Source organism: Luteimonas sp. RIT-PG2_3, from assembly GCF_054902115.1.
In genome coordinates this window covers 1-43821 of record NZ_JBUBPF010000020.1, presented here as the reverse complement: position 1 = coordinate 43821, position 43821 = coordinate 1, and the positions used below count along the sequence as shown (strand labels likewise).

Sequence of the window (43821 nt, the reverse complement as noted above, 5' to 3'; positions counted from 1 at the left end):
GGCGCTCCCACAGAAGTGATCCGCACCTCTCCATCCGGACCAACGCGGCAACAAAAAGGCCGCCCGGGGGCGGCCTTCCTGCAACGCGCGACGGGCTGGACTCAGCCGGCCATGCGCTTGGCGATCGCGGCACCCAGATCGCCCGGGGACTTGACCGTGGTGACGCCCGCCGCTTCCATCGCGGCGAACTTGCCGGCTGCCGTGCCCGAGCCGCCCGAGGCGATCGCACCGGCGTGGCCCATGCGCTTGCCCGGAGGGGCCGACGCACCGGCGATGAAACCGACGACCGGCTTCTTGACGTGCTGCTTGATGTATTCGGCACCGGCTTCCTCGGCGTCGCCGCCGATCTCGCCGACCATGATGATGCCTTCGGTCTGCGGGTCTTCGTTGAACAGCTTCAGGCAGTCGACGAAGTTCAGGCCGTTGATCGGGTCGCCGCCGATACCGATGACGGTCGACTGGCCCAGGCCGGCAGCGGTGGTCTGCTTGACGGCTTCATAGGTCAGCGTGCCCGAGCGCGACACGATGCCGATCTTGCCCGGCATGTGGATGTGGCCCGGCATGATGCCGATCTTGCATTCGCCGGGCGTGATCACGCCGGGGCAGTTCGGACCGACCAGGGTCACGTCCGGATGGCCCTTGAGCACGTTCTTCACGCGCAGCATGTCCAGCACCGGGATGCCTTCGGTGATGCAGACGATGACCTTGATGCCGGCCGCGGCCGCTTCCAGGATCGCGTCGGCCGCGAACGGCGGCGGCACGTAGATCACCGATGCATCGGCACCGGTGGCTTCGACCGCTTCACGCACGGTGTTGAAGACCGGCAGTTCGATATGCGTGGTGCCGCCCTTGCCGGGGGTCACGCCACCGACGACCTTGGTGCCGTACTCGACCATCTGGGTCGCGTGGAAGGTGCCCTGCTGGCCGGTGAAGCCCTGCACGATGACCTTGGTGTTCTTGTTGATCAAAACAGACATTGATGGATTCCTGGTCTCGTGGGGTCAGGCAGCAACGGCAGCGACGGCCTTGCGGGCACCGTCGTTGATGTCGTCGGCCGGGGTGATCGCCAGGCCGGATTCGGCCAGCAGCTTCTTGCCCTCTTCGACGTTGGTGCCTTCCAGGCGCACGATCACCGGGATCTTGACGCCGACTTCCTTGACCGCGCCGATGATGCCCTCGGCGATCATGTCGCAGCGGACGATACCGCCGAAGATGTTGACGAAGATCGCCTCGACCTTGTCGCTGGACAGGATCAGCTTGAACGCCTCGGTCACGCGCTCCTTGGTGGCGCCGCCGCCGACGTCGAGGAAGTTGGCCGGCGAACCGCCGTTCAACGCAATGACGTCCATCGTGGCCATGGCCAGGCCTGCGCCGTTGACCATGCAACCGATGTTGCCGTCCATCGTCACGTAGTTCAGGTCGTACTCGCTGGCGCGCACTTCGGCCTCGTCTTCCTGCGAGGTGTCGCGCATCGCAGCCAGGTCCTTGTGACGGAACGTGGCGTTGTCGTCGGAGTTGACCTTGCCGTCGAGGGCATACAGGTCACCGTTGTCCAGGATGGCCAGCGGGTTCAGTTCGACCAACGCCAGGTCCTTCTCGTTGAACAGGGTGTACAGGCCGCCCATGATCTTGGCGAGCTGGTTGGCCTGCTTGGCGGTCAGGCCGATCTTGAAGCCGATGTCGCGGCCCTGGTAGGCCTGGAAGCCTTCGACGAAGCTGACGTTGAGCGTCTCGATCTTCTCGGGGGTCTCGGCAGCGACCTGCTCGATGTCCACGCCACCCTCGCTCGAGACGATATAGGTGATGGACTGGGTGCCGCGGTCGACCAGCACCGACAGGTACAGTTCCTTGGCGATTTCGCCGGCTTCGGTGACCAGCACCAGGTTGACCGGCAGGGCGACGCCCGCGGACTGGTAGGTGGCCATCTTGGTGCCGAGCATCTTCTCGGCCGCCGCCTTGACGTCATCGGTGGTCTTGCAGAACTTCACGCCACCGGCCTTGCCGCGACCGCCCGCGTGGATCTGCGCCTTGACCATCCAGGGGCCATTGCCCAAGGATTTGGCCGCTTCGACCGCTTCATCGGCCGTGGACGCGACGCGTCCGGCCGGCACTGGGATGCCGTAGTCGGCAAACAACTGCTTCGCCTGGTATTCGTGGAAGTTCATGTGGGGTCCGTCAACAGGGAGAGTGCCGCCGACGATGCCGGCCGCCAGGAGGCGGGGGGTCGTTGCGGGCCCGCTATTGTCCCCCATGTGCCTGCCCCGAGCAAAATCGGCAGGTCCCGGCCCGCACGGGCCGCAATCGGGCCCCTATACTCGCGGCGACCTCCCTGACTGCGCCGTACCGTGGCCCAACCTCCTGCGGAAGACATCTCGGACCACCAGTCGCTGCAGCGCGAGCTCTATCTGTTCGCGCTGTACCGGGTCCTCGCCGCGGCCCTGCTGGCGCTCCTCGTCTTCAGCCCGTTCGGCGACATGGTCGGCGGCATGGCCGACCCCTGGCTGGCAAGGACGCTGAGCCCAGCCTACCTGGTGATGTCGGTGGTGCTGCTGCTGTTCGCCCGCCGGGCGCGCATCGGCCTGTGGCTGCACGCCCTAGCCGGCGCCGCGGTCGATATCTCGGTGGCGATGCTGGCCACCCACGCGATCCCGCACGCCGCCTCGGGCATCGCCCTGCTGCTGCTGTTCAATGTCGCGGCGGCCTCGCTGTTCCTGCGCCTGCGGCTCGGCCTGGGGCTGGCCGCGGCCGCGTCGCTGGGCCTGCTGGCGGTGCAGCTGTGGAACCAGTTCTACGGCCTGGACACCGGCCGGCCGCTGGCGGTGATCCTGATGTTCGCGATCAGCTACTTCGCCGTCGCGACCCTGACCCACCAGCTCGGCAAGCAGATGCGGGCGACGCTGCGGCTGGCCAACCAGCGCGGTGCCGAGGCCGCCAACCTTGCCGAGATCAACGAGCTGATCATCCGCCGCCTGCGCACCGGCGTGCTGCTGGTCGACCGCACCGGGCATATCCGACTGGCCAACGAGGCCGCGCTCGGCCTGCTGCGCGACGACGACGACGCCAGCAGCCACAGCAGCTGCGATACCCAGGGCCGCACGCTGTCGCAGCTGGCCCCGGAACTGGCACTACGGCTGGCCGAGTGGCTCGGCAGCGGCAAGTCCGACGACACCCCGCTGGTCTATGGGCCGGACGATGCCGAAGTACTGCCGCGCTTCGCCCGCCTGCTAGCCAACAGCGACAACACCCTGATCTTCCTCGACGACACCTCGATGCTGTCGCGGCGCGCCGAGTCGCTGACCCTGGCCGCGATGGGCCGGTTCTCGGCCAGCCTGGCCCACGAGATCCGCAATCCGCTGGCGGCCATCAACTACGCCACCCAGTTGCTCGAGGAATCGCACGACCTCAGCACCTCGGACCGGCGCCTCCTGCAGATCATCCACCAGCAGTGCATGCGCACCAACGGCATCATCGAGAGCGTGCTCGGCCTGGCCCGGCGCGAGCGCGCCAAGCCCGAGCACATCGAACTGGTCGGCTTCGTGCGCAACTTCATGGACGATTACCGCATGGTGACGCCGGAAGAAAACGCACAGGTCCGCCAGGGCGGCGAGATGAGCCAGCTGCCGGTGATGTTCGACCCGCGCCACCTGCAGCAGATCGTCACCGCCCTGGTCAACAACGCCGTCAAGTACGGCCGCATGCCGGGCGAGATCGCCAAGATCATCGTGCACCTGGCGATCGAGGACGGCCGCCCGGTCATCAGCGTGCTCGACCGCGGCCCCGGCATCCCCGATGGCGTCGTCGCGCAGTTGTTCCGGCCGTTCTTCACCACCTCCGAGAACGGCACCGGCCTTGGCCTCTACATCGCCAACGAACTGTGCCGCGCCAACGAGTCGCATCTGGAGTACGTCTCCGTACCCGGCGGCGGCGCCTGCTTCCGCATCACCCTGCCGACCCAGCAGGCGCTGATGGCACGCTGAGCCGAAATTGCTACAGAGCCACGCTCGCGCCCATCGGCGCTGCTACCGGCCATCGAGCCCAGCCGCCCCCGGGACCGGCCGGCTTGACACCTGCCTATTCATCCCTCGCAAGCCGGGTCAGGAACTGTCAGTATTGGTCACATTCCGACCACCCGCCCCGAGCCGCCCATGAGTGACCAGCGCAGCGCCCTCATCGTTGATGACGAACACGACATCCGTGAACTGCTGGTGCTGACCTTGGGAAGAATGGGATTGCGCACCGACACCGCGCCAAACCTCAGTGCCGCGCGGCAGATGCTCAACACCGTGTCCTACGACCTGTGCCTGACCGACATGCGCCTGCCCGACGGCTCCGGGCTGGAACTGGTCAGCGAGATCGCCACGCGTTTCCCGGCCACGCCGGTCGCGATGATCACCGCCTATGGCAACGTCGAGGCCGCGGTCGAGGCCCTGAAGGCCGGAGCCTTCGATTTCGTCAGCAAACCGGTCGACATCAACGTGCTGCGCGGCCTGGTCCGGCAGGCGCTGGACCTCAACGAACAACGCCTGGCCCAGCCCGAAGAGGCCGGCCGCCTGATCGGCACCTCGGCCCCGATGGTCGAGCTGCGCCAGACCATCGGCAAGGTCGCCCGCAGCCAGGCGCCGGTGCATATCAGCGGCGAATCGGGCACGGGCAAGGAACTGGTCGCACGGACGATCCACGCCCAAGGCCCGCGCGCCGGCGGACCGTTCATCCCGGTCAACTGCGGCGCGATCCCCAGCGAACTGATGGAAAGCGAGTTCTTCGGCCACAAGAAGGGCAGCTTCACCGGCGCCAACAGCGACAAGCCCGGCCTGTTCCAGGCCGCCGACGGCGGCACCCTGTTCCTCGACGAAGTTGCCGAACTGCCGCTGCCGATGCAGGTCAAGCTGCTGCGTGCGATCCAGGAAAAAAGCGTGCGCCCGATCGGTGCCGCCAGCGAAGTCCAGGTCGACGTGCGCATCCTGTCGGCCACCCACAAGGACCTGTCCGCCCTGGTCAACGACGGCAAGTTCCGCCACGACCTGTTCTATCGCATCAACGTCATCGGCCTGGCCGTGCCGCCGCTGCGCGAACGCGACGGCGACCTGCCGCTGCTGTCGGCAGCCATCCTGCAGCGACTGGCCCAGGCGATGCGCATGCAGCCGCCGGAACTTGCGCCCGATGCGCTGGACGCCCTCGCCCGCTATGGCTTTCCCGGCAACGTGCGCGAACTCGAGAACATCCTCGAGCGTGCGCTGGCGATGGCGGACGGCTCGCGCATCCACGCCGCCGACCTGCACCTGCCGGCCAGCGGCGCCAACGCCCCCGGCCGTACGCCCGCGACCGGCGTGGTCGATTACGTCTCGCAGCCGGCTCCCGGCAGCGCCCCGCCCGCGCCACCGGCGGGCGCCGACCCGCGCAACCTGAGCCCCTACGACACCGCCAGCTCGGCACTGCCCTCGTACATCGAGGACATCGAGCGCGCCGCGATCCAGCAGGCCCTGCAGGAAAACCGCTACAACAAGACCCGCACCGCCGCCGCGCTGGGCATCACCTTCCGCGCGCTGCGTTACAAGCTGAAGAAGCTGGGTATCGATTGAGCGAGGCGGGGCCTGACGGCTGATCCTGACGACGATCAGATCGCTCGCGTCAGGACGCCCCGGCCGGCATCCGACGAACGGCAGGTCCCCAGCGGCTGCTTAGCGACATCAAACACCCGAAAGGACATGGCTCCCGCACTGGATTGGCCCCGTTGCGTCACTTTCTGACACGGCCACGTCAGATTTTCACCGTCACGATGTCCAGGAAGCGTGGGCAAGTCCTTGAATATCGTCCCTGCCGGCAAACGACCAGAGTTGGCACGCCTCCTGCGTATACCTCTCCTGCACGTGCACCGTCGCACGGCTGCCCACGGATCGGCAACAGCCAACCGACGGGGGCACGTGAACTTGCTTACCACTCCTAGGGGTTTCACCATGAAGAAGAACATGCAGGGCTTCACCCTGATCGAATTGATGATCGTCGTCGCGATCATCGCGATTCTGGCCGCCATCGCGCTGCCGGCTTACCAGAACTACGTCTCGCGTTCGCAGGTCACCGCCGGCCTGGCCGACATCCGCGGTGGCGTCACCGCGTTCGAAGAGATGGTCCAGCGTGGTAGTGGCGCGGCAATCACGACTCCTGACCGCATCGGCCTGCAGACGACCACGACGCGCTGCGGACCCATCGGCGTCACCGCCGGCTCGAACGGCACCATCAGCTGCACCCTCGTGGGCAACCCAACTGTCAACGGTCTGGCCATCACACTGACCCGCGTCAGTGCGACCGGCGCGTTCAATTGCACCTCCACCGTACCTGCGGACTTCCGCCCCCAAGGCTGCAACTAAACTAGGCATACGCCGTCCCCGGTCTGACCGGCTATCGGTAGGAAGTAAAAAGCAAGGGCGCGCAAGCGCCCTTGCTTTTTGTGGAGCCATCATCCGTCGGAAGCTAGGGGAGCCGTGGACAAGCCACACGGATTACCTTGATCGAACTGATGATCGTGGTCGCGATGATCGCTATCCTCGCGGCCATCGCATTGCCGGCTTACCAGAACCATGCCGGACGTAGTCAGATGACGGCCGCACTGGCGGATATCACCGGCGGCGAGAGCAACTTCGAATCCGAATTGCTGGCAGAAAGTGCAGTCACCAACGATCCGGCTCGCGTCGGCATGCGCAGCGCGACCGCACGCTGCAGCAGCATCACCCTGGACTCCTCATCCAGCGGCCTCATCCGCTGCATCGTCAGCGGCAACCCTGCCGCCAATGGCCGCACCATTACGCTGCAACGCAGCTCGGCCACACAGCGTTGGACCTGCACGACCAGCCTCACCGAGCCCAGCCTGGCACCCGCCGGATGCCAATAGGCGAGGCCGGAACGCCAGCGTTCGCCAATACGCGCCTGGACTCCGGAGGCGGTATCAGCCGAGGTTCCGGCTTGACCGCACCGGCACACCGACCACCAGTGAATCCAGCATGCTCACCGACTCGCGCAACTGCCGCGTCGAGATTGTGATACACAGAGCGAGCACCACGGTGGGTCTGCGAGCGCGCGCGCCGCTGCATATCAAAGTCCCGCGCCGTTCCGAGGCCGAACATTTGCCATGACAAATCTCCCCACCCCTCCTCCTCGCTTGCGCATGCAACCTGCTCTCCTCGCGCTCGCGGGCCTCTCGCTGATCGTCGCCGCCTATTGGCTTGGCCTCAGCGGCGGCTTCGTCTTTGACGATTATCCCAACATCGTCTCGCAGGGCAAAGTGCATCTGGCCGGCTTTTCCTGGCGGGGGCTCTGGGACGCAGCATTTGCCTACCATCCTGGCGGCGGCCTTCCGCGACCGATCTCCAATGCCACCTTCGCTTTGAATTATTGGGCCGATGGCCTAAATCCGATCGGATACAAGTGGACCAACCTGCTGATCCATCTTGTCAACTACGTTTTGCTCGGAGCTTGGCTACGGCAGGTATTGTTGGTGACCGGTATCACACCCCGGCATGCAGAGATAACGGCCGGCGCCATCGCACTGCTATGGGCGATCCATCCTCTGCAGGTCTCGTCGGTCCTATACGTCGTGCAACGCATGGAACTGCTGTGCCTGACCTTCATGCTTGCATCGTTGCTGGCCTACACCTCAGCGCGCACCGCCCAGATCAAGGAGGCGCACTACGGTTTGGGCGCACTATTGGCTGCGCTGCTATTTGCGGGACTAGCCTTCGCTACCAAGGAGACCGGTGCGCTGACAGCCCTGTACGGCCTTGCACTGGAATGGCTGGTGTTCCGGGGACGAGCCGCGTCACCCGCCTGGTCGCGATTCTGGAAGCTGGCCATGATCGTCGGCGCACTGGCCTTTGCTGCCGCATTTGCGTGGCTGACCATCCGCACCTACTCGTCACCCACGACATACTCGATGCGAGACTACGGACCCAATGAGCGGCTGTTGTCTCAACTGCAGATCGTGCCGCTCTACTTGGGCCAGATCCTGCTGCCGCGACCGGATAGCATGCTGTTCTTCTATGACCACCTAGTCGCACCTGCCAAGCCGACGCCGGCAATCATCGCGGGAGGAGCCCTTCTGTTGGCCCTAATCGCCGCAGCGATTTTGTTTGCCAGACGCATTCCACTCCTGAGCCTCGGCATCGCGATCTTCCTGGCCAGCCATGTCATCACCAGTTCTCCGATTCCGCTGGAACTGGCATTCGAGCATCGCAACTACTTCGCCATTGCTGGCACTCTGCTCGCGGTGGTTGCGGTGATGCTTCGCCTTCCCGCACTCAACCCCCGCGTACTGCTGCTGGTCTTCGTCGTGCTGGCACTCGGTTTCGCCACGCTCACCGCATTGCGTTCGGCCAGTTGGGGCACGCCTTACGGACTGGCCGCGTACAGCGTCGAGATCAACCCACGATCCACCCGTGCCGCAATGGACCTAGCCGAGCAGTACATGCTCGCGGCCAAAAAAGACACGCGCTCGCCCTACTATTCCATGGCCCTGCATGAATTCGAGCGCGCGGCCGCCCTCCCGCAGGGATCCATAATGGGGGAGCATGGCCTGGTCATGATGACCGCCGATTTCGGCGTGCCCGCACGCCCGGAATGGTGGCAGTCGATGCGGAGGAAGCTCTCGACCCCGCCCATACGCCCGCAGGAAGTAGACGCGGTGGTGAGCATGATCGAACACAGGAATCGGGGACTCCCCTTGGATGACACGGAACTGGCCAGCATCAGCCTGACCGTGGCACGTACACAGTCGCTGTCCCCGGAACTGCTCTTCCTGTTTGCGCAGCAAGCACTGCTGGCCAACGACAACGCCCAAACGGCCCGAGAGCTCTACGCCCGAGGCCTGGTCGCCATCGGCAACGATGAGGAGTACCGGGACAGGGTGCGGCAGGCGATCTCAAGGCAGGTCAATAAGTCATTCCTGACACGGGTAGACGAGACCGCGCAGCAACTTGGCCAAATACCATGAGCGCCTAACACCTCAGATGCCTCCTCGCAAAGACGAGCGCTCTGCAGTGAAGCAAGCCATCCCAAGCTGCGCAACGCTCGTCCCGCACCGAAAGCACCAAAGACGAAGTACAGTCACCCTAAAATACTTTCATCGGCTCGAAAACCAAGACTCCCCATGCCCACCGACGACTTCATCGTGTTTGGCGCCCCTCGGATCGAAGAGGCGGAAATCGACGAACTGCTGCAGTGCCTGCGCTCCGGCTGGCTGGGCACCGGGCCGCGCGTGGCGCGGTTCGAAGCGGAGTTCGCCGCCTACAAGGACCAAGCCCCTGGCAATGTCGCAGCGGTGAATTCCTGCACAGCGGCTCTGCACGTCAGCATGGTGGCCGCCGGTCTGGAGCCCGGCGCAGAAGTCATCACCACGCCCCTGACGTTCTGCGCCACGGTCAACGCCATCGTGCACGCGGGACTGACGCCCGTGCTGGCAGACGTGGACCCCGTGACCCAGTGCATCGATCCCGACGCCATCGAAGCCGCGATCACGCCTCGCACCCAAGCGATCCTGGCCGTGCATTTCGCCGGCCGCCCCTGCGACATGGATCGCATCATGGCCATCGCCCGCAAGCACGGGCTGCTGGTCATCGAGGACTGCGCCCACGCCATCGAAACCGAGTACAAGGGTCGCAAGGCCGGCACCTTCGGCGATTACGGATGTTTCAGCTTCTACGTCACCAAGAATGTCGTGACCGGCGAGGGCGGGATGATCCTGGCACGTGATCCCGCCAAGGCCGCACGCGCCCGGGTGCTGGCGCTGCATGGCATGAGCAAGGATGCCTGGCACCGTTTCGGTGACAGCGGCTACAAGCACTACCAGGTCACCGAATGCGGCTTCAAGTACAACATGACCGACATGCAGGCGGCGCTGGGTATCCACCAGTTGGCGCGTGTAGAAGAAAACTGGCTGCGACGTCGCGAGATCTGGAATCGTTACCAGGATGCATTCGCGCAACTGCCTATCGGCCTTCCGGCACCACCGGAAGCGGGCACGCGCCATGCGCACCATCTCTACACGGTGATGATCGACGAAAGCCGCTGCGGGTTGGAACGCGATGCATTTCTCTCCGCCATGACCGCACATCGCATCGGCGTCGGCGTTCACTATCTTTCGATCCCCGAACACCCCTACTACCAGGACCGCTTCGGCTGGCGGCCGGAAGCTTGGCCGCATGCCAAGCGACTGGGACAACAGACGGTCAGTTTGCCGCTTTCATCGAAATTGAACGAAGGAGACATCCAAAGGATCATAGACGCGGTGCGACGCACGCTGGAGAGACACTAGCATTAGTACCACCATCGCCACTGCAGATGAGCTCCGGATCAATACTCAGCCCCGCATGCGCATCGAGTGGAACAAGCTTTCCTGCATCCATCAACTTCTGATCGGCCGCGCAGGAACCCCGACATAGGTTCCGTCTGAGCGCAGTGAACCGCGAACAAGTGCAGAGGCTCCGACCACAACCCGATCGCCGACGACGGCTCCGGATAGCAAAGTGGCGCAAGCTCCGATCCAGCAGCCCTCACCTATGGAAATTCCCAATGCATCCGGCTTCCAACGCTCACACATGGGTGACCCGTGGGCAGAGCCTGGATCAGTGTGACTCAACAAGGTGACTCTCGGGGAAAGCACGCTTCCACTGCCAATCGAAACCGGCCCCTCCAAATCGATCATGCAGCCAGCCCCTATATGGACGTCATCGCCAATACGCAAATTTTCGAACCCGCTCCGAAGATTGACGAAGTGACACTCATATACACGCACATTGCGTCCAACGCGCGCTCCAAGCGCCGCCAGGAATTTTGCACGAAGCCTGGGATGAACCAGGAACCTGAGAATAATCTCAAGCGCCATATACAGTCCGACCTTGATGTCTGACACAAAGATTTCCTCAGAACAGTTCACGCCTGAGTAACCAGGCGCCGAAAGCGGCCGTAACCGCATCGACCAGAAGCAATGCAGCACGGGACACAAGAGCTAGGGCGGCCATGTCTTCGTGGCTCCAACCAACGGAAGGAGCCAGCAAGAGCATCATGCCTTCGCGAGCGCCCAACCCACCGGGCAACATGCTCATTACACCGACAATGTAGGACAGCGACATAGCGGCAACGACGGCTAATGCGTCATGCGCATCGAATCTGGAAATGCTAGCGACCATCAGCCACCACCCCAGCAGATACAGGGCGATATAAGCTGCCAAACTGGCAAGGAAGATGGGATTGAACGACCAATCAGCATCTTGGCGCGCGCCGTCCAGTCGGTACTGCGCCGAAACAGAACGTCCAACCCAAGGCAAGAACCGGGATGCAACAAGCAAGAATTTGGCACCCGCCCCCAACTTCAGCACAACTGCACTGCCACCGAACGTGCAAAGCAACACGAGCGCGGCGTAAAGCCATCCCCATTCCCACGCCACCAGGCATGCCAAGCCGACCCCCGAGACAACGGCAAGCACGACGACTGAAAGCTCGACATTGGCTGCGACCAAAGCTGGCGTAGAACCAGCTGATCGCAACATTGCGGCCTGCATGACAACCCCCCAGATACGGCCGGGGACGTACTTTGCAACCTGGGATACGAGAAAAACACCAACCACAGGCCGCGCCTGAAGCCGATTGGCAGAGGAGCGCGCAGCGATTTCTGCAAACACAATGCCGACCTGAACATTTCCTAGCGATAGCAAAACAATGGACGCCGCCGCCAAATACCATCTGGCCCCATTGAAAATCCCTGCAATCTCTGGCCAGCTTTCACGAAGCAACCATGCAAGCATCACGACGACTGCTGCGGTCGTAACCCATGCAATTGTGTGCTTGCCTGTCATCGCACTTTCGGCCAATTCTCGGGCATCAAGTCGAGTCGCGCTTCGAAGCATGCGGTGTCGATATCAATCATGACCAGAAACATGATCAACGCTTCCGAAGCAGGAAAATGAAGGAAGGCATGAATGGCAGAAGCCATCCATGCAAGAAGTCAGGAAGAGATCCAAATCTCCTGACCACTCGGGCCATGATGCCACTGCCCTCAACGACCATCATGCGATCTGGAATCCCATTGCGCACAATGAACCCAAGCCCATCGAACCAGGATGATAGTTTCCAGAAGGTTGCCGAGTAGGCATCGAGCTCGTGGGCACGGCGAGACCCCATCGCTGTCATTGCACGATGAGCAAATTCACGTGGAATCCAGTGCACGAAAGGCCAAAAAACATGCGGCTCAACTGGCCATAGCAGGTTTGGACCAGCGAAATAGCAAACGCCCCCGGGCTTGAGGACACGATGGATATTGGCAATCAAAGCTACCGGATCGCGCACATGCTCATAGACCTGATTGCAGACGACCACATCGAACGATGCATCAGGGAATGGGGGCAGAAGCGCATCAAACTCGCCTGCAATGAGACGAAGATTGGCATGAGCATCCATGAAGCCCTGCCAAGCCCCCCATGGCTCGGGATCTACCCCAGTGATCAGATCAACCTTGTGAGCAAGGGTCGAAGCGACTGCTCCACTGCCACAGCCGACATCCAGCCATGCCCCTCGCGATACCTGCTGCCCACACAGATTTTCCAGCGTCCGCCAGATTGCCAAAGCTTTCTGATCACGAGCCACGTTGCTCCAGCGTGGCGTAGGTACTGAATCGGACTCAGGCATTGAAAGAGGCCTTGCAGGCGGCTAGCACGATACGATTTGCGACAGTTGCCAAATCGAATCCTTCCTTCCGACCCGCGACCCCAGCACTGAAATTCTGCGTTGGATTCTTAAGCGCATGGGATATCGAGCAAGAAAAATGAGCGGCAGAAACCGATTCAGCCAGCAGACCACTTACTGGCTCTTTCGCAACCAATCGAGGCAGATCGCCAACAGGCATTGCAATAACGGGGCATCCCAATTTCATTGCGTCTGAGAACACGACTGGAATACTCTCGATACGCGACGGAATCAATAGCCAATCGGACTGGAGGAAGGCTTTCTCAGCTGCCGTCCTGTCCAGATACCCCGTGACCGTCACTGGCCGCCCCAATGCCTGCAGCGCCTCTACGCCGCTCAGTACCTCGTCATTCAACGGCCCTCCCCCCGCGATCAGCACGGTCTCGATCAGGGCCCAGTCTTCATCCCCAAGCAGGTGCAGGGCCTGCAGCAGCAGGTCGACGCCCTTGTTGGGATGCCAGCGGCCGAGAAACAACAATCTGAAGGGAGCGACGGAACGCCTTGGTGAAGTGCGCACGCGATCGATGCGGCGCGTGCTCGGCAGGAAACCCACCTCGCGGCCCGCGATCGCGCGGGTGTCGTCGGCCAGCTTCAGTCCGTCGGACCAGCAGTGGCTGGCGTCACGGAGAATCGTCCGCAAGCGCGCGCGGACGAGAGGAATCCTGCCCAGGCTCCAGATGTCGCTGCCAAGCGTCCAGACGGAGTACTCGACATGATGGCGAGACGCCGTCCGCCGCGCCCATTCGCCGCAAGGCAGCGCCCATAGCGCCAGGACATGTGCGGTCGGACCTGATGAGGCTGCCGCTTCGGTGGCACGCGCGCCCGAACGCAGCACCTGCAGGATCGTCATCGCTTCTCCCGGATGCCAGGGCCTCAACGTCGACAGGGGCTGTTCCGGCGTGGCGTAACGGAATACCTCGACGTGTTCCGACCAGCGCTCCCGTGCGCTGTCGCGACCAGGCGCCACGACGCGTACCGGCATGTGCCCGGACAGTTCCTCGACCAGATCGGCCACGAACGCGCCCGCCGCTTCACTGCCATCGGCCGTCGTTGGAAACGAAGAGGTCACCAGCACCAGCGCAGGACGCGTCGTCATGGCTTCACCGCCCGGATCCGATACCCGGACGTCAACGCCGGCCATCGCGGCAACAGCAGTGCCAACAGCCAACTGCCCAGGTTCACGACCGGGATGAGGATCGCCAGCAGCGGCGCAAGCAAGATCGACGGGCGTCGCTGGCTGATGGCCTCGTTCAACATGCCGGCAATGGCGAGGTTGAACAGCAGGCCAGCCGATTGCGCGCTGCCGAGCGTAGTGACCGGCGCGTCCGGAAACAACCCCGCGCACTCGACCTCGCGCACAAGCCCGAACGCGGTGTAGCGCTGGTAGTCGTGCGGCGCGTCATGTACCGGATAGAGGAACGGAAGCGTCAGCAACAGCGTGCCGCCCGGACGAAGCACGCGTGAGATTTCAGACAGCGCCTCGGCGGGATGGCGCAAGTGTTCCAGCACCTCCAGCAGCAGAACGGTGTCGATACTGGCGTCCCGAAACGGCAGCCTGCCCGCATCGCCGAAGACATCGGGATGGGCGCGGTACAACGCACCCCCTGTGGGTGGGTAGTCCAGTGCGATGTACTCGCAGTCACGCGGCAGCGCTTCCTGCACCCATCGGTCGGCGCAGCCGATGTCGAGCACACGACCCGATGCCTGCTTGCGAATCCAGCACGCCGTGCCGGCATTGCTCCCGAGCAGCCACTGCGGATGCAGCGGGGTCCGCCGCAGCGGTCGCAGCCACCTGCGCAGATGCGCTGCCACCAGCACTAGACGTCGCGCCGGTAGGTCATGGCCGTGATCTGCTCGGACACCAGCCCGATCAGGAACACGATCACAGACGCGCTGAAAAACAGCGTGCTCATGTTCGTCAGCCGTCCGTAGTTGAAGAACGTGTAGGCGTAGTAGCCCAGGCCGGTCAGGAAGAACAGGGCGGCGGTCGGCACGAACAACTTCAGCGGCGAATACAGCGTGGCGATCTTGAAGATGATCAGCAGGAAGCGGACGCCGTCGCGGATCGGCTTGATGTGGCTCTTGCCGAGCCTCCTGGCGACCGGGATCGGTTCGTAGGCGACCGGATAGGCGCTGCGGAAGAACGCCATCGTGCTGGTGGTCGGATAGCTGAAGCCATTGGGCAGCAGGTGCAGGAACTCGCGGAACCTGCTTGCGCGGACGACGCGGAAGCCAGACGTCAGGTCCATGACCCGGAACCCGGTGATGCGGCTGGCCAGCCAGTTGTAGAAGGCATTGGCGGCGCCGCGATGCACGCCGGCCTGGCCGGCCCAGTTGCGTGCGCCGACAACCATGTCGAAGCCTTCCTCCAATCGTTCGAGCAGGCGCGGGATGCAGGCCGGATCGTGTTGCCCGTCGGCATCCATGAACACCAGGATGTCGCCACGGGCCGCGCGGGTACCGCGCTTGATCGCGGCACCATTGCCCATTGCGTACGGGGACGAGAGCACCTGCACCCCCTCGGCGGCCGCGACGGCAGCGGTCTCGTCGCTGGAACCGTCGTCGACGACGATGATCTCCGCGTCGGGCATCTGCCTACGCAGTGCAGGCAAGGTGCGGCGAAGGCCTTCGGCTTCGTTCTTGGCCGGCAGGATGATGGATATGGACATGCTGCTCCCCTGGATCATCACAGGGTATCCCGGAGCCCGACGACGTGAAAGCGCGAAGGTCTGCCGCAGGCCGACGGAGGCACCGGCCGCCCTCGATGCCGGGTACACCCTGACCTGGCACGTCAGGCATGGATATGGCGTCGACCAGGCGCCGCCCTCTCCCGCCCGGACATCCACCGTGACGGCCCACCTCCCTGGCGGTTCCGTCGCGCAGCCGGAATGGTTACAGTCTGCGAGGCTCGATCCCATGGAGGGAACGCGGCTCCGGATCCTTGGGCACGGCTGCCTGCCCGATTGGATCTGGTGGCGTTGCTGGAGGCCACCTGGCCCACACACGCCGCCCATGCATGGGTGGCGGGATCATTCTGGTTGAACCCGTTGACAGAGGTGCTGCATGAACGCCATTACCACCGCCAATCTGGTCGGCATCACCGGCATCGCACGACGGCTGGTGCTGGACGGTGCGCTGGAGGAAGCCACCGCGCGCGAGGCGCTGGAAAAGGCGACCGCCGCACGCAAGCCGGTTGCAGTGTGGCTGCGCGAGCACAAGATCGTGACTTCGGCGCAGATGGCCGCGGCCAACTCGATCGAGTTCGGGATGCCGGTGTTCGATCCATCGGTGATGGATCCTTCGCAGAGTGCGGTGAAGCTGGTCAGCGAGGAGCTGCTGGGCAAGCACACGGTGCTGCCGCTGTACAAGCGCGGTCCAAAGCTGTTCGTCGGCATCGCCGACCCGACCAACACCCATGCGCTGGACGAGCTGAAGTTCCATACCAACCTGACCGTCGAACCGATCCTGGTCGACGAGGACAGCATCCGCAGGACGCTCGACCAGTGGATGCAGGCACAGGACAGCTTTGGCGACGCGCTGGACGACAGCGACGGCCTGGAAAGCCTGGAAGTGGGCGCCGATGAGGAAGTCCGCGGCGATACCGGCGTCGACGGCAAGGGCGACGACACCCCGGTGGTCAAGTTCGTCAACAAGGTGCTGGTTGACGCCATCAAGCGCGGCGCCTCGGACATCCATTTCGAACCCTACGAGAACGATTACCGCGTACGCCTGCGCATCGACGGCCTGCTGAAGCAGTCGGCGAGGATGCCGGTCAAGCTCAACCAGCGCATCACCGCGCGCCTGAAGGTCATGGCGCAGCTCGACATCGCCGAGAAGCGGATCCCGCAGGACGGCCGCATCAAGTTGAACCTCAGCAAGACCAAGCAGATCGATTTCCGCGTCAGCACGCTGCCGACGCTGTTCGGCGAGAAAGTGGTGCTGCGTATCCTCGACGGCAGCGCGGCCAAGCTGGGCATCGACAAGCTGGGCTACGAGCCCGACCAGCAAAAGCTCTTTCTGGATGCGATCCACAAGCCGTACGGCATGGTGCTTGTCACGGGGCCGACCGGCTCGGGCAAGACGGTGTCGCTGTATACCGCGCTGGGCATCCTGAACGACGAAACGCGCAATATCTCCACCGCCGAGGACCCGGTCGAAATCCGGCTGCCCGGCGTCAACCAGGTGCAGCAGAACAACAAGCGCGGCATGACCTTCGCGGCGGCGTTGCGCAGCTTCCTGCGCCAGGATCCGGATATCATCATGGTCGGCGAAATCCGCGACCTGGAGACCGCCGAGATCGCGGTCAAGGCCGCGCAGACCGGCCACATGGTGCTGTCGACGCTGCACACCAACGACGCCCCGCAGACCATCGCCCGTCTGATGAACATGGGCATCGCACCGTTCAACATCACCAGTTCGGTGACCCTGGTCATCGCCCAGCGCCTCGCGCGCCGGCTGTGCGACCGCTGCAAGCGCCTGGCCGACCTTCCCGACCACGCCCTGCTGGCCGAGGGCTTCAGCGAGGACGAGGTCCGCGCCGGCATCAAGCTCTATGAGGCCGTCGGCTGCGAGGACTGCACGTCCGGCTACAAGGGCCGCACCGGCCTGTACCAGGTCATGCCGATGAGCGACGAGATCGCGACGATCGTGCTGGAGGGCGGCAATGCGCTGCAGATCGCCGAGGCCGCCCAGCGTGCCGGCGTGCGCGACCTGCGCCAGTCGGCGCTGCTGAAGGTCCGCAAGGGCGTGACCAGCCTGGCCGAGATCAACCGGGTCACCAAGGACTAGGCCCGCGGGCTCCCGCCCTGGCTCGGGGCTGGCGACGGCCAGCCCGGACGGACGCCAGCGCCGCTGCATGGCATCGGGCATGGCCGCAGCGTGGCCGCCGTCACAGACCGCCGTGCCACTTCGCGCTGCAACCCGCTAACATGCAAGGGAATTCGCCCGGCATGATGGTGCCTGGCCCAGGGGAGCACATCGCATGGCCTTATCACGTAGCGCCGCCAAGACTGCCGCCAAGCCCGTCCGCGAAGGAGTCGCCATGGGCACCTTCGTCTGGGAAGGGACCGACAAGCGCGGCGTCAAGATGAAGGGCGAGCAGCAGGCGAAGAACGTCAACATGCTGCGCGCAGAACTGCGCCGGCAGGGTATCTCGCCCGGTGTCGTCAAGGTCAAGCCCAAGCCGCTGTTCGGTGCCGCCGGCAAGACCATCGGCGCCAAGGACATCGCGGTGTTCAGCCGCCAGCTGGCGACGATGATCAAGTCGGGCGTGCCGATCGTGCAGTCGCTGGAGATCATCGGCAACGGCAACAAGAACCCGCGCATGAGCAAGATGATCAACGAGCTGCGCCTGGACATCGAGGGCGGCTCGTCGATCTACGAGGCGATGAGCAAGCACCCTGTGCAGTTCGACGAGCTGTACCGCAACCTGGTGCGCGCAGGCGAATCAGCCGGTGTGCTGGAGACCGTGCTCGACACCATCGCCACGTACAAGGAAAACACCGAGAGCCTGAAGGGCAAGATCAAGAAGGCGCTGTTCTATCCGGCGATGGTGATCCTGGTCGCGTTCCTGGTCAGCGGCATCCTGCTGGTGTTCGTGGTCCCGCAGTTCGAGGCGACGTTCAAGGGCTTCGGCGCGGAACTCCCTGCGTTCACGCAGATCATCGTGGCGGCCAGCCGGTTCATGACGCAATGGTGGTTGCCGATCCTGATCGGTCTGGTGGCCAGCGTGTTCGCCTTCCTGTTCGCGTTCAAGCGCTCGCCAGCCCTGCAACACTTCATCGACCGTGTCGTGCTGAAGATCCCGGTCATCGGCGAGATCATGAACAACGCCGCGATCGCGCGCTTCGCGCGCACGCTGGGCACGACGTTCAAGGCCGGCGTGCCACTGGTCGAAGCGCTGGGCATCGTCGCCGGCGCCACCGGCAACACGGTCTACGAGAAGGCGGTCAACCGGATCCAGGAAGACGTCTCGGTGGGCTACCAGGTCAACATGGCGATGAAGCAGGTCAACCTGTTCCCGCATATGGTCGTGCAGATGACGTCGATCGGCGAAGAGGCCGGCGCTTTGGACACCATGCTGTTCAAGGTCGCCGAATTCTACGAAGAAGAAGTCAACAACGCGGTCGACGCGCTGAGCAGCCTGATCGAGCCTATGGTCATGGTCGTCATCGGCATCCTGGTCGGTGGCATGGTCATCGGCATGTACCTGCCGATCTTCAAGCTCGCCGCCGTCGTCTGATCGCAGGAACCCAAACGCTACATGGCTTATCTCGATACCAATCCCGAACTCGGCTATCCGCTTGCAGCCGGGCTCGGCCTGCTGGTCGGCAGCTTCATCAATGTCGTGATCCTGCGCCTGCCGAGGCGCATGGAATGGGAGTGGAAGCGCGACGCCCGCGAGACGCTGGAGCAGCCGGGGCTGTACGACCCGCCGCCACCGGGGATCGTCGTCGAGCGCTCGCATTGCCCGCATTGCGGCCACCAGCTGTCGTGGTTCGAGAACATCCCGGTCTTCAGCTGGCTGGCGCTGCGTGGTCGCTGCCGCAGCTGCAAGGCACCGATCTCGATCCAGTACCCGCTGGTGGAACTGCTGACCGCAGTGCTGTTCTCGCTGTGCGTCTGGAAGTTCGGCTTCGGCTGGCAGGGCTTCGGCGCACTGGTGCTGACCGGCTTCCTGATCGCGCTGGCGGGCATCGACCTGCGCACCCAGCTGTTGCCGGATTCATTGACGCTACCGCTGATGTGGATGGGCCTGATCGCGAGCCTCGACAACCTGTACATGCCGGCCAAACCCGCCCTGCTGGGCGCGGTCATCGGCTATGCGAGCCTGTGGTCGGTCTGGTGGCTGTTCAAGCAGCTGACGGGCAAGGAAGGCATGGGCCGCGGCGACTTCAAACTGTTGGCGGCGCTGGGGGCCTGGTGTGGCCTGATGGGCGTGTTGCCGACGATCCTGCTGTCGTCGCTGGTCGGCGCGGTGATCGGCTCGATCTGGCTGGGCGTCAAGGGCCGCGACCGCGCGACGCCGATCCCGTTCGGGCCTTACCTCGCCATCGCGGGCTGGATCGTGTTCATGTGGGGCCGCGAGCTGATCGCGATGTACCGGCAATACACCGGACTCTGACATGTCGACCACATCCGTTGCAGGCGCCCGCTTCGCCTCCGTAGCAGCGCTACGTGCCGTTGCAGGCGCGCAGACAGGCGCGAACAGGCAACGCGTTATCGCGCCCATGGGCGCGCCTGCAAGAGCCTGCCCATGAGCGACTACCTGATCGGACTGACCGGCGGCGTGGCGTCGGGCAAGAGCGTGGTCGCCGACCGTTTCGCCGCGCTCGGCGTCGCGATCATCGATGCTGATATCGCCGCGCGCGAGGCCGTGGCCGTCGGCAGTGGCGGACTGGCGGAAGTGGTCGCCACCTTCGGTACCGGCGTGCTCGACGCCGAGGGCCGCCTCGACCGCGCCGCGATGCGTCGCCGCATCTTCGGCGACGACGATGCCAAGCTGCGCCTGGAAGCGATCATCCATCCGCGCGTGCGGGTCGCGATGCAGGGCGCCTGCCGTGCCGCGCCGGGACCGTACGCGATCGCCGCGATCCCGTTGCTGGCCGAGGGCGGCAAGACCGCCTATCCCTGGCTGCACCGGATCCTGGTCGTGGACGTGCCCAATGAAGTCCAGTTGCAGCGCCTGCTGCCCCGCGACGGCATCGACGAGGCCCTGGCCCTGAGCATGATCGCCGCCCAGGCCTCACGCGCCGAACGGCTGGCGGTCGCCGACGACATCCTCGTCAACGATGGTCCGATCTCCGCGCTCGACGCACCGATCGCCGCGCTCGACGCGCGCTACAGGATCCTCGCCGCCTCGGCCTGAGCGGGGAAGCACGACAGCGGGGCGGCACATCGTGCCGCTCGTTTCCATCGCTCTGTCGGATCCAGCGCCCCGCCTGATCCGTCGCCCTGTCGGATCACCCGAGGCGAGCTGACTCAGTCGGGTCGCCACAGGCTGCGGATCGCGGCAATGCCTTGGGCGCCATGCCTGCGTGCTTCCGGCAGGTCGGCCATCGTCATGCCGCCGATCGCGTAGATCGGCAGGTCGACCTGCTCGCGCAGGCGCGAAAATCCCTGCCAGCCGATGCCGGCGGCGCCTGGATGGGTGGCGGTGCGCTGCACCGCGCCCAGTACCACGAAGTGGCAGCCCAGCGCGCGGGCAAGCCGCAGGTCATCGTCATTGTGGCAGGAGGCCGCCAGCGAGACCTCGCCTTCAAGGGCCAGCTCGCTCGCGCTGAACTCGCGCAGTTGCCGGGACTGCAGGTGCAGGCCCAGCCCGAACTCGCGCGCCAGCGTGACGTCGCCATTGACCAGGATGTCCACGCCACGCAACGCGCTACGCGCCGTCAGGCCGCGCAGCAGGCGGCACCGGTGCTCGATGTCCAGGGCCGGCGCGCGGAACTGCAGCCGTCGGATGCGTTGCTGCTCGACGGCTGTCTCCAGCGCCGCCAGCCAGGCTCCGTCGTCCTCGCCGGGCTCGGGAGTCACCAGGTAACGCGCGGGCTGCGTCAACGCGGCGACCACCGGTCGATCGGCCGGCGGCATGTCGTAGCGGGCCAGCTTGTGCGGCTGGACCCAGGTCAGCGCCTGCCCTTCCCTGCCCTTGGGCGTACCGGTCCAGGAGGCGATCCGGCGGACATCCAGCTGCAGCCGTTTGCCGGGATAGGCCTGCGGCACGCAGATCACCGCGTCGCCGACATCGGCCTCGATGCCCAGTTCCTCGTGCAGCTCACGCGCCAGCGCCGCTTCGGGCGATTCGCCGGGCTCGACCTTGCCGCCGGGGAATTCCCAAAGGCCGGCCAGGTCGCGCCCTTCAGTACGTCGCGCCAGCAGCACGCGCCCGCGCTTGTCGATGATGACGCCGGCAACCACATGGATCTGCCGGAGGGGTGTTTCGGGAGCGCCGGGGGCGTCCACGGGGAAGGACGGATTCAAGCGGTGGGCCAACACGTCGACGGGTGCCAACGCAGTATGCCGCAGGCGCACGCCGCTGCGTGCAGGCGGGGACATGGCACCAGGAGTGGCAGGCGCTACAACGCCTGCGGCGGGCCCTGTGGCGACGAGTGTTCCGTGGAATCTCCCGTCACGATGCGATGGCGCGCCCAGCCGGACGCGCCCGTCGCCTATGACGCTGGACTCAGGTCAACTGCCCGTGGCACTGCTTGTACTTCTTGCCGCTGCCACAGGGGCAGGGATCGTTGCGACCGACCTTGGCACCGTCGCGGACGATCGGCACCTGCGGCGTTGGGCCGTCGTGCTGGTAGTCGGGCTGCGCGGCTTCCTCGTCGGCGCCATAGCCGCCGGAATCGGCATGCTGGAACTGCGCCTGACGCAGCTTGGCCTCGGCCTGCGCGCGCTCCTGCGCTTCCATCGCGTCGATCTCTTCCTGGCTGCGGATGCGCACGCGCGCCAGCATCGTCACCACTTCCTGCTTGACCTTCGACAGCATGTCGCTGAAGAGCTCGAAGGCTTCCTTCTTGTATTCCTGCTTGGGCTGCTTCTGCGCATAACCGCGCAGGTGGATGCCCTGGCGCAGGTAATCCATGCGGCCCAGGTGCTCCTTCCAGTTCTGGTCCAGCACGTTGAGCATGATGTGCTTCTCGAGCATGCGCATCGTGTCGCCGCCGACCGTGGCCTCCTTGTCGGCGAAGGCCTTGTCGACGGCCTCCTGCACGCGCTCGGCGATGGTCTCGGCATCGAGTTCCTTTTCCTGCTGCGCGGTCTGCACCAGCGGCAGGCGGACGCCGAACTCCTGTTCCAGGTTCGATTCAAGGCCCGGCAGGTCCCACTGGTCGTCGATCGATGCCGGCGGCACGTAGCGCTGCACGATCTCGGCGACGACGTCGGCACGGATGCCGTCGACGTTGGCCTGGATGCTGTCGGCTTCCAGCAGTTCGTCGCGCTGCGAATAGATGACCTTGCGCTGGTCGTTGTTGACGTCGTCGAAGTCCAGCAGGTTCTTGCGGATGTCGAAGTTGTGCGCCTCGACCTTGCGCTGCGCGTTGGCGATCTGCTTGGACACCAGCGGGCTTTCGATGATATCGTCTTCCTTCAGGCCCATCCGCGCCATCACGCGCTGCACCCAGTCGGCAGCGAAGATGCGCATCAGATTGTCTTCCAGCGACAGGTAGAAGCGCGACGAACCCGGATCGCCCTGGCGGCCGGAACGGCCACGCAACTGGTTGTCGATGCGGCGCGATTCATGGCGTTCGGTGCCGACGATATGCAGGCCGCCGGCGTCCTTGACCAGGTCGTGGCGCTGCTGCCAGTCGGATTTGATCGTCGCCTTGCGCGCGGCGTCTGCGTCTTCGCCCAGCTCGGCGAGCTCGGCTTCCAGCGAACCGCCGAGCACGATGTCGGTGCCGCGGCCGGCCATGTTGGTCGCGATCGTCACCGCCTTCGGACGGCCGGCGTGGGCGACGATCTGCGCCTCGCGCTCGTGCTGCTTGGCGTTGAGGACTTCGTGCGGGATGCCGGCATCGCGCAGTTGCTGCGACAGCAGCTCGGAGACTTCGATCGAGGTCGTGCCGACCAACACCGGCTGGCCACGGTCATAGCAGTCGCGGATCTCGGTCGCGACCGCACGGTACTTGCCGGCGCGGTTGAGGAACACCGCATCCGGATGGTCCTTGCGGATCATCGGGCGATGGGTCGGGATCACCACCACTTCCAAGCCGTAGATGCTCTGGAACTCGAAGGCTTCGGTATCGGCCGTACCGGTCATGCCGGACAGCTTGTTGTACATGCGGAACAGGTTCTGGAACGTGATGCTGGCAAGCGTCTGGTTCTCGCGCTGGACCGGCACGCCTTCCTTCGCCTCGACCGCCTGGTGCAGGCCATCGGACCAGCGGCGACCGCTGAGCGTACGACCGGTGAACTCGTCGACGATGATGACCTCGCCATCGCGGACGATGTAGTGGTCGTCGCGCTGGTACAGCGCGTGCGCGCGCATCGCCGCGTTGAGGTGGTGCACGACGTGGATGTTCTGCGGCGCGTACAGGCCGTCGTCCTCGCCGAGGATGCCGGCCTGGCGCAGCAGCTCTTCGGCATGTTCCTGCCCGGCCTCGGACAGATGGACCTGCTTGCCCTTCTCATCGACCCAGAAATCGCCTTCGCCGTCTTCGCTGGCCTGGCGCTGCAGCGTCGGCACGATGCGGTTGACCTTGATGTACAGCTCCGGGGAATCGTCGGCCGGGCCGGAAATGATCAGCGGCGTGCGCGCTTCGTCGATCAGGATCGAGTCGACTTCGTCGACGATCGCGTAATGCAGCTTGCGCTGGTAGCGATCGGCCTTGGCCATCGCCATGTTGTCGCGCAGGTAATCGAAGCCGAATTCGTTGTTGGTGCCGTAGGTGATGTCGGCGGCGTAGGCCTCGTGCTTGTCGCCATGCGGCATGCCCGGATAGACCACGCCAACGCTGAGGCCCAGCCAGTTGTAGAGCTTGCCCATCTGCGCGGCATCGCGGCGCGCCAGGTAGTCGTTGACGGTGACCACGTGCACGCCCTTGCCCTCGAGCGCGTTGAGGTAACACGGCAGCGTCGCGACCAGGGTCTTGCCTTCACCGGTGCGCATTTCGGCGATCTTGCCCATGTGCAGCACCATGCCGCCGACCAGCTGGACGTCGTAGGGACGCAGGCCCAGCACGCGATGGCTGGCTTCGCGACAGACCGCGAACGCCTCGGGCAGCACCTTGTCGAGCGCCTCGCCGTTGGCGATGCGTTCCTTGAACTCGGGCGTCTTGGCCTGCAGCTCGGCATCCGACAGCGCCTGCATCTGCGCTTCCAGTGCGTTGATCTTGGTGACGACCTTGCCGAGTTGCTTGACGAGGCGGTCGTTGCGGCTACCGAAGACGCTGGTGAGCAGGCGATTGAGCATGGGATTACCGGAAGGCGGAAGACAGGAACGCCGGTCCGGCCGCATTCACAGCGGCCCGCCGGCAACGAAAAAAGGGCGCTGGGCGCCCTTTTGGCAACGCGTATTGTAGCTGGGGATGGCCGGAGGCGTTTACAAGCCACCGGCCGGATGCCGCCTGAAACTGTCAAAGCCGGGCCGGAAAACCGGGTGTTGACCCGGCGCCGCTGCTTACAGGCGCTTGATGCCGTTCTCGCCGAGGAACTGGCGGGGGTTGCGCACCTGCCCGTTCTCCCAGACTTCCAGATGGACATGGGCGCCGGTCGAACGGCCGGTCGATCCGGCCTTGGCGACCTGCTGCCCCGCGCGGACCAGGTCGCCGACCTGGACCGAATTGCGCGAATTGTGCGCGTAACGGGTCACGAAGCCATTGCCATGGTCGACCTCGACCACGTTGCCATAGCCCGAACGCACGCCGGAGAAACTGACCACGCCGTCGCCGACCGCCATGACCGGGTCACCGGTGTTGGCGTCGAAATCGATGCCCTTGTGGAACTGGCCGCCGCCGCCGAACGGATCGGCGCGATAGCCATACCCCGACGTGATGTAGCTGCTGACGACCGGCGCGCGCGACGGCATCGCATCGCGTTCCAGCTTCTGGTCGAACAGCAGCGATTCGAGTACCGACAGCTGGCCACCGGAGCGCTTGAACTGACCATCGACGCCATCCAGGCCGTCGAGCAGCTCGCGTGCCGGCATGTCCTGCGCGCTTTCGGCGCCGCCCACGCCGACCGGCGCCTCGAAGTCGAACTCGCCGTCGCCGAGTTTTGCGATCCGGGTCAGGCGGTCACCGAGGGCATTCAGGCGATTGGCCTGCGCCTGCAGCTCGCCCAGGCGGGCCGCGAGTGCATTGACCTCGCGCTGGGCTTCACGCCGCGTATCCTCGATCTTGGCATCCTGCGCCGACACCTGCGAATGCAGGTTCAGGACAGTGCCTGCATTGAGCGCCGCACCGGCCATCAGGCCACCGGCAAGCAGTACGATGGCAGCTGGCATGGGCCGGGCGACGATCTGCGCCCTGGCGTGCTGGCCCAGCTTCATCAGCTGCTGGTGGGCCTGTTCGATCACATTGTTCAAAGTCATATGGTCCGAATGTCTGATATTCCGTCCAAGCGGCGTTCCAAGCGGCCTTCCTCCGGCACCGGTCAATCGGTGCCCACTGCTGCCCTCGACACGCTCCTGTCCAGCGATGGTTCGGGAAATCCCATCCGTCGGGCGCTATGGCTCGACACACTGGATCGCCGTCTTCATCCCCTCCTGCCGCCTGCGCTGGCCGCGCATGCACGGCTGGCGAATGTCGATGGCGGCAAGCTGATCTACCTCGTTGATTCGCCCATCTGGCACGCCAGGTTGCGCCTGGCCGCCCATGACCTCATCGACGCAGCCCGTTCCATCGGGCTGGATGTCTCCACCGTCGCCATCCGGGTGGCGACCCAGCCGTGGGACCCTTCGACACGGGCCATGGCGGCTGCGAAGCCCGACCGCAATGCGGCGGGCCTGTCGGCGGTCGCAGGACAAGCCCTGCGCGACGCCCTCGAACTGCTGCGCCCCAAGGAAACCGATGGGCGCGACACCTGAAGCATCATGGTCTGGCAGGGCCTTGCCCTGCCGGTGATCCGACCCCGCGGACCGGGACTCCCCGGGACCGCGAACGGGCCATCCTAACGGCCCCGCACCCGCCGGGGGTTAACGAAGTGCTAGGCGGAGCCTGAATCGGGCCGCATTCAGCGTCAAAAATGTGATTAAAATCACATTTTTAGACTCTTGTGGGCAGATGGCCCCCTGCCAAGGGTCCGTCACGGGGCCCGCAGGAACGCTGCTCGGACGCCTGGATGGCGGCCCGGCGCGGATGGCTCGAGATGACGCGCGATCGCATCGACAGATGCCGGATGCGCGTGATGGCATTGGCCTGGATCTGCAGCGGATGTCGCTGTTGTTCGCGTCACGACGTGGCGCGACGGTGTGCGCCGGGCTGGCGCCAGCCCGCGTCAGGCCGGTACTGGCTCGCCGTAGATCACCGGGGCGTTCGCCGCATCGGCAAAACTGACTTCGTCCCATGCCGAATGCTCGGCCAGCAAGGCGCGCACCAGCTTGTTGTTCAAGGCATGGCCGGACTTGTAGCCATGGAACGCGCCGAGGATCGGCCGCCCTGCCAGGTACAGGTCGCCGACCGCGTCGAGGATCTTGTGGCGGACGAACTCGTCGGCATAGCGCAGGCCGTCGTCGTTGAGCACCCGGAACTCGTCGAGCACGATCGCGTTGTCCATCGAACCGCCCAGGCCCAGGTTGCGTTCGCGCATGTATTCCAGGTCGCGCATGAAGCCGAACGTGCGGGCCCGGCTGACTTCGCGGATGTAGTTCTCGGTCGAGAACTCCACTTCGGCGCGCGACTGCGAGGCCGGGATCGACGGGTGGTTGAAATCGATCGTGAAAGCGAGCTTGAAACCGTCGTAGGGCTCGAAGCGCGCGATCTTGTCGCCTTCGCGTACTTCGACGGTGTGCTTGATGCGGATGAAGCGCTTGGGCACGGCCTGTTCGACGATGCCGGCCGATTGCAGCAGGAACACGAACGGACCCGAGGAGCCATCCATGATCGGCACTTCGGGCGCGGACAGCTCGACGTACAGGTTGTCGACGCCCAGCCCGGCCAGCGCCGACATCAGGTGTTCGACGGTCTGGACCTTGGCGCCTTCGCGGCTCAGGCCCGTGCACAGCGTGGTCTCGGTGACCAGCTCGCCGGATGCGGGGATCTCGACGACCGGATCCAGATCGACGCGACGGAACATGATGCCGGTATCGGGTGCGGCCGGACGCAGGGTCAGGAAGACCTTCTCGCCACTATGCAGACCCACGCCGGTGGCTCGGATCACATTCTTGATGGTGCGTTGCTGCGGCATCGGCGGTTCGCTGGATCTCCGGGACGGCGCGGCCCCGTGGGAGGTGGTTCTGCAGGTCTCGGCCCAGGACACGATGAGGGCCTGGCCGGTTGGGAATCGTTCCCGTTGTCGTGGCGCACATTATCATGCGCCCGGCTGAATCTGAACAAAGTCGGCGCAGCGACGCCAGGCCTGGAGCGGGCCGACGTTCACGCTGACTTTCGCCCTGAAAACACCACCGGGCCGGCGCAGGCCCGGTGGCGAAAGAGGACATGGAGCGGTACTGCGGGTGTTTCAATCTCGTTTGGCAACGCTGCAGGCACGGATGCCCGCAAGCGCTGCCGGCGACAGGCCCGCGCAGCGACGCCAGCCCGACAGCAGGTGGTCGTCGCCGGACGGGGCCTGCGGCCCCGGGCCGGTCAGTCGGCCTGGCGGCGCAGGAACGCCGGGATGTCCAGGTAGCTGTCCCCACCGAAGTCGGCAACGGCCGGCGCCGCCGATGAGGCCGGTGCGGGTTCGGCGTGGCTGCGGCCCCGCAGGCTCGACGCGATGCTCGGCGCCGGGCTGTAGGCGTCCGCGACATCGTCGATCAGCATGCCGGTGGTGCCGTCGCGCTTGCCCTGGGTGCTGATCAGCTGCACCTGCGGACGCGCGCGCATCGCATCGTGGCCGCCGCCGAAATCGCTGCCGCGCACCGACTGGCGGGCAGCGGCGCGGTTGAGGCCAGTGGCGACGACCGTGACGCGGACTTCGTCCTGCATGTCCGGGTCGAGCACGGTGCCGATGACGATCGTCGCATCCTCGCTCGCGAAGTTCTCGACCGTACGGCCGACTTCGTCGAACTCGGACATCGTGAAATCGGAGCCGGCGGTGATGTTGACCAGGATGCCGTTGGCGCCGGCCAGGTTGACGTCGTCGAGCAGCGGGTTCTGGATCGCCGACTCGGCCGCGGCCTGGGCACGGTCGTCGCCGCGCGCAGTGCCGGTGCCCATCATCGCCAGGCCCATCTCGGACATCACGGTGCGGACGTCGGCGAAGTCGACGTTGATCAGGCCCGGACGGACGATCAGGTCGGCGATGCCCTGCACGGCGCCAAGCAGCACGTCGTTGGCGGCGCGGAAGGCCTGGATCATCGTCGCGTTGCGGCCGAGCACGGTGATCAGCTTCTCGTTGGGGATCGTGATCAGCGAGTCGCAATGCTGCGACAGGTCCTCGATGCCCTTGAGCGCGACCTGCATGCGGCGGCGACCTTCGAACGGGAACGGCTTGGTGACCACGGCAACGGTCAGGATGCCCATCTCTTTGGCCAGCTGCGCGACCACGGGTGCCGCACCGGTGCCGGTGCCGCCGCCCATGCCGGCGGTGATGAAGACCATGTCGGCGCCCTGCAGCGCGTCCATGATGACTTCGCGATCCTCGAGTGCGGCCTGGCGGCCGACTTCGGGGTTGGCACCTGCGCCCAGGCCCTTGGTGACGTTGCCACCGAGCTGCAGCTGCAGCTTGGCACCGCAGTTCTTGATCGCCTGCGAGTCGGTGTTGGCGGTGATGAATTCCACGCCGTCCACGCTGCTGTTGACCATGTGTGCAACCGCGTTTCCGCCGCCGCCGCCCACGCCGATGACCTTGATCACCGCGTTGGGAGCCATCTTTTCAACCAGTTCGAAGTGCGCCATGTCCTGAGTCCTCTATTGAGCCGGCGATCGGGAGTGGGAACCGGGATCGAAGCGGCCTTGCCCTCCGAGTCCCGTCCCGCCCAAGCCGGCGAGTTGTTGTTTTCTAGTTGGATGTTGCCTGTCGCCAATGCCACGCTTTACCGCCACCACCACTTGCCGCTACCGCACGAAACTTCTGTTGCTGTTGCTGTTGCTGTTGCTTGAATCTATTCCCGACGGGTCTTACCAGTTCTTCAGAACTCGCCGTTGAACCAGGTCTTGACCTTCTTGAACCAGCTGCCCGCGCGGCCGGCCGAGATCGCCGGGCGTCGCGGATGTTCGATCTGGCTGCCCATCAGCAGCAGGCCGACGCCGGTGGCGTGCACCGGGTTGCCGACCACTTCGCCAAGCCCGGTCACGTGCTGAGGAATGCCGACGCGAACCGGCATCTGCAGCATTTCCTCGGCCAGTTCGACGACGCCTTCCATCTTTGCCGCGCCACCGGTCAGGACCATGCCCGCACGCACGTGCTGCTCGAAACCCGAGCGACGCAGTTCGGCCTGGACCATCTCGAAGATTTCCTCGTAGCGCGCCTGCACCGCCTGCGCCAGCGACTGTCGTGGCAGCCGACGCGGCGGACGATCGCCGACGCTGGGAACCTGGATCGACTCTTCGCTGGTCGCCAGCTGCGCCAGCGCGCAGGCGTAGCGGACCTTGATCTGCTCGGCTTCCGGCGTCGGCGTACGCAGCATGTGCGCGATGTCCTCAGTGACCTTGTCGCCGGCAATCGGCAGCGACGCGGTGTGGCAGATCGCGCCGTGCACGAACACCGCAAGATCGGTGGTGCCCGCGCCGATGTCGACCATGACCACGCCGAGCTCGCGCTCGTCGCTGGTCAGCACCGCGGTGCTCGATGCCATCGGCGACAGGATCAGGTCGTCAATCTGAAGGCCGCAACGCTGCACGCACTTGCTGATGTTGGCGGCCGCCGCCTGCGCGCAGACGACCAGGTGCGCATGCACCTCCAGGCGCACGCCTATCATGCCGACCGGGTTGCGGATGCCTTCCTGCGAATCGTCGAGCACGTACTCGCGCGGGATCGCATGCAGGATCTTCTGGTCGGCCGGGATCGCGACCGCCTTGGCCGCTTCGAGCACACGGTCGAGGTCGGCCCAGGTCACCTCGCCATCGCGGATCGGCACGATGCCCGGGGAATTGCGGCATTGCACATGGTTGCCGGAGATCGACGCGTAGACGGAGCGGATCTCGCAGCCGGCCATCAGCTCGGCTTCCTCGATCGCACGCTGGATCGACTGCACGGTCGACTCGATGTCGACAACGACGCCGCGTTTGAGCCCGCGCGACTCATGCGAACCGATGCCGATGACCTCGATCGGATTGCCGGGCGAGTATTCGCCGACCAGCGCCACCACTTTCGAGGTGCCGATGTCGAGTCCGACGATGAGGGTCTTGTCGCCTTTGCGGTTCATGTGTGGGAGCCGGGAATGGGGAATCGGGAGGGGTGGAGACCAGCCTTCCGGCTGTTGAAAGCCGGAGCATCAAAGGGGCCATGAGGCCCGCGTCGGGGGCTGGCCCCCAGCGCCAGCGAATCGCGATCGACAGCCGGATCGGCGGTCTTACCGGCGTTTGCGATGCCCGGTTCCGCCCAGACCAGCGCGAACCCGTTGGTATAGCGAAGATCCGCCTTCTGCAGCGGCAGCAGGTTCTGCGCCAGCAGCTTGGGCAGCATCCGCGCGAAGCGCTTCAGGCGCAGCCGCGCTTCCTGGTTGCCGATGACGACATCAGTACCGTTGGACAGGCGCAGCAGCCAGCTGCCGCGATTGTCGAGCGCCAGGCGCTGCACGCCGAAGCCACCGGGCGCGAACAGTTCGCGCGATTCGTTGTACAGCGCCACCACATCGGCAACGCGCGTATCGGGACCGGCCAGCATCGGCAGGTCCTTGGGCACGTCGACGCCATCGGCCGGGAACAGGCGGCCCTGTTCGGACAGCAGGCGGCCATCACCCCAACGCGCGAACGGACGGTGTTCGATGACGCGGACTTCCAGCACGTCGGGCCAATGCTTGCGCACCTCGACATGTTCCACCCACGGCAGGCGCGACACGGCGGTCTGCGCATCGGCCAGACGCACCGCGAAATAGCCCTTGCCGGCATACGGCAGCAAGGTATCGCGCAGCTTGTCGGTGTCCACGCGCTCCAGTCCATCGGTGACGCGCAGCGTGCGCAGCGGCCAGCGGTCGCTGCCGATCCAGCCGTTGACCACGGCGACGACCGGCAACGCGACCAGAGCCAGGGCGAACACCCAGGTCACGATCCGAAGGCTGGTGCGCAGCGCGGGATTCACCGTGCGGACTCCTTGGCATCGACATCGACCGAAGTTTCCAGGATCCGCCAGCACAGTTCCTCAAAGCCGATACCGACCGCAGCGGCCGACTTGGGCACCAGCGAGTGGCTGGTCATGCCCGGCGCGGTGTTCGCTTCGAGCAGCCAGTTGCGGCCCTGCGCATCGCGCATGAAGTCGACACGCGCCCAGCCATCGAGGCCCAGCGCGGCATAGGCACGCTCGGCCTGGTCGCGGGCTTCGGCTTCGCCGGCGTCGTCCAGGCCGGGGCACACGTAGACGGTGTCCTCGGCGATGTACTTGGCGTGGTAGTCGTAGTACTCGCCCTTGGGAACGATATGGATGCTAGCCAGCGCACGCCCGCCCAGCACCGCGATGGTGTACTCGCCACCGATGGTGGCGCCTTCGGCGTTCTGTCCCTGCTGAACTTGTCCGGATTGGATCAACTGTTCCATCAACAGCTCGCCGGGATAGCGCGCCGCCAGTTCGACCGCGGCATCGAGGCCGGCATCGTCGAACACGCGGCTGACGCCGACGCTGGAACCTTCGAGCGAGGGCTTCAGGATCAACGGGAAACCGATTTCGGCGGCGGCGGCATGCACATCCGCGCCCTTGGCCAGGCGCAGATAGCGCGGCGTCGGCAGGCCGACGCTCAACCAGACCTGCTTGCTGCGCACCTTGTCGAGCGCGAGCGCCGAGCCCAGCACGCCGGAGCCGGTGTACGGAACGCCGAGTGCCTCGAGCATGCCCTGCAGCACGCCGTTCTCGCCGGCACCGCCGTGCAGGATGTTGAAAACGCGATCAAAGCGGCCCTGCTGCAGGCCTTCCAGCAAGGCGGCCACGCCATCGACTGGCGTCGCGTCGACACCGCGCGCGCGCAGCGCCTCGAGCACGTTGGCGCCGGAGTTCAGCGACACCTCGCGTTCGGAGCTGTCGCCCCCCAGCAGCACGGCGACGCGGCCGAACACGGCCGGATCGGTGAAGCGCGGGGCGGGCACGGCGGTGCTCATCGCGCGTCCTCCTTGCCGACGACGGTGAAGCCGTGCTCGGCCAGTTGCTGCGCGGCATGGCCGATATCGCCCGCGCCCATCACCAGCAACAGGTCGCCGTCGAGCAGCACGTCGGGCAGCACGCTGGCCAGTTCCTGCGGATGGCTGACGACGACCGGGTCGATACGGCCACGCGCACGGATCGCGCGCGCCAGAGCCTTGGCATCGGCACCGGCAATCGGTGCCTCGCCGGCCGGATAGACTTCGGTCAGCACCAGCGCGTCGACTTCCGACAGCACCGCGGCAAAGTTGTCGAACTGGTCGCGGGTACGGCTGTAGCGATGTGGCTGGAACGCGACCACGAGGCGTTTGTCCGGCCAGCCGCCGCGTGCGGCGCTGAACACCGCCGACAACTCGCGCGGATGGTGGCCATAATCGTCGACCAGTTGCACGCGCGCACCCTGCGCGGTCGTCAGTTCGCCAAGCAGGTTGAAGCGGCGACCGATGCCCTGGAAGCTTTCCAGTGCGGTCGCGATCGATGCCGGCGACACGCCGAGCTGCCATGCCACGGCTGCAGCCGCCAGTGCGTTCTGCACGTTGTGGCGACCGGGCAGCGCCAGCGTGACCTCGGTCCGCGAGCCTTCCGGCAGGCACAGCGTGAAGCGCATCGTCGCGCCGGCCTGGACCACGTCCTCGGCACGCACGTCGGCCTGTGCCGCGAAGCCATAGGTCATCACGTGACGCGGCATGCCTTCGGCGAGCTTGGCGACCTCGGCATCGTCGATGCACAGCACGGCCAGCCCATAGAACGGCAGGCGATGCAGGAACTCGGAGAACGCCGCCTGCACGCGCGCGAAATCGCCGCCGTAGTTCTCCAGGTGGTCGGCATCGATGTTGGTGACGACCGCGATCAGCGGGTTCAGGCGCAGGAAGCTGCCATCGCTTTCGTCGGCCTCGGCCACCAGCCAGTCGCCCAGGCCCAGGCGCGCATTCGCGCCTGCGGCCAGCAACTGTCCACCGATGACGAACGTCGGGTCGATGCCGCCCTCGGCCAGCACGCTGGCGGTCAGCGACGTGGTCGTGGTCTTGCCGTGCGTGCCGGCGACGGCGACACCGCGACGGAAGCGCATCAGCTCGGCCAGCATCTCGGCGCGCGGCACGATCGGAATGCGCTGCGCGCGCGCTTCCATCAGCTCCGGATTGTCGGGCTTGATCGCGCTGGAGACGACGATGCAATCGGTGCCCAGGACGTTCGCCGCGGCATGGCCGCGATGGACGGTGGCGCCCAGCGTGGTCAGACGGCGCGTCACCGCGTTGTCGGCAGTATCCGAACCCGACACCTGATAGCCGAGCGTGCACAGCACCTCGGCGATGCCGCTCATGCCGGCGCCGCCGATGCCGACAAAATGGACGCGCGAGAACACCTTCGCGAAGTCTTCCTTGCGCAGGTCACGCGTTTCGTGCAGCCGGCGGATCATGCACCACTCCTGGAGCTCAATGTGGGTTCCACCCGCTGACGCAGGCGACTGGTGCCACGCGAGCCGGTCTCGGTCATCGCGGGCGTGGGTTGGGTCGTGGCAGGCGCCGGCGAACCCGGCATCGGGCCCGCAGCGCCACCGTTGACGGGCGCGCCTTCGCCGCGCAGGCGCGCGACCTGGCGCTGCGCGCGATCGAGTTCATACGACACGCGCAGCAGCAGACCGACCGCCACACAGGTCATCATCACACTGGAGCCGCCGGAGGAAATCAACGGCAGCGTCAGGCCCTTGGTCGGCAGCAACCCGAGGTTGACCCCGATGGAGACCAGGCTCTGCAGGCCGATCATCAGCGCGACGCCGAAGGCACAGTAGCCAGCAAAGTGGCGACGCATCTCGACGCACTTCAGGCCGACCCAGAACGCGCGGCCGACCAGCGCCGCGAACAGCCCGACGATCAGGCAGACGCCGACAAAGCCGAGCTCCTCGGCCAGCACCGAAAAGATGAAGTCGGTATGCGCCTCGGGCAGGTAGGACAGCTTCTGCACCGATGCGCCCAGGCCGACGCCGAACAGCTCGCCACGGCCGATCGCCATCAGCGCATTGGTCAGCTGGTAGCCGGCGCCCAACTGGTCTTCCCAGGGATTCCAGAACGAGGTGATGCGGCGCAGGCGGTAGGGCTCGATGATCGCGACCGCAACCAGCGCCGGCAGCAGCACGACCACCGGCAGCATCATCCGCTTCAGGTGCCCGCCGCCGAGCACCAGCATGCCGGCGGTGACGGCCAGCAGCATCGTCGCCGAACCGAAGTCCGGCTGCGCCAGCAGCAGCACGACCAGCACGATCGCCACGCCCAGCGGCTTGAGCATCGCGGTCCAGGTCGCGCTGACGTCGTCGCGGAAACGCACCAGGTAGCTCGACAGCCAGACCAGGTAGATGACCTTGACGGCCTCGACGACCTGGAAGTTGGACACGCCGAGGTTGATCCAGCGCCGGGCGCCGTTGACGGTATGCCCCAGGCCCGGCAGGAACACCATCACCAGCAGCACCACGCAGGCGAGCAGCAGGTGGCGGTCGTAGCGCTCGATGGTCTTGAGCTCGGTGCGCATCACCACCGCGCACATCGCACCGCCCAGCGCCAGGAACATCAGGTGCCGGGTCAGGAAGTAGAACGGGCCGACCTTGAGGTCCTCACCGATCGCGATCGAGCTCGACGCGACCATGATCACGCCGAACGTCGCCAGCGCCACCGCGAGCACGATCAGCCACGGATCGAAGCGACCCTGGATGGCGTCGAGCCGGGTCGCTTGCGCGTTCGTGCCGAGATCGAGTGAGGAGGCGACCATCAGCGCACCTTCAACGTGGCCAGGCCGACCAGCACCAGGATCACCGAGATGATCCAGAAGCGCACGATCACGCGCGGCTCGGGCCAGCCCTTGAGTTCGAAGTGGTGATGGATCGGCGCCATCCGGAATACGCGCTTGCCGGTCAGCTTGAACGACGCCACCTGGATCATCACCGACAGCGTCTCGATGACGAAGATGCCGCCCATGATCACCAGCACCAGCTCCTGGCGCACGATCACCGCGATGGTGCCGAGCACGGCACCGAGCGCCAGCGCGCCGATGTCGCCCATGAAAACCATCGCCGGGTAGGTGTTGAACCACAGGAAGCCGAGCCCGGCGCCGGCGATCGCCGCACAGATGATCACCAGCTCACCGGCACCGGGCACCGATGGGATCTGCAGGTAACGCGAGAACTCCGCGTGGCCCGAGGCGTAGGCGAAGATGCCCAGCGCGCAAGCGACCAGCACCGTCGGCATGATCGCCAGGCCGTCGAGGCCATCGGTCAGGTTGACGGCATTGGAGAAGCCCACGATCCAGAAGTACGCGATGGCGACGAAACCGATGCCGCCCAGCGGCAGCGCGATCGACTTGAACAATGGCAGGTAGAAGGTCGTCGCGGCCGGCACGTCGGCGTACAGGTACAGGTACAGGCCGGCGGCCAGTCCGAAGATCGACTGCAGCAGGTACTTCCAGCGCGACTTCAGGCCGTTGGGATCGCGCTTGACGATCTTGATCCAGTCGTCGTACCAGCCGATCGCACCGAAGGTCAGCATCACCAGCAGCACCACCCAGACGTACTTGTTGCGCAGATCGCCCCACAGCAGCACCGCCGCCATCACCGTGATCAGGATCAGCGCGCCGCCCATCGTCGGCGTGCCCGCCTTCGAGAAATGCGACTGCGGCCCATCCTGCCGGATCGGCTGGCCACCCTTGAACTGCGCGAGGCGCCGGATCACCGCCGGCCCCCACCACAACGACAGGAACAGCGCGGTCAGCGCAGCGAGGATGCCGCGGAAGGTCAAGTAGCCGAACAGGCCGAACAGGCCTTCGAGCTGCTGCAACCAGCGTGTGAGCTCAAGCAGCATTCGCGGCCTCCTGGCGATTGCCAAACCATGATGCGGCACACGGATGTGCCGCCCGTTGCCTCGACAGGGTCGAGGCAACGGAGCCTTGGGCGGGCATGTACCGACCATGGCGATGCGCGGGTCGCACAGGATGTGCGATCCCTCGCGCCGAGGTATGCCCAGGTTCAAGCAGCATCAATATCCCCTGTAGGAAGCAGTGCGTTGACGATCCTGTCCATCGCGCTTCCGCGCGATCCCTTCACCAGCACGCGGATGCCGCTGTGCAGCTCCACGCGCAGGAAGTCGATCAGGTCGTCATGGGTCTCGAAATGCAGCGCGCCCGGGCCGAAGGCATCGGCGGCGGCCGCGCTCAATGGGCCCAGCGTCAGCAGGCGCTCGATGCCGGCAGCGCGGGCATGGCGTCCGGCCTCGACGTGCAGCGCCACCGCGTCGTCACCGAGTTCGCGCATGTCGCCCAGGGCGATCCAGTTGCGACCGGACACCGCGGCCAGCGTGTCGATCGCGGCCGCCAGCGAGCCCGGGTTGGCGTTGTAGCTGTCGTCGATCAGGGTGGCGCCGTTGCCGAGGCGGTGGCGCACCAGGCGGCCCTTGACCGGCGCGCTGGCGTTCAGGCCTGCGCGGATGTCGGCCAGCGGCGCATCGACGGCCAGGGCCAGCGACGCGGCGGCAAGCGCATTGCAGACGTTGTGGCGTCCCTGCAGCGGCAGCGCGACGTCGATCTCACCCTGCGGCGTGACCAGCACGAAATGCATCGCGCCCTCGTCCTGGCGGATGGCGCGCGCGGTCACGTCGGCGGATGCCTCGATGCCGTAGCGGATGATCCGACGGCCGGACACGCGCTGCTCGAAGTACGGCGCGAAGGCATCGTCGGCGTTGATGACCGCGATGCCCTCGAGCGGCAGCGCGTCGTAGATCGCGGCCTTGGTGTCGGCGATGCCGAGCAGGCTCTGCATGCGCTCGAGATGGGCCGCGGCGATGTTGTTGACCAGCGACACCACCGGCCGCACCACGGCGGTCAGGTAGGCAATGTCGCCGAACTTGCCGGCGCCCATTTCATAGACCGCGAAGCGCGCGGCGTCCGGCGCGTCGATGACCGCCAGCGGCAGGCCGATCTCGTTGTTGCGGTTGCCCGGGTTGACATAGGTCGGACCGACCCGCGACAGGATCGACTCCAGCAACTGCTTGACCGTGGTCTTGCCGTTGCTGCCGGTGATGCCGATGACCTTGCCGCTCCGACCGTGCTGCATCGCGGCCGCGAACGAGGCCAGCGCGCGCTCGGTATCGGCCACGACGATCTGCGGCAGGTCGATGTCGATCTCGCGCGCGACCAGCGCGGCGCGTGCACCCTGCTCGGCCGCCGCGGCGACATGGTCGTTGCCGTCGAAGTTCTCGCCCTTCAGCGCGACGAACAATGCGGCGCGACCGTCGCTGGCATCGAGCGTGCGGGTATCGGTCGCGACGGCATCGATCAGCACGTCGCCGGCCAGCCCACAGCGGCACAGGTTGCCATTGGTCCATTGCGCGATGCGCGACAGCGGCAGCGGATTCATGCCTGCACCCCCAGCGCCGCGCGCGCCACCTGGCTGTCGTCGAACGCGTGACGGACGCCGTCGATCTCCTGGTAGGGCTCATGGCCCTTGCCCGCGACCAGCACGATGTCGCCGACGTTGGCCAGGCCGATCGCATCGGCAATCGCCTGCGCGCGGTCGCGCTGCACGCGGACTGCGGCAGGGTCGGCGAAGCCGGCGATGATGTCGGTGACGATCCGGTCGCCCGATTCGGTCCGCGGATTGTCGTCGGTGACGATGACCACGTCGGCGCCGCGTTCGGCGATGGCGGCCATTTGCGGACGCTTGCCGCGATCGCGATCGCCACCGCAGCCGAACACGCACAGCAGGCGGCCGCTGAGATGGGCGCGCAGGCTCGACAGCGACTGCTCGAGCGCGTCGGGCGTATGCGCGTAGTCGACGACCACCAGCGGCAGCGCAGCCGTGCCGCCGATCCGGTTCATGCGGCCAGGGATCGGCTGCAGTTGCGACAGGATCGCGGCGATGTCGTCCGCGCCTTCGTCCAGCGCGTGCAGCACGCCGGCGACCGCCAGCAGGTTGTCGACGTTGAAACGGCCCAGCAGCGAGGAACGCACCGGCCGTGACTGACCATCGACCCGCAATTCGAACCCGATGCCGCCCGCGTCCAGCACGACGTCGTGCGCGGACACATGCGCGTCGGCACGTCCCTGCGCACTGGTGCCGACCACGCGCAGGCCCTCGCCTTGCGGCCCAGGACCCAGGCGCGCATGCAGCCCGCGACCGAAGTCGTCGTCGAGATTGATGACCGCAGCCTGCAGGCCACTCCATGCGAACAGACGCGCCTTGGCCGCGCCGTAGCTGGCCATGTCGCCGTGGTAGTCGAGGTGGTCGCGGGTCAGGTTGGTGAACACGCCGACCTTGAAATGCACGTTGTCGACGCGGCCCTGGTCGAGCGCGTGCGAGCTGACTTCCATCGCGACCGCGGTCGCACCGGCGTCATTGAGCTCCGCCAGCAGCGCATGCATCTGCAGCACCAGCGGCGTGGTGAATCCGTTGGGGACCGCCTGGCCATAGAGGCCGCTGCCGAGCGTGCCGATGGTGCCCGCGCGCAGGCCGCGCAGCGTCCAGGCCTGGGCCAGCAACTGCACCGTCGAGGTCTTGCCATTTGTGCCGGTGACGCCGACCGTGGTCATCTTCGCCGACGGTTGGCCATGGAACTGATCAGCCATGGCGCCCATGCGCGCGCGCAGGCCGGGCACGGCGATCGCGTCGCCCGGCGCCGGCGCGTCGGCAGGCGCCGGCGGCTCGAACAGGATCGCGCTGGCACCGGCCTGGCGGGCCTGGCCGACGAAATGCAGGCCATGCGTACCGAAGCCACCGATCGCAACGAAGGCGTCGCCGGCGCGGAGCTGGCGGCTGTCCTGGACCAGACCGGAAATCTGCAGCGCCTGGGGCACCGCAGCGACATCGGGCAGCAGCGAGGACAGCGGCATCGTTCGGGCGGCGGTCATGGCGTCGTGCCCAGGGGCGTCGCAGCGGCACGCGTACCGACGGCAGGCGTGCTTGCGGCAGGCGTCAGCACCGCAGGCACCGCGACGGCACGCGTCGCAGCCGTCGTCGTCGGAGACGCGTTGGCGGCCGCGCGCGCCGCGGCGGGATTCGCACGCGCACGCTTGGCTTCGGCTTCGGCCTGCGCCGCGAGCCAGGTCTCGATGTCGTCGGGCGGCACGTCCATCAGGCGCAGTGCGCCTTCCATGACGCGCTGGAACACCGGCGCCGAGACCACGCCGCCGCCGTAGATGCCCTTGGAGGGATCGGGATCGTTGATGACCACGGCCATCGAGAAGCGCGGCTTCTCGACCGGCACCAGTCCGGCGAAGAACGCGACATAACGACGGTCGTAGCCGCCACCGCTGGCCTTGCGCGCCGTGCCCGTCTTGCCGGCGACGTGATAGCCCAGGATCGCTGCGCGGGTCGCGGTGCCGCCAGTCTCGGTGACCGTCTGCATCATGTGCACGACTTCGCGCGCGATCGCCGGATCCAGCACCTGGCGCGTGCGCCCTGCCTCGTTGGAGTCCGGACCGCCCTTGATGAAGCTCGGCGTGGTCGCAAGCCCGCCATTGCCCAGCGTGGCGTAGGCCTGCGCGATCTGCAGCGGGGTGGCCGACAGGCCGTAACCGTAGGACATCGTCTGCTTGCTGGTGCCGCTCCAGCGCGAAGGATCCGGGAACAGGCCCGGAGACTCGCCGGGGAATCCGCTGCGCGTGCTCTCGCCATAGCCGAAGCGGCGAACGAAGTCGTAGTACTCCTTGTTCGGCAGCTTGGCGACGATCTTTGACACGCCGACGTTGGAGCTCTTGGTGATGATGCCGGTGACGTCGAGCACGCCGTAGTTGCGGAAGTCGCTGGTGCGGTAGCGACCGTTCGGCATCCAGCCCGGGCTGGTATCGATCTTGGTGTCGGGGCGGACGACGCCGGCTTCCAGCGCGGCGGCGACGGTGATCGGCTTCATCGTCGAACCGGGCTCGATAAGGTCGGTGACCGCGCGGTTGCGATGCGCGTCGCGGTTGTGGCCGGTGACCTTGTTGTTGTTGTACGAAGGCAGGTTCGCCATCGCCAGCACTTCGCCGGTCGCCACGTCCAGGATCACCACCGAGCCGCTGCTGGCACCGGTTTCGACCAGCGTGCGCTTGAGTTCGCGATAGGCCAGGAACTGGATGCGGCGGTCGATGCTCAACACCAGGTCCTTGCCCGGCTCGGCAGTCTTGATCAGGTCGACATGCTCGACCACCCTGCCCTGGCGGTCGCGGATGACCTTCTGCGCGCCCGGCGTGCCGCGCAGCCATTCGTCGAACGCCAGCTCGATGCCTTCCTGGCCGCGGTCGTTGATGTCGGTGAAGCCGAGCACGTGCGAGATCGCCTCGCCCTGCGGGTAGAAGCGACGGAACTCGCGCTGCGAGAACACGCCGGGGATGTCGAGTGCCACCACCTTCTGCGCCGCGCTCGGATTGATCCGGCGATGACGCGGGATGTACATGAACTCCTTGTCCTTGCGCTCGGACACATAGCGGGTCAGGAAGTCCAGCGACAGTCCGGTGGCGCGCGCCAGTTCGGGCAGGCGATCGGCGTTGGCGTACAGCTCCTTCGGATTGGCCGCCAGCGACTCCACCGGCGACGACACCGCCAGCGGCTCGCCGTTGCGATCGGTGATCATGCCGCGCGAGGTCGGGATCGGCACTTCACGCAGGAAGCGCGCATCGGCCTTCTTCTGGTAGAACGCGTTGTCGACCAGCTGCAGGTCGACCGCGCGCACCAACAGGATCGCCGCGCACAGGCCGAGCGCGCTGGTAACCAGCACCAGCCGGCCGCGCAGGTCGAACTGCGCGCGCGAACGCGGCTTCTTGGCGTTTCCAAGACCCTTGAAGAATTTCATCGCGTGCCCCCGGTCATGGCCTGATCACCACGATGTCGGCGGCTTCCGGGAACTTCATGCCCAGGCGCTCGCGTGCGACCTGGTCGATGCGGTTGCTCTCGGCCCAGGTGGCCTGCTCCAGCTGCAGGCGGCCGAAATCGATGTTGAGCTCGTCGCGCGCATGCTCGAGGCGGGTGATCGCGACATACAGCTGGCGATGCTGGTGGCGCGCATGCACCACCGCGATCGCCGAGATCACATTCAGCACCACCATCACGGCGAGCACGATGCGCAGGCTCATGGCTGGAGCTCCGCTGCAGGAGGCAGCTTCTCCGCCACCCGCAGCACCGCGCTGCGCGCGCGCGGGTTGTCCGCCAGCTCGTCGTCTTCGGCCTTCTGCGCATCGCCGATCGCGCGCAGGGTCGGCACGAAGGTCTGCACGTCGGGCAGCCGGCGGTTGCCGGCAGGCGCCTTGGCGTGGCCGGCGATGAAGCGCTTGACGATGCGGTCTTCCAGCGAATGGAAGCTGATCACCGCCAGGCGGCCGCCCGGCCGGAGCGCGGCATAGGCAGCGGCGAGGCCGTCCTCGAGATCGGACAGTTCGCGGTTGATGTGGATGCGGATCGCCTGGAACGAGCGCGTCGCCGGGTGCATTTCCTTCTTGCCCGGCTTGCCGCGCGGCACGACCGCGGAGATCAGCGCGGCGAGATCGGCGGTGCGCAGGAACGGCGCCTCGCCGCGACGGGCGACGATCGCACGTGCGATGCGGCGACTCATGCGCTCTTCGCCGTAGTTCCACAGCACATCGGCGATCTCGCGCTCGTCGGCGCGCGCCAGCCACTGCGCCGCGCTTTCGCCGCTGTCGGGGTCCATGCGCATGTCCAGCGGACCGTCCTTGCCGAAGCTGAAACCGCGCTCGGCGACGTCAAGCTGGGGCGACGACACGCCGAGGTCGAACAGCACGCCATCGAGACCGCCGGAGACAGCGTCCCAATGCGCGAGGTCGGTGAAGCTGCCGCGGTGGATCGACACGCGCGCATCCGCGCCGAATGTCTGTCCGGCAACCGCGATCGCTTCGGGATCCTTGTCCATCAGCAGCAGCCGACCTCCTGTTCCCAGCCGTTGCAGCACGCCTTGCGCATGCCCGCCACGGCCGAACGTGCCATCCAGATAGGTTCCGTCCTCGCGCACCTGCAGCCCTTCCATGACCTGCTTGAACAGCACTGGCAAATGCCGTCCTGCCAGATGCCCCGTGGGCAGCTGCGTCACCGGAAGGTGGGCGGATCGGGTATCCGCGCCACCGACGTTCACAGCTGCAGGTCGACCAGGTCATCACCCAGATCGGCGTCGTCGAGCGTCTGCCTGATCTGTTCGTGATGCGCCTGCTCGCTCCAGAGTTCGAACTTGTCGCCCATACCCAGCAACACCGCCTTGCGCTCGATGCCGATGGCATTGCGCTGGCTGGTGGGGATGCCGATGCGCCCGCTGCCGTCGGGCTCGACCACGGTCGCGGCGCCCACCAGCTTCAGCTGCAGCGCGCGATTGGTCTTGCGTGTCCGCGGCAGTGCGTTGACCTGGTCGCGTACGCGCTCCCAGACGTCGTGCGGATAGATCCACAGGCAGCCGGACTCGAACGGGTTGTAGGTCACCACGAGCTTGTTGCCGCACTCACGCGCAACGACGTCGCGGTAGCTGGTCGGAATCGCCAGCCGTCCCTTGTCGTCGATGGTGATGGCGGTCTCGCCCTGGAACACACTTCCTGCCCGGTCATGCCCGTCTTCGGCGGGCTTCAGAGCGGGAAAACCACGATTCGCCAGGTTTTCCCACAGGTCGCCACCTTATGACCCACCCACAGGGTTGTCAACAGCTTTGTCGTTCGAAATTCGCTAATCCCGTCAATGACTTGCAGCGAACTTCAGAGTGTTGTTCAAGCTTTATCCACAAGCACATGATTCGTCTCAAATTTTGAGATTGAGCGCTCCTGAACGGTTTCGCTGGTCGTCCCCGGCGGGCGCCATTCTGGGCGCGGCAGGCATGATATTCAACGATAAGGTTGACAATGGCTGCGCAAGCGGTCGATATTCAACCTCATGGATGAATATCGGCGACCGCCCCGCGACGACGCGCCCCTCGAGCGGGCGTTGCGGGGCCTGCCACCTCACGATCTGCCGGCAATGGATCGATCTGGACAGGACTCGTCGTTCCTGGATCAGCCGCTTCTGGATCACGTGTTCCAGGCGCTGGCCGATCCGACCCGTCGGGCGATGCTGGCACTGCTGGGCCAGGGCGCACGCAACGTCGGCGAGCTGGCCGCACCGTTCCAGATCAGCCTCGCCGCGGCATCCAAGCACATCAAGACGCTGGAGCGCGCCGGACTGATCCAGCGCACCGTCACCGGCCGGACCCACCTGTG

Annotated in this window: 37 protein-coding genes; 12 read left to right on the top strand and 25 right to left on the bottom strand. The window is 65.8% G+C overall.

The window, feature by feature from the left end; all coding sequences use genetic code 11:
- Nucleotides 1-101: 101 nt before the first annotated feature.
- Nucleotides 102-977, bottom strand: coding sequence for a succinate--CoA ligase subunit alpha (gene sucD, locus ACYX7E_RS18590; RefSeq protein WP_462082104.1), 876 nt, complete (start codon nt 975-977; stop codon nt 102-104).
- Between the two features lie 24 nt (nt 978-1001).
- Complete coding sequence (gene sucC / locus ACYX7E_RS18585; protein ID WP_462082103.1) at nt 1002-2165, bottom strand: ADP-forming succinate--CoA ligase subunit beta; 1164 nt, start codon at nt 2163-2165, stop codon at nt 1002-1004.
- A 180-nt stretch (nt 2166-2345) separates the two neighbouring features.
- Here sucC and ACYX7E_RS18580 point away from each other — a divergent pair, with 180 nt between their 5' ends.
- The 6 genes from ACYX7E_RS18580 (at nt 2346) to ACYX7E_RS18555 (ending at nt 10300) form a co-directional block, all read left to right on the top strand.
- A complete protein-coding gene (locus tag ACYX7E_RS18580) occupies nt 2346-3977 on the top strand; it encodes a sensor histidine kinase (protein ID WP_462082102.1) in 1632 nt (543 codons plus the stop codon).
- Between the two features lie 168 nt (nt 3978-4145).
- Nucleotides 4146-5579: a sigma-54-dependent transcriptional regulator gene (locus ACYX7E_RS18575; RefSeq protein ID WP_462082101.1), complete on the top strand. Its 1434-nt coding sequence runs from the start codon at nt 4146-4148 to the stop codon at nt 5577-5579.
- A 375-nt stretch (nt 5580-5954) separates the two neighbouring features.
- Nucleotides 5955-6365 carry a pilin gene (locus ACYX7E_RS18570; protein WP_462082100.1) on the top strand — a complete coding sequence of 137 codons (411 nt, stop codon included), beginning with the start codon at nt 5955-5957 and terminating at the stop codon, nt 6363-6365.
- 137 nt (nt 6366-6502) lie between these two features.
- Nucleotides 6503-6886: a pilin gene (locus ACYX7E_RS18565; RefSeq protein ID WP_462082099.1), complete on the top strand. Its 384-nt coding sequence runs from the start codon at nt 6503-6505 to the stop codon at nt 6884-6886.
- Nucleotides 6887-7159: 273 nt separating this feature from the next.
- Entirely contained in the window at nt 7160-8980 is a 1821-nt protein-coding gene (locus ACYX7E_RS18560; RefSeq protein WP_462082098.1) for a hypothetical protein, read from the top strand.
- 156 nt (nt 8981-9136) lie between these two features.
- Nucleotides 9137-10300, top strand: coding sequence for a DegT/DnrJ/EryC1/StrS family aminotransferase (locus ACYX7E_RS18555; protein WP_462082097.1), 1164 nt, complete (start codon nt 9137-9139; stop codon nt 10298-10300).
- A 90-nt stretch (nt 10301-10390) separates the two neighbouring features.
- On the opposite strand, the gene ACYX7E_RS18550 is transcribed toward ACYX7E_RS18555, so the two are convergent.
- From ACYX7E_RS18550 to ACYX7E_RS18525, 6 genes are all read right to left on the bottom strand, one after another.
- The gene (locus tag ACYX7E_RS18550) at nt 10391-10870 is read right to left on the bottom strand and encodes an acyltransferase (protein ID WP_462082106.1); all 480 of its coding nucleotides are present in this window, start codon (nt 10868-10870) and stop codon (nt 10391-10393) included.
- A 37-nt stretch (nt 10871-10907) separates the two neighbouring features.
- Nucleotides 10908-11840: a lysylphosphatidylglycerol synthase domain-containing protein gene (locus tag ACYX7E_RS18545; protein WP_462082096.1), complete on the bottom strand. Its 933-nt coding sequence runs from the start codon at nt 11838-11840 to the stop codon at nt 10908-10910.
- An 85-nt stretch (nt 11841-11925) separates the two neighbouring features.
- Nucleotides 11926-12669 (bottom strand): class I SAM-dependent methyltransferase, encoded by a 744-nt coding sequence (locus ACYX7E_RS18540; protein ID WP_462082095.1) that lies wholly within the window; start codon nt 12667-12669, stop codon nt 11926-11928.
- Nucleotides 12662-13822, bottom strand: coding sequence for a glycosyltransferase (locus ACYX7E_RS18535; protein WP_462082094.1), 1161 nt, complete (start codon nt 13820-13822; stop codon nt 12662-12664). The genes ACYX7E_RS18540 and ACYX7E_RS18535 overlap by 8 nt, the downstream gene beginning before the upstream one ends.
- A complete protein-coding gene (locus ACYX7E_RS18530) occupies nt 13819-14538 on the bottom strand; it encodes a class I SAM-dependent methyltransferase (RefSeq protein ID WP_462082093.1) in 720 nt (239 codons plus the stop codon). The genes ACYX7E_RS18535 and ACYX7E_RS18530 overlap by 4 nt, the downstream gene beginning before the upstream one ends.
- A gap of 5 nt (nt 14539-14543) precedes the next feature.
- On the bottom strand, nt 14544-15395 hold the full coding sequence (locus tag ACYX7E_RS18525; protein WP_462082092.1) for a glycosyltransferase family 2 protein: 852 nt from the start codon (nt 15393-15395) through the stop codon (nt 14544-14546).
- Between the two features lie 394 nt (nt 15396-15789).
- Between ACYX7E_RS18525 and pilB the strand changes: the two genes are divergently transcribed.
- From pilB to coaE, 4 genes are all read left to right on the top strand, one after another.
- Nucleotides 15790-17514 (top strand): type IV-A pilus assembly ATPase PilB, encoded by a 1725-nt coding sequence (gene pilB / locus ACYX7E_RS18520; RefSeq protein WP_462082091.1) that lies wholly within the window; start codon nt 15790-15792, stop codon nt 17512-17514.
- A 193-nt stretch (nt 17515-17707) separates the two neighbouring features.
- Nucleotides 17708-18967 (top strand): type II secretion system F family protein, encoded by a 1260-nt coding sequence (locus ACYX7E_RS18515; protein ID WP_462082090.1) that lies wholly within the window; start codon nt 17708-17710, stop codon nt 18965-18967.
- 21 nt (nt 18968-18988) lie between these two features.
- On the top strand, nt 18989-19849 hold the full coding sequence (locus ACYX7E_RS18510) for a prepilin peptidase (protein ID WP_462082089.1): 861 nt from the start codon (nt 18989-18991) through the stop codon (nt 19847-19849).
- Between the two features lie 132 nt (nt 19850-19981).
- The gene (coaE, locus tag ACYX7E_RS18505) at nt 19982-20593 is read left to right on the top strand and encodes a dephospho-CoA kinase (protein WP_462082088.1); all 612 of its coding nucleotides are present in this window, start codon (nt 19982-19984) and stop codon (nt 20591-20593) included.
- A 113-nt stretch (nt 20594-20706) separates the two neighbouring features.
- On the opposite strand, the gene ACYX7E_RS18500 is transcribed toward coaE, so the two are convergent.
- The 3 genes from ACYX7E_RS18500 to ACYX7E_RS18490 form a co-directional block, all read right to left on the bottom strand.
- A complete protein-coding gene (locus tag ACYX7E_RS18500) occupies nt 20707-21780 on the bottom strand; it encodes a Nudix family hydrolase (protein ID WP_462082087.1) in 1074 nt (357 codons plus the stop codon).
- 127 nt (nt 21781-21907) lie between these two features.
- Nucleotides 21908-24646: a preprotein translocase subunit SecA gene (gene secA, locus ACYX7E_RS18495; protein WP_462082086.1), complete on the bottom strand. Its 2739-nt coding sequence runs from the start codon at nt 24644-24646 to the stop codon at nt 21908-21910.
- A 207-nt stretch (nt 24647-24853) separates the two neighbouring features.
- On the bottom strand, nt 24854-25678 hold the full coding sequence (locus tag ACYX7E_RS18490) for a M23 family metallopeptidase (protein WP_462082085.1): 825 nt from the start codon (nt 25676-25678) through the stop codon (nt 24854-24856).
- Between ACYX7E_RS18490 and ACYX7E_RS18485 the strand changes: the two genes are divergently transcribed.
- The gene (locus ACYX7E_RS18485) at nt 25598-26260 is read left to right on the top strand and encodes a DciA family protein (RefSeq protein WP_462082084.1); all 663 of its coding nucleotides are present in this window, start codon (nt 25598-25600) and stop codon (nt 26258-26260) included. The two genes, ACYX7E_RS18490 and ACYX7E_RS18485, sit on opposite strands and share 81 nt — an antisense overlap.
- Before the next feature lie 410 nt (nt 26261-26670).
- Here ACYX7E_RS18485 and lpxC read toward each other — a convergent pair whose 3' ends face one another.
- The 14 genes from lpxC to mraZ form a co-directional block, all read right to left on the bottom strand.
- Nucleotides 26671-27579, bottom strand: a complete 909-nt coding sequence (gene lpxC, locus ACYX7E_RS18480) for a UDP-3-O-acyl-N-acetylglucosamine deacetylase (protein ID WP_462082083.1) — start codon at nt 27577-27579, stop codon at nt 26671-26673.
- 398 nt (nt 27580-27977) lie between these two features.
- A complete protein-coding gene (ftsZ, locus tag ACYX7E_RS18475) occupies nt 27978-29231 on the bottom strand; it encodes a cell division protein FtsZ (protein WP_462082082.1) in 1254 nt (417 codons plus the stop codon).
- A gap of 233 nt (nt 29232-29464) precedes the next feature.
- Nucleotides 29465-30700, bottom strand: a complete 1236-nt coding sequence (ftsA, locus tag ACYX7E_RS18470; protein ID WP_462082081.1) for a cell division protein FtsA — start codon at nt 30698-30700, stop codon at nt 29465-29467.
- The gene (locus tag ACYX7E_RS18465; RefSeq protein ID WP_462082105.1) at nt 30697-31563 is read right to left on the bottom strand and encodes a cell division protein FtsQ/DivIB; all 867 of its coding nucleotides are present in this window, start codon (nt 31561-31563) and stop codon (nt 30697-30699) included. Before ACYX7E_RS18465 ends, ftsA begins: the two co-directional genes overlap by 4 nt.
- An 8-nt stretch (nt 31564-31571) precedes the next feature.
- Nucleotides 31572-32582, bottom strand: a complete 1011-nt coding sequence (locus tag ACYX7E_RS18460) for a D-alanine--D-alanine ligase (protein WP_462082080.1) — start codon at nt 32580-32582, stop codon at nt 31572-31574.
- Complete coding sequence (murC, locus tag ACYX7E_RS18455) at nt 32579-34039, bottom strand: UDP-N-acetylmuramate--L-alanine ligase (protein WP_462082079.1); 1461 nt, start codon at nt 34037-34039, stop codon at nt 32579-32581. Before murC ends, ACYX7E_RS18460 begins: the two co-directional genes overlap by 4 nt.
- The gene (ftsW, locus tag ACYX7E_RS18450; RefSeq protein WP_462082078.1) at nt 34036-35382 is read right to left on the bottom strand and encodes a putative lipid II flippase FtsW; all 1347 of its coding nucleotides are present in this window, start codon (nt 35380-35382) and stop codon (nt 34036-34038) included. The genes murC and ftsW overlap by 4 nt, the downstream gene beginning before the upstream one ends.
- Nucleotides 35382-36467, bottom strand: a complete 1086-nt coding sequence (gene mraY, locus ACYX7E_RS18445; protein ID WP_462082077.1) for a phospho-N-acetylmuramoyl-pentapeptide-transferase — start codon at nt 36465-36467, stop codon at nt 35382-35384. Before mraY ends, ftsW begins: the two co-directional genes overlap by 1 nt.
- A gap of 164 nt (nt 36468-36631) precedes the next feature.
- Nucleotides 36632-38017, bottom strand: a complete 1386-nt coding sequence (locus ACYX7E_RS18440) for a UDP-N-acetylmuramoyl-tripeptide--D-alanyl-D-alanine ligase (protein WP_462082076.1) — start codon at nt 38015-38017, stop codon at nt 36632-36634.
- The gene (locus ACYX7E_RS18435) at nt 38014-39507 is read right to left on the bottom strand and encodes a UDP-N-acetylmuramoyl-L-alanyl-D-glutamate--2,6-diaminopimelate ligase (protein ID WP_462082075.1); all 1494 of its coding nucleotides are present in this window, start codon (nt 39505-39507) and stop codon (nt 38014-38016) included. The genes ACYX7E_RS18440 and ACYX7E_RS18435 overlap by 4 nt, the downstream gene beginning before the upstream one ends.
- On the bottom strand, nt 39504-41429 hold the full coding sequence (locus ACYX7E_RS18430) for a peptidoglycan D,D-transpeptidase FtsI family protein (RefSeq protein WP_462082074.1): 1926 nt from the start codon (nt 41427-41429) through the stop codon (nt 39504-39506). Before ACYX7E_RS18430 ends, ACYX7E_RS18435 begins: the two co-directional genes overlap by 4 nt.
- Before the next feature lie 13 nt (nt 41430-41442).
- Entirely contained in the window at nt 41443-41709 is a 267-nt protein-coding gene (gene ftsL / locus ACYX7E_RS18425) for a cell division protein FtsL (protein ID WP_462082073.1), read from the bottom strand.
- A complete protein-coding gene (gene rsmH, locus ACYX7E_RS18420; protein WP_462082072.1) occupies nt 41706-42719 on the bottom strand; it encodes a 16S rRNA (cytosine(1402)-N(4))-methyltransferase RsmH in 1014 nt (337 codons plus the stop codon). The genes ftsL and rsmH overlap by 4 nt, the downstream gene beginning before the upstream one ends.
- Nucleotides 42716-43162 carry a division/cell wall cluster transcriptional repressor MraZ gene (mraZ, locus tag ACYX7E_RS18415; RefSeq protein ID WP_462082071.1) on the bottom strand — a complete coding sequence of 149 codons (447 nt, stop codon included), beginning with the start codon at nt 43160-43162 and terminating at the stop codon, nt 42716-42718. The genes rsmH and mraZ overlap by 4 nt, the downstream gene beginning before the upstream one ends.
- A gap of 420 nt (nt 43163-43582) precedes the next feature.
- Between mraZ and ACYX7E_RS18410 the strand changes: the two genes are divergently transcribed.
- Nucleotides 43583-43821: ArsR/SmtB family transcription factor (locus ACYX7E_RS18410; RefSeq protein WP_462082070.1), on the top strand; the 239-nt coding region annotated here is incomplete at its 3' end.

Bases quoted from the DNA above. Each gene is read 5' to 3' on its own strand.
- sucD (WP_462082104.1), bottom strand. From the start codon at position 977: ATGTCTGTTTTGATCAACAAGAACACCAAGGTCATCGTGCAGGGCTTC.
- sucC (WP_462082103.1), bottom strand. From the start codon at position 2,165: ATGAACTTCCACGAATACCAGGCGAAGCAGTTGTTTGCCGACTACGGC.
- ACYX7E_RS18575 (WP_462082101.1), top strand. From the start codon at position 4,146: ATGAGTGACCAGCGCAGCGCCCTCATCGTTGATGACGAACACGACATC.
- ACYX7E_RS18570 (WP_462082100.1), top strand. From the start codon at position 5,955: ATGAAGAAGAACATGCAGGGCTTCACCCTGATCGAATTGATGATCGTC.
- ACYX7E_RS18560 (WP_462082098.1), top strand. From the start codon at position 7,160: ATGCAACCTGCTCTCCTCGCGCTCGCGGGCCTCTCGCTGATCGTCGCC.
- ACYX7E_RS18555 (WP_462082097.1), top strand. From the start codon at position 9,137: ATGCCCACCGACGACTTCATCGTGTTTGGCGCCCCTCGGATCGAAGAG.
- ACYX7E_RS18550 (WP_462082106.1), bottom strand. From the start codon at position 10,870: ATGGCGCTTGAGATTATTCTCAGGTTCCTGGTTCATCCCAGGCTTCGT.
- ACYX7E_RS18545 (WP_462082096.1), bottom strand. From the start codon at position 11,840: ATGACAGGCAAGCACACAATTGCATGGGTTACGACCGCAGCAGTCGTC.
- ACYX7E_RS18540 (WP_462082095.1), bottom strand. From the start codon at position 12,669: ATGCCTGAGTCCGATTCAGTACCTACGCCACGCTGGAGCAACGTGGCT.
- ACYX7E_RS18535 (WP_462082094.1), bottom strand. From the start codon at position 13,822: ATGACGACGCGTCCTGCGCTGGTGCTGGTGACCTCTTCGTTTCCAACG.
- ACYX7E_RS18525 (WP_462082092.1), bottom strand. From the start codon at position 15,395: ATGTCCATATCCATCATCCTGCCGGCCAAGAACGAAGCCGAAGGCCTT.
- pilB (WP_462082091.1), top strand. From the start codon at position 15,790: ATGAACGCCATTACCACCGCCAATCTGGTCGGCATCACCGGCATCGCA.
- ACYX7E_RS18515 (WP_462082090.1), top strand. From the start codon at position 17,708: ATGGCCTTATCACGTAGCGCCGCCAAGACTGCCGCCAAGCCCGTCCGC.
- ACYX7E_RS18510 (WP_462082089.1), top strand. From the start codon at position 18,989: ATGGCTTATCTCGATACCAATCCCGAACTCGGCTATCCGCTTGCAGCC.
- coaE (WP_462082088.1), top strand. From the start codon at position 19,982: ATGAGCGACTACCTGATCGGACTGACCGGCGGCGTGGCGTCGGGCAAG.
- ACYX7E_RS18500 (WP_462082087.1), bottom strand. From the start codon at position 21,780: ATGTCCCCGCCTGCACGCAGCGGCGTGCGCCTGCGGCATACTGCGTTG.
- secA (WP_462082086.1), bottom strand. From the start codon at position 24,646: ATGCTCAATCGCCTGCTCACCAGCGTCTTCGGTAGCCGCAACGACCGC.
- ACYX7E_RS18485 (WP_462082084.1), top strand. From the start codon at position 25,598: ATGCAGGTTCAGGACAGTGCCTGCATTGAGCGCCGCACCGGCCATCAG.
- ACYX7E_RS18490 (WP_462082085.1), bottom strand. From the start codon at position 25,678: ATGCCAGCTGCCATCGTACTGCTTGCCGGTGGCCTGATGGCCGGTGCG.
- lpxC (WP_462082083.1), bottom strand. From the start codon at position 27,579: ATGCCGCAGCAACGCACCATCAAGAATGTGATCCGAGCCACCGGCGTG.
- ftsZ (WP_462082082.1), bottom strand. From the start codon at position 29,231: ATGGCGCACTTCGAACTGGTTGAAAAGATGGCTCCCAACGCGGTGATC.
- ftsA (WP_462082081.1), bottom strand. From the start codon at position 30,700: ATGAACCGCAAAGGCGACAAGACCCTCATCGTCGGACTCGACATCGGC.
- ACYX7E_RS18460 (WP_462082080.1), bottom strand. From the start codon at position 32,582: ATGAGCACCGCCGTGCCCGCCCCGCGCTTCACCGATCCGGCCGTGTTC.
- murC (WP_462082079.1), bottom strand. From the start codon at position 34,039: ATGATCCGCCGGCTGCACGAAACGCGTGACCTGCGCAAGGAAGACTTC.
- ftsW (WP_462082078.1), bottom strand. From the start codon at position 35,382: ATGGTCGCCTCCTCACTCGATCTCGGCACGAACGCGCAAGCGACCCGG.
- mraY (WP_462082077.1), bottom strand. From the start codon at position 36,467: ATGCTGCTTGAGCTCACACGCTGGTTGCAGCAGCTCGAAGGCCTGTTC.
- ACYX7E_RS18440 (WP_462082076.1), bottom strand. From the start codon at position 38,017: ATGAATCCGCTGCCGCTGTCGCGCATCGCGCAATGGACCAATGGCAAC.
- ACYX7E_RS18435 (WP_462082075.1), bottom strand. From the start codon at position 39,507: ATGACCGCCGCCCGAACGATGCCGCTGTCCTCGCTGCTGCCCGATGTC.
- ACYX7E_RS18430 (WP_462082074.1), bottom strand. From the start codon at position 41,429: ATGAAATTCTTCAAGGGTCTTGGAAACGCCAAGAAGCCGCGTTCGCGC.
- ftsL (WP_462082073.1), bottom strand. From the start codon at position 41,709: ATGAGCCTGCGCATCGTGCTCGCCGTGATGGTGGTGCTGAATGTGATC.